Here is a 57671-nt window from a genome sequence, read left to right as displayed (position 1 = left end):
GACATGCAGGCGAAGATCGTCATCGGCGTCCTCATCGTCGCGATGTGTGCCACGACCTTCTTCACGCAGCGCCAGCTGACCATGAAGAACATGCCGAAGTCGGCGCTCGAGGGCCCCATGGCGTCGACGCAGAAGATGATGCTCTACGTCTTCCCCTTCATCTTCGCGGTCTCCGGCGTGAACTTCCCCGTGGGTGTCCTCGTCTACTGGACCACGACGAACCTCTGGTCCATGGGCCAGCAGTTCTACACGATCAAGCGCATGCCCGCTCCGGGATCCGAGGCCGAGCGCCTCATGAAGGAGCGCAAGGCTCGCAAGGCCGCAGCCAAGGGCATCGTCGAGGAGGCGGCTCCGGTCATCGAGCAGCCCCGCGGCCAGCGTCAGCAGCCCAAGCGCAAGGACCGCCAGAAGCCAGGCACGCCTCGCGTCATCAACGGAACGACGGCTCCGTCTGCCGAGGTCAACGATGCCCCGGTCAACGATGCCCCGGTCGATGGTGAGACCGACGGTCCGGCCAAGGGGACCGGCAAGGGTTCCCCGAAGCCGAAGCAGCCGAAGAAGTAGCCCCAGTCCTGTTCCGAGAGCGCCGAGGTTCCTTCGAGACCCCGGGGTTCTCATGACCCCAAGGAGTCAGCAATGTCGTCGACCGACGCACCCGCTGCCGAAGACCACGCACCCGACGAGATGACGCGTCTCGAGGAGGAAGGCGAAGTCGCAGCGGACTACCTCGAGGAGTTCCTCGACATCGCCGACCTCGACGGCGACATCGACATCGACATCGACCACGGGCGCGCAGCACTCGAGATCGTCGCCGACGAGCCGACCTCGTTGCGGCACCTGGTGGGCAAGGAGGGGGAGGTCCTGGACGCGCTCCAGGAGCTGACGCGGCTCGCGGTTCAGGCGCGGACCGGCGAGCGCAGTCGGCTCATGCTCGACATCGCTGGCTTCCGTGCGCAGCGCAAGATCGAGCTGACCGAGCTCGCGACCAAGGCGATCGCGAAGGTGCGCGAGTCGGGTACCGAGCTGTCGATGGAGCCGCTCAATGCCTTTGAGCGCAAGGTCGTCCACGACGTCGTCGCCGCAGCCGGTTTGAGCAGTGACTCGCGAGGCACGGACCCGGAGCGCTACGTCGTGATCCGTCCCGCTGAGGTTTCCTGACCTCCTTCGTCTCGTCCCCCGCAGCGGCCCGGTGTTTCACGTGAAACACCGGGCCGCTGTGTTTTGTGGGCCGTGTGTCGCCCGATGAGTTCATGTGAAGCCAAGATCGTTGTCAGGACGGGCGTCGCAAGATGACCGGCGCCTTGCGTCCCCCCGCAGGGGAGCGTGGCCGCAGCCTGAGGTGCCCCCGGCTGTCGATCTGGCGCGCCGTGGCCGATGCACTGACGGCTGTCTACAAGGTCGGGACGCGGGAAGAGGCACGGGCCCATGCCGTGACGGTGGGACTGCACAGCGCCCCGAGCAGGACAGCAGCACGGCCTGATGACGACCCACGAGCTGGTTGCCGGTAGGCGAGGCGGTCCCTGGGGTGTGACCGTCAGTGCCTGACGATCTCCCGTCGCCTGCCGGTCGCGGGACGACCAGGTTCGACGCTCGGTCGGCCCGCCTCGAGGTTCGCTCCGGAGGTCGCCACGGGTCGGGGCATGAGAAGCGCGTATCGCTCGTCGAGCATCGCGGAGGTCTCTGATCCCCGAGACGCAGCCGCAGTCGACGGCTTGTCGCCTGAGGCGCGTTGACGGTTCTGCCGGGAATCGCCGCGCTCGGCGGGCGGGGGGGGCGAGGGTGCCCGGGGATCGGGTCGCCAGCGGTACGTGGAGGTTCACGGCGTGGGGGCTGATTGCACCGCCCATCCACCCCAGCTCGCGCACAGGTTCCACCGTCCTGTGCGAGATCCGGTGGTCGTTGGCACAGCGAGTTCTCGGGGCCGCGCCCTGCCCATCGCTACGCCTCCGGCTGCATCGAGACCGCCTCGGCTCGACGTGTTGCCGGCCTCGCCGGGCATCGCACCACAGCCGTGCGAGACGTGACACCATGGACCCGGACCGTTCGGCATCGTCCGACGTCCCCTGGGAGCTTGAGCACCGAAAGAGGAGTAGATGACCCACGAGATGAGCGACGCCGTCGAGGGCAGTGTTTCACGTGAAACACTCGCCGACTCTCCAGAAGTCCAGGCGTACTTCGGTGCGGCGTACCCGCTTGTCGCCCGCTTCGCAGACCTGCTGCACGACCAGGGGGAGCTGCGTGGGCTGATCGGTCCGCGGGAGGTCTCGCGCATCTGGGAGCGGCACATCCTCAACTCCGCAGCGGTGGTCCAGTTTCTTCCTGTGACCGGCACGATCGCCGACATCGGTTCCGGTGCGGGCCTTCCCGGGATCGTCATTGCGGTGATGCGCCCCGACGCAGAGGTTCTCCTGATCGAGCCGATGGAACGACGCTGCGCGTGGCTGTCCGAGGTCGTCGAGGACCTCGGACTCTCCAACGTCGAGATCAAGCGAGGGCGCGCCGAGGAGTATCACGGCGCCTTCCAATGTGACGCAGTGACCTCGCGTGCTGTTGCCGCCCTTGAGAAGCTGGCGCGCATGTCCCTTCCCTTGGTGGAGCGTGGCGGGGAGATGGTCGTCCTCAAGGGGCGCAATGTGGCGCAGGAGATCGAGCCGGCGCGCAAGGTGCTCCGCAAGTACAAGACGGAAGAGCCGGAGATTCTCGAAGCGTCGAGTGTTGACGGCGTCGAGCCGACAACCGTGCTCCGAATCCGGCGCACGCCTGCTCAGGTTTGAACGGTGCCCCTAGGGCCCTTCGCGACGTGACCCCGAGTCCGCCACGTGGAAGTCACGGTGAGTGGAGACCAGGGGGAGGAGTGCACCGCATAGGGTGGCAGAGCCCCGGGTCCCGACGGTGAGACTCGGTGACGACACGCGTCCGGCGGTCCATGAATGAGGCTGTGGTGGGGCGCATGCTGGAGTAGGTCAAGTGAGGGAGATGGGCGTGACTGAGAGTTCCGACCAGCAGCAGGACATCCCGTTCGAGAGTCGGGACATGACGTATCTCGCGAGCGTTTCACGTGAAACATCCGAGGGCTACCCGTCGGACGCCGCGTTCGACGAGAGCCGGCGCGAGGAACTGATGGCGAGCCTCCCCGAGATGGATGACGACACCCCCCTCGCGGCGCAGCTCACGATTGATGCCCGTCGCCGGATCGATCTCCACGGACGACGCTTCCCGCGTCCGGCTTCGACACGGGTCATCACCATCGCCAACCAGAAGGGCGGCGTCGGTAAGACGACGACGACCGTCAACCTGGCAGCCGGGCTGGCGCAGGCTGGGCTCAACGTGCTGGTGATCGACAACGACCCGCAGGGCAATGCATCCACTGCTCTCGGGGTCGAGCATCGTGCGGGTACACCTTCGGTCTACGAAGTTCTGGTCGATGGCGCGCCACTTTCTTCAGCAGTCCAGCAGTGCCCAGACCTTCCGACGTTGTGGTGCGTGCCCGCGACGATCGATCTGTCGGGGGCGGAGATCGAGCTGGTCTCGCTGGTTTCACGTGAAACACGGCTGCGGAAGGCGGTCGACGACTTCCTGGAGGAGCGTGTCGCCCAAGGCCTGGAGCCGATCGACTACGTCCTCGTCGACTGCCCGCCGAGTCTCGGTCTGCTGACCGTGAATGCCTTCGTGGTCGGGCGCGAGGTGCTGATCCCCATCCAGTGCGAGTACTACGCCCTCGAGGGGCTCAGCCAGCTCCTGAAGACCATCGAGCTCATCAAGGCGCACCTGAACCCGCGGCTGCACGTCTCCACGATCCTGCTCACGATGTACGACGGTCGCACCAACCTCGCGCAGCAAGTCGCCGCAGAGGTGCGTGAACACTTCCCCGAGCAGACCCTCAAGACGTCTATCCCGCGCTCGGTGAGGATCTCCGAGGCCCCCAGCCACGGTCAGAGTGTCATCACCTACGACCCGAGCTCCACGGGCGCTCTCGCCTACCTTGAGGCTGCACGCGAGGTCGCGGATCGCGGCCGCCCTGAACCCTTGCCTGTCCCTACCGTCGACGGAGCGTCTCGCAACGTCTCACGGCAGAACTACCTCGCCGAGCGATGGGCAGTGCTGCCTAGCTACCAGGAGGATGCACGATGAGTGAGAAGCGCCGTGGGCTCGGTCGTGGTCTCGGAGCATTGATTCCGACCAGTCCTGAGCGTGAACGTCCGGTGGACGTCTTCTTCCCCTCCGCGCCGCGTGTGGCGGAGTCCAGCTCCCCCGCTAGTCCGGACTCCGGGGGAGGGGAGACTGAGGAATCCGGTGCTCCCGTGCTGACCATCGAGCGCACGGATGCCGACTCGCCGGCCTCGCTCGGGGGCGTCGACGAGGTGGATCTCGTCGCGCTCACCAGCACGAGCACCGAGCAGGGGGTGGCACGGGCCGAGACATCCTCGTCGGTCGAAGCGACCGGAGGCGACAGCGAGCCCACCAAGGCTGACGACACGCCGGCCGACGTTTCACGTGAAACACGTACGACGGAGACGACGGACGCTTCGACCGAGCCGGCACCGGCCGACCTCGTGCCGGTGCCGGGGGCGACGTTCGCAGAACTCCCCGTGGGGCTGATCCGGGCGAACTCTCGTCAGCCACGCACCGTCTTCGACGAGGGCGAGCTCGACGAGCTCGTCGGCTCCATCAGGGAGATCGGCGTCCTGCAGCCCGTCGTCGTCCGCCGCGACCCCGAGAACCCCGGGGGCTACGAGCTCATCATGGGCGAGCGGCGTTGGCGAGCGACCCAGGCAGCGGGCCTGGACGTCATTCCGGCGATCATTCGCGAGACGGACGACGCTGACCTCCTGCGCGACGCGCTTCTCGAGAACCTGCACCGTAGTGCGTTGAACCCGTTGGAGGAGGCTGCGGCATACCGCCAGCTGCTCGACGACTTCGGCTGCACGCACGAGGAGCTGGGTACACGCATCTCCCGGAGCAGGTCGCAGATCTCCAACACGCTGCGCCTGCTGCGTCTGCCGCCACTGGTCCAGCGTCGAGTGGCGGCCGGAGTTCTCTCCGCCGGGCACGCCCGTGCGCTGCTCGGTCTGACGGATGGTGCGGAGATCGAACGCCTCGCTCAGCGCATCGTCTCCGAAGGGCTCTCTGTGCGAGCCACGGAGGAGATCGTCGCTCTCGGGGGACTGGATGCGAAGCGTCCTGTGGAGCGCACGCCGAGACCGGGCCAGCGCAGTGCGGCGATCGACGAGCTGGCATCCCGACTCTCGGACCGCTTCGAGACGCGCGTCAAGGTCGACCTCGGGAAGAACAAGGGCCGGCTGACGGTCGAGTTCGCGTCGGTCGAGGACCTCAACAGGATCCTCGACCTCATGGCACCCCAGGATCCGGGCCTGCTGCGCCGGTAGGTGCCACTCGGGCAGACCCCCGACGTTCCACGTGAAACATCGGCCCCGGTGAGCAGCTGCTCATCGGGGCCGATGACGTTCGTCGAGGAAGAAGCGGTCAGCGCTGGGAACCCTGACGCACCGCGCTCTGCGTCACGATCGCGCGGTAGAGGTCCCCTAGATCGCGCCCCGCAGCATGAACTGCCTGCGGGAACAACGAGGTCTCCGTCATCCCGGGCGCGACGTTGACCTCGAGGAAGTGCGGAACGCCGTCGGCGTCGACGATGAGGTCCGATCGCGAGAGGTCACGCAGGCCCAGAGCGAGGTGGGCGCGGACCGCCGTCTCCTCGACGCGCGCAGCGACGTCGGGAGCCAGTCGGGCGGGGGCGTAGTAGCTGGTGCGGCCCGGGTTGTAGCGGGCGTCGTAGTCGTAGGTGCCCTCGGTCACGATCTCGACTGCTGGGAGCGCCTCGGGGCCGTCCGGACCGTCCACGACGCTCACGGCGATCTCGGTGCCTTCGACGGCACGCTCGATGAGGGCGATGTCGCCGTAGGAGAAGCAGTCGACCATCGCACGAGGCAGGTCCTCGGGACGGCGGACGAGCGTGACGCCCAGCGCGGAGCCCCCTCTGGTCGGCTTCACGACGAGGGGGAGCCCCAGGCGACCGACGATGGCGTCGAGCACAGGCTGAGCGCCGAGCTCGCGGAAGAGGCTCTGGGGGAGAGTCACGTAGTCCGGGGTCGAGAGGCCCGCGCCCAGCACGACGTTCTTGGCGATGGGCTTGTTCCAGGCGGCTCGCGATGCCCGGGGACCGGTCCCTACGTAGTCGAGGGAGAGCAGTTCGAGGACGTCGCGGATCGAGCCGTCCTCCCCGCTCGCGCCGTGCAGAAGCGGCCAGACGACGTCGGGCTTCTCCTCGGCGAGGAACGGGAGGAGGGACGCATCGACGTCGTGCACCGTCACCTCGAGGCCTGCACCACGCAGGGCGTCGGCGACACGGCGCCCCGAGCGGAGCGAGACGTCGCGCTCGTGCGACAGCCCCCCCGCGAGAACGGCAACTCGTTCGACAGGGCGCGGTTCGTTCTTCGAAGCGCCCCCGTCCCGCGAGGCGGGGTGATCGGCCGGCGCGAGCTCGGCGACGTCCTCGGTGACGGTCTGTGATTCCGCAGCGGTACCCACGGTCTTGGTCCTCTCGACGTTCAGCAGGTTTCTCACGCGGGCAGGGGTGGCGCTCACGCGAGGTTGGGGCCAGGGTTCTCGACGTCGGACAGGTCCGGGTCCTGGGCGCCGGAGGTGCCGAAGAGGTCCACGAGCTCGCGCTCGGCAGAGACGACCCCGGCGAACCGCCGGACTCCCTCCCTGATACGCTCCGGCGTCGGGAAGCAGTAGGAGAGACGGACGTGGTCCGCGCCCGTCCCGTCGGCATAGAACGCCGTCCCCGGGACATAGGCGACGCGGGCCGTCACCGCGCGGGGGAGCATGGACCGCGCGTCGAGCCCGTCCGGAAGCTTGACCCAGGTGTAGAACCCGCCGTTCGGGACGTTCCAGGAGGCAGACGGGAGGTGCTCCGAGAGGGCCCCGATCATGGCGTCGCGTCGTTCCCGGTAGAGCTCGCGGAACTGCTTGATCTGGCCCTGCCAGTCACAGGTGTCGAGGTAGGTCGCGATCGCGAGCTGCGAGGCGTTCGAGGGGCACAGGATCGCCGACTCGCTGGCGAGCACGAGCTTCTCTCGGACGGCGTGCGGGGCGACCACCCACCCGACCCGGTAGCCGGGAGCGAACGTCTTGGAGAAGGAGCCCAGGTAGAGGACCCCCTGGTCGTCGAGCGAGCGCATCGCGGGCAGCGGGTCGCCGTCGAAGCCGAGCAGACCGTAGGGGTTGTCCTCGATCACGAGCACCCCGAACCGCTGGGCGATCTCGAGGATGCGGGGCCGCCGCTCGACCGAGAGCGTCACGCCGGCAGGGTTGTGGAAGTTGGGAACGGTGTAGAGGAGCTTGACGCGCCGACCCTCGGCGGCCAGCCGGGTGAGGGTCTCCTCGAGGGCCTCGGGGATCAGACCGTGCTCGTCGAGCGGGACGTGGACGATGTCGGCCTGGTAGGACCGGAAGACGCCGAGGGCCCCCACGTAGCTGGGTGCCTCAGCGACGATGACGTCGCCCGGGTCGATGAAGATGCGCGTCACGAGGTCGAGAGCCTGCTGGGATCCCGTGGTGACCACGACGTCGTCCGGGTGGCAGTCGATGCCCTCGAGGCGCACGACGTCGACGATCTTCTCGCGCAGCGACTCGTCGCCCTGGCCCGAGCCGTACTGCAGCGCTGTGGTGCCGCGCGTCGCGACGAGCTTCTGCATCGCATCCGCGATCACGTCGAGGGGAAGTCCCTCGAGGTAGGGCATGCCGCCCGCGAGCGAGACGACCTCGGGGCGATTCGCGACCGCGAAGAGGGCGCGAATCTCCGACGCTCGCATGCCGTGGGCGCGCTCGGCGTAGGCGCCGAACCACGGGTCGAGGCGGGTGCCGCCCGAGGCGGCAGGCTGAGCGGGGTGCGTCGGTGTCGTGCTCACGCTCCCCAGTCTCCCACGGCGGATCGGTGGAAACCGTGAAGGGGCCGCTGACCGGACGACGGCAGGGAGCCTGTGGGGCCAGCCCTTCACCGGCCGGCCCGGGTGACGGACAGACCGTCCCGACCAGATGCCTCCGGCGGCGAGCCCAGACGCCGGAGGGGCGGTCGGTCCGGTGGACCGACCGCCCCTCCGGGGCGATGCCCGCAGATCGCGGCGGGCGAGAGCGTCAGGCGATGAGTGCGTCGATCTCCTCGGCGAGGATGCGCTTGGGCCGTCCTCCCACGATCGACTTCACGAGCTCACCACCGGAGTAGAAGTTGAGCGTGGGGATCGAGATCACGCCGTACGCCGCGGTGATCGCGGGGTTCTCGTCGGAGTCGAGCTTGGCGATCTTGACCTTGCCGGCGTACTCGCCGGCCAGCTCCTCGAGGATCGGGGCGATCTGCAGGCACGGCCCGCACCAGGTGGCCCAGAAGTCCACGATGACGGGGATGTTCGACTCCAGGACCTCGGACTTGAAGGTGTCGTCGGTGACCTTGACGGTGTTGCTCATCGGATCTCCTCCAGTGCGCGGGGCAGCTCGTCGGGGGCGGGGGACTCGGGCGTGCCGGCGATCTCGGGGAGCCCCTCGGCGTCCTCGATCGCGTCGACGAGCTCGGTGAGGTAGCGCTGGGCGTCGAGCGCCGCAGAGCAGCCCGAGCCGGCCGCGGTGATGGCCTGGCGGTACGTGTGGTCGACCGCGTCGCCGCACGCGAACACGCCCTCGAGGTTGGTCGCGGTGGTGCGTCCGACGACCTGGATGTAGCCGTCGTCGTCCAGGTCGATCTGCCCCTTGACGAGCTCGGAGCGGGGGTCGTGCCCGATCGCGACGAACAGGCCGGTCGCGTCGATCGAACGCTCCTCACCCGTGAGGGTGTCGCGCAGCGTGAGCGACTCGACCTTGTTCTCGCCGTGGATCCCGACGACCTCGCTGTTCCAGGCGAACTCGATCTTGGGGTCGGCCTTGGCCCGGTCGGCCATGATCTTCGAGGCGCGGAGCTCGCCACGACGGTGCACCATCGTGACCTTCGACGCGAAGCGGGTCAGGAAGGTGGCCTCCTCGACGGCGGAGTCTCCGCCGCCGACGACCACGATGTGCTGGTCGCGGAAGAAGAAGCCGTCGCACGTCGCGCACCAGGAGACGCCGCGGCCGGAGAGTCGCTTCTCGTCCTCCAGGCCCAGCTCGCGGTACGCCGAGCCGGTCGCGAGGATCACTGCACGAGCCGTGTAGGTCTCACCGTTCCCGGTGACGACCGTCTTGACCGGGCCGTCGAGCCGGAGCTCGATCGCGTCGTCCCACTCGACCTGCGCACCGAAGCGCTCGGCCTGCTTCTGCAGGTTGTCCATGAGCTCGGGGCCCATGATGCCGTCGGGGAACCCAGGGAAGTTCTCGACCTCGGTCGTGTTCATCAGAGCGCCACCCGCGGTGATCGAACCCGCCAGGACCAGGGGCTCGAGGCCCGCACGCGCGGCGTACACGGCGGCCGTGTACCCGGCGGGGCCCGAACCCACGATGATGACGTTCCGCGGGGCGGTCGTGGGGGTCTGTTCCGTCACGTGTACTCCTCAGTGGTGGGTGGTGCACCGGGTCCAACGCCGAGCGGCGTCGTTCTGTTCCGAGGGCACCGTCGGTCGGTGGGCCGATGGATGGTCGACACCGACGTCGTGGCTGAGCACCCCGAAGGGTGCGGCCACGACGTCAGTAGACCGTGATCTCGTTGAGCTCGACGCGGAACTTGCCGTCACCGTTCGTCGGGAGCTCCGTGATGTACAGGACGAACGTGCTGCCTTCGGTCGCGGGGTCGAGCGTGAGCTCGACGGTGTCCGAGAACGTCCCCGATGCGAGGACGTCGCCACCCGTGGGCGCGTCGTCGGTGACGGCTCGGACCTCGACGCGGCCACCCGTGTTGTTCGTGTCGAGCACGATGCGCTGGACGGTCGCTTCGTCGTCGAGCGTGAACGTGTAGCCCGTCTTGGTCTTGTTGCCGCCGAACGCCGCCGTGTTGTACGAGTAGGTGTACCAGAACGTCGTCGGGTCGCCGTCGACCGCGAGGGGCACGGACTCGGGCTTCTCGCCGACGTCGTCCGGGTTCGCGACGTCCGGGTCCAGCAGACCGCCTGCGGCGATCGGGAGGGGCTCGGTGTTCACCGGCACCTCGCCGTCGTCGGGGGCCGTCTCGGGGGCCTGGGAGCCGGTCGAGGACGATCCACCCTGAGCCGATCCCGGGGTGAGGACGGCGCCGAAACCGCCGAGACCGGACTTCACGCCCCAGACGACGGCGGCGATCACCAGGAGGAGCACGACGGGCATGATGATCCAGGTGCTCTTCACGCTGGTCTTCTTGGCGCTCGTCGTCGCGAAGGGACCGGTCCGCGGTCCGGTCGCGGGGTCGACGGCGGGACCCTGCCCGGTGGGCTGCGCCGTGACCGGGGCGACCGGCGGGGGCGGTGGGGCCGTCGGGTGAGACCCCGTCGGGGGCTGCTGCTGGTAGGCGACCTGGGTCGGGTAGGCGCCCGTCGTCGGGGCGGACGATGCCGCGTAGGCGACGGGGGCGTCGGCGTAGGTAGGCGCGGGGTAGCTGGCACCGTCAGGGAGCGCGGAGGCGCCCGCGAGGGGCACGCGGTGGATCCGCCCGGTCGTGGGCCGGTGGAAGGGGACCGCGGGGGGCGGAGTGCCTGGCGGTGTCGAGAGCGGGACGTCGAACGCGCTCCGGATGGACTGCCGGCTGACCCGGTTCGGCGCGGTCGGGGCGGGCGGCTGGACGAACGTCGGGAGAGCGGCGACGACGGACAGCGCCCCCCAGGGCTCGAGGGCGCTCACCAGGTCGGCCGGCGACGAGGGCGGTGCTGCGAGGCTGTCGAACTCCTGGGTGTCGTCGTTCGTCGACCCGCCACCGTCTGTGCCTGCCCGGGTGGGCGAGGCCTCTGCGTCGGCGAAGACCTTGGTGCACAGGTCCGACAGGTCCGTCGGTGCCCCAGGGACGAGCGTTGACAACGGGAGCACTCCTGCCGCGTCGCGCTGGGCGGGGAGCGGGTGGACCGAGTCAGGACTGATCCAGGGCACGTCGAGGCTGGGTCCCGCCCAGCGCGCTGTCATCGCGTAGTACAGCAGCGCGACGAGGCCGAGGGTGTCGGCTCGTGAGGTCTCGTCGGCGTCGTGCTGGTCCTGTCCGCTGATGCCCGCGTCGAGCCCGAGGCCCGTCACGACGACGCGGTCCCCGTCGACCCGCAGGGCTTCCGGTCGTAGTGCCAGGTGGTGGACGCCGCGCCGGCGGGCGACCTCGAGCGCGGCCGCAGCCTCGCCGACGATGGCGCGCGCCTGCTGGGCGTCGACGATCCCGCCCGCCACGACCTCGGACAGGGTGATCCCGGCGAACGGCTCGGTGATGACGTAGGCGACACCGTCGTCGGTCCCGACGTCGAGCACCCGGGTCAGTCGCGGGTCGGCGACGAGCGCGGCCCGGCGGGCCGAGTCGATGGCCTCTGCGACGTGCTCGCCGGCGAGCAGCGAGACCCGCACGGAACGGTTCAGGACCGAGTCGTGCGCGGACCAGGCGGTGACGTCGACCAGGTCGCTCGCCAGCCGTTCACCCAGCAGGTAGCGGCCCACCAGTGTCGTGCCGGGTCCTGCTGCGGTCACCTGCCCACCTCGAACTTTCTTGCCGTCGACATCTTCCCCCCACATGGTACGGGCGTCCTCTAACTCGTGGTCGGGCGTCGCCGCCCGAGCTTGCGGAGCAACGGGTCGGCGAGCTGATCGAGCTCGCGGACCCGCATGACCTTGAGGCCGCCGATGTACACGGCGGTCATGACGATCCCGACGACTGTAGTGACCACAGCAGCCCGCAGCCACGAGAGTCCGTAGAGGTCTCCGAAGAGCTGGAGGACCCCCCAGCCGATCCCGGCGCTGACCCCGGCCGCGAGGGCGGTCTTGACGTGCATCCGCACGATCCGGAAGGCGTCGAGACCATGGAGCTTGCGTCGAAGTCCCGCGGTCCGCAGCAGGACGGCGACGACGTTGGACAGCGACATCGCCGCCCCGACCCCGACGACCCACCACACGGGGTCGAGCGTGCGGGTCGCGAGCCAGGCGACCCCGACGAGCGCGATCGTCGCCGGCACCTGGATCCAGAAGACCGTCTTGCCGTCCTCGTAGGCGTAGTACACCCACTTCATGAGGACCATCCCACCCAGCGGCACGAGGCCGAAGGCCATGGCGACGAGGATCTGACTGACCGCCACGGCGCTCGACGGCGTGACGTTGATGAGCAGGAGCTTGGTGATCGGCAGGGCGAGGATCGCGAAGACGGCCGTGGCGAACACCGTGAACACACCCACGGTCCGCACCCCGCGCGAGAGGTCGTGCCGCACCCGTGCGAAGTCGCCCGCGCCCGCGGCGGCGCTCATCCCGGTGAACAGGGCCGTCGCGATCGAGACCGTCACGAGCGAGTGCGGCAACAGGTAGATCATGAGCGCCTGCGTGTAGGCGGCGTTGCCCGCGACGGCGAAGGCCTCGGGGGCGCCCGTGACCACGCCGGTCACGACGCCGTTCGTCAGGGGGTCGCCGTCGTAGGCACCGAAGGTCTCGCGCAGCGCGGCCGCAGGTGCGCTCGAGGCGAACTGGGTCGTGAACAGGACGCCGATCTGCTCGAGCATGACCGCGCCGAACGTCCAGATCGCGACCTGTCCGGCGGAGCGCAGCCCGATGCCGCGCATCCCGAGCCGGAAGTGCCAGCGGAACCCCGCGCGCCACAGGGGCACGAGGAGGATGAGGGCCTGCGACGCGACCCCGAGGGTCGCGGTCCCGGCGAGGACGGCGATCTTGGTGCCGTCCCAGGTGCCGAGGTCGTCGGCCGCGCCCGTGGCGTACGGCCCGTAGATCGCGATGAAGGCACCGAACCCGACGATCGAGACGATGTTGTTGACGACGGGGGCCCACATGAACGGGCCGAACTGGCCACGCGCGTTGAGGACCTGCCCGAGGAGCGTGTACAGACCGTAGAAGAAGAGCTGCGGGGTGCACCAGAACGCGAACGCGACGGCGAGCGAGAACTGCGCGGAGCCCCAGCCGTCGGTGTAGAGGGTCACGATCACCGCGGCACCCGCGGTGAGGATCAGGCTGAGCCCGAGGAGCAGCACCCCGGACAGGGTCAGGAGCTTGTCGAGACGCTCCTGGGGGTTCTTGGAACGGTAGGCACGGACGATCTGCGGGACGAGGACGGCGTTGAGCACGCCTCCCGCGAGGATCGCGAACAGGACGTTGGGGATCTTGTTGGCGACGTCGAACGCGTCGGCCGCGAGGCCGGTGGTGCCGATCGCGGTGACGAGGAGGACGTTGCGAACGAGTCCGAGGACGCGGGAGACCGCGGTGCCCGAGGCCATGAGCGCCGAGCTGCGGCCGAGGCTGCTCTTCGGGGTGGTGGCCACGGCGGGCTCGCCGGTCGGCGTCTCGGTCTCGTCAGCGGGTTCGACGGGGGCCATGGCGGCGTCGGGACGGGGGCGTCCTGCCCGCGTGGTCCCGGTAGGTCGGAGGTGCTTCACTCGTCGTGCCCTGTCGAGCGGCCCGACGGCGCCGCCGCCCCGTGGGCTCCCGGCACACCCGCCGCGGGCGTCATCTCGGCGACGCGGCGCGGCGACCGGCCGCGTCGGATGGTGCGCCAGATGCCGCCGATCATGAGGAGCGCGACGAGCCCGGCGAAGATCGCGGTCCCCGTGTTCTCCCACTCGGCGCGCACCTGGACGACGAACGCCGAGGAGGGCGAGACGACGGCGCCGGAAGGAACCGCGAGAAGCTCGACCTCGACCTCGACGTCACCGCTGCCGATGGCCTGGACGGGAACCTTGAAGGCGACCTCGGCGCCTGCCGGGACGGGCCCGACCGGGAAGGAGACGACCTTCAGGAGACCGCTGTCGGGACGGAGCGCCACCTGGATCGTGACCGGCTGGTCGAGCGTGTTGCGCACCCAGACGGGGATCTTGCCCGACGTGTTGATCAGGGTGACGTCCAGCTCGCGGGGGACGATCGACACGGCGGACCGGATCAGTGCCGCATCCTTCACCGCGGTGTCCACCGCGACGGTCCGGTCGTCGGGAAGCGACCGGTAGGCGACCGCGGTGGGTACGACGAGGGCGGGCTCCGCTTCCTGGGCGATGGCCGCGGGATCGGCGGTGATCGTGGCGAAGTCCGCCGTCTGGGTCCGGGCGCGCTGGAGCTCGTTCATCTGGGAGACCGGCAGCGTTCCCTCGCTCACCGAGGACTCGGGCAGCGGGGAGCGCGCGACGTCTGGGACCGCCGAGCCGAGGAGGTCGTCGACCGGGGCGACGTCGACCCAGGTCGCCTCTGCCAGGGCATCGAGGACGGACGTGAGGGCGTGAGGGTCCGGGTCCCACGAGCGCGGGAGGGCGACGAGCACGTGTCGAGCCTCGGTCGGTCGCTCGGAGGCTGCCACCGCCAGGTCGGCGAGGAGCCGTTGTGTCGCGTCGGCCGTGGACGGGTCGTCGGCGTCGCGCCCGGCACGGGTCGCGTCCTCGACGTCCTGGGTGAGGGCGGCGTCGGCGACCAGCGCGGTCGCGGGGCCTGCGTCGGTCGGGACGGTGGCCAGGCCGTTCGGGGTGTAGTTCACCGAGCTCTCGGGGGCGAGCCCGTCGCCCCGGACGACCACCAGGGGGGACCCGGACTGGACCGCCGTGCGGACCGTCTGTACGTCGGGGACGTCGTCGGCCGGGTAGACGAGGTCGGTCCGCCACGCGGTATCAGGAGTCGCGCCCCCCGGCAGCGGGGTCGTGGTGGCGGGCAGGAGCGCGCCGACCCGCGCATAGGCGGCGGGGTCCGGGTCGTAGGGTCGCAGGCCGAAGACCGTGCGGCTGGCGGCACCGTCGCGCACCGCCGCAGCCCATGCCTGCGAGTCGGTGTCCGGCGACGTCTCGGCGGCCGCCAGGAGCGAGGGGTCGAGCGCCCACGCGATCTCGGGGACCTGGGCCGTGGCGGACAGGAGCCTGCCCAGCCGTCGGTCGGCTCCCAGAGCCTCGTCCACGGCGCGGACGTCGACGCTCGACGTGGCGGTCCCGGTCGTGCTCGTCAGGGAGAGAGCGGGGCCGGTGACCGGGGCGATCATGCTGACCCGGACCGGGACGGGTGCCTGCGAGTCGCCCCAGAGGAAGAAGGTGCGCAGGACGTCGAGCCGCTCGCCGCCGTCCTCGACCATGACGGAGAGGGGCCGAGGCCCCCACGTCGAGCCCGGCTCCAGGTTGAGGTCGTCGGCGGCCACCTCGAACGTGACCGTGGCGTCCTCGCCCGGTGCGAGCGGGTCGACGTCCTCGGTGGTCATGCGTCCGGCCGGCTGCTGGGAGACGGGGGCGTCGGCCCAGGCCTCGAGGGCGGACCGGGTGCCGACGGGCCGCCAGCTGACGCCGAGCGTGGCACGGGGAGCCTTGAGCCCGTCCTCGGTGCCGTTGTGGATCCGCACGACGATCGTGAGGGTGTCGCCGGGCTGCACCGTGGTCGGCGACATCGACACGAGCGTCGTCGTGACCGTTCCCTCGTCTGCCTCGTCGACCGGGGCCGCCGTGGGGTCCGTGTCGGTGGCGAGGGTGCTCGCCTCGACCGACGTGGCCCGGGCCCCCGTCACGACCTCGGCAGGCGTTGCCGCGAGGGCGGCCGAGGGCAGCACGGCGAGCCCTAGGGCGAGCAACGGCGCGAGGAAGGCTCGCACGTGAGAGCGGGCCGACCGTCGGCTCGGGGCGGGTGGCGTCGTGCCGAGGGCGGTGCGGCCGTCGGTCCGGCGGGGGCCGTTCGCTGCCGGACCGTGCGTCGAGGCGCGGGGCGCGCCACCGGAGAAGTGAAAGCTCATGGGTGGTCGGTCGGGTTCCGTGGGTCGTCGGGTGCCGGCCGGCTGGTACGGACGACGGTGCGAGTCACGGTACCCCGGAAGTGGGCGCTCGTGCGTCGCCCTCGCAGGACGTCGTGCGCAACCGCGGCGAGGCGGCGCTCGTTGGGATAGGACAGGCGGTCGGGCAGGTCCTCGAACGGGACCCAGGCGACGTCCTCGGCCTCGCCGTCGGGGTCGCCCTCGACCGTGAGGTGCCCGCCGGTCGCCCGCAGCAGGAAGTGGTGGACGACCTTGTGCACCCGACGGTCCTCACCGGTGAACCAGTAGTCGATGATCCCGAGCGGGGTCTGGACGGCCCCCGTGATCCCCGTCTCCTCGGCGATCTCCCGGACGGCGGCCTCCTCGGGCGTCTCCGCGCCCTCGAGGTGGCCCTTCGGCAGGCACCACTCGAGCCGACCGCCGCGGTTGCGCCGCGCGATGACCGCGGCCCGGAACAGGCCCTCGAACGTGTCGACGACCAGCCCACCTGCGGAGATCTCCTCGACGACGGGCAGCGGAGCGGGTGGGCTGGCGGACGGGGCGGGACCCCGGTGGGTCTCCGGGTCTCTCCGCAGCGCGTGACCACCGGGCGGCGCTGGTACACCGCGATGGTCCGGAGAGTGCGCTGGGGTGGACATGACCCAACATTACCGAGTGTGGAGTCCGCGCTTGATCTGGCACGCTTGGATGTCGTGCCGACTCCTTCCCAGAACTCTCCCGCCCCCGAGCCTGCCGCGCCGCCCGTCGAGGGGTCTCGCGGGGTGCCGACGACGCCCGAACAGCTCGAGCTCCTGCGGCGTGCGCTGGCGGTGCTGACGGAGATGGCGCCCGCGGCGATCGAGCTGGGCGAGATGTTCCGCGCGGCCGGCCACGAGCTGGCGCTCGTCGGCGGCCCGGTCCGTGACGCCTTCCTGGGGCGCGCGAGCAACGACCTCGACTTCGCCACGTCGGCCGACCCGGACCAGACCCAGGCCCTGCTCGCGGCCTGGGGCGACGCGCACTGGGACATCGGCAAGGAGTTCGGCACGATCGGTGCCAAGCGCTTCGCGCCCAAGGGTGCCCCGCGCGGTGTGGACGAGCTGGTCGTCGAGGTCACCACGTACCGGACCGACGAGTACGACCCGGCGTCGCGCAAGCCGCTCGTCGCGTTTGGCGACACCCTGGTCGGCGACCTGTCGCGGCGCGACTTCACGGTCAACGCCATGGCGGTGCGCGTCCCGGAGATGCTGTTCGTCGACCCGCACGACGGGCTCGCCGACCTCGCGACGGGCGTCCTGCGCACCCCGATCGCACCGGAGCGCTCGTTCGACGACGACCCGCTGCGCATGATGCGGGCCGCGCGGTTCGCGGCCCAGCTGGGCTTCGAGGTCGAGCCTGCGACGCGTGCCGCGATCGTCGACATGGCGTCGCGCATCGAGATCGTCTCGGCCGAGCGGGTGCGGGACGAGCTGACCAAGCTGCTCCTGTCCGACGACCCGCGCAAGGGGCTCGAGGTCCTCGTCGAGACCGGCCTGGCGGACCACGTCCTGCCCGAGCTCCCTGCCCTGCGTCTCGAGATCGACGAGCACCACCGGCACAAGGACGTCTACCAGCACTCGCTGACCGTGCTCGAGCAGGCGATCGCCCAGGAGACCGGGCCCGACGGCGCGGTGCCGGGTCCGGACCTCGTCCTGCGTCTCGCGTCTCTCCTGCACGACATCGGCAAGCCGGACACGCGGCGGTTCGAGCCGGGCGGCGGTGTCAGCTTCCACCACCACGAGGTCGTGGGCGCCAAGCTCACGGCGAAGCGGCTCAAGGCGCTGCGCTTCGACAAGGAAACGGTCAAGCAGGTGTCGCGGCTCGTGGAGCTGCACCTGCGCTTCCACGGGTACGGGGAGGGGGAGTGGACCGACTCCGCCGTGCGCCGCTACGTGACCGACGCGGGACCGCTCCTGGAGCGACTGCACCGCCTGACGCGGGCGGACTCGACCACCCGCAACAAGCGCAAGGCCCAGCGCCTGTCCGACGCGTACACGGACCTCGAGCAGCGCATCGAGCGGCTGCGCGGGGAGGAGGAGCTGGCCTCGATCCGGCCGGACCTCGACGGGCAGCAGATCATGGCGACCCTGGGCATCGCGCCGGGGCCGGAGGTGGGACAGGCCTACAAGTTCCTGCTGGAGCTGCGTCTCGACCGCGGGCCGCTCGGTGAGGACGCCGCCCGCGAGGAGCTGCTGACCTGGTGGGCCGCACGCGAGGCGTGACGTGACGCCGAGACGCCGAAGGGCGGGCACCGACGGCGCCCGCCCTTCGTGCGTGGTCCCCTGCGGGACCGGTCGATCCGTCAGCGGCGCTCGGTCGCCTCGCCCGCCGTCTCGAGGACGGGAGCGTCCTGCGCGAGGGGCGCGACGTCGTCGGACAGGATCGCCGGGGCCTCCACGACCGCCGGCCTGCGCAGCAGGAACGACAGCGCGACCGCGACGAGCATGACCACGGCACCCCAGACGAACGCCGAGGACACTCCGTCGGCGAGGGCGACCTGCGGGCTCGCGCCCTCCGCGGTCCTGGCGACCTCGTGCGACGTCATGACGGCGATGAACAGGGCCGTCCCGGCCGCGCCCGCGAGCTGCTGCACCGTACCGATCATGGCGCTGCCGTGCGAGTACAGCGACGGCTTGAGCGCCGAGAGCGCACCCGTGAACAGCGGCGTGAACACGAAGGCCAGGCCCAGGCTCAGCACGACGTGCGCACCCAGGACGAACCACGGCGACGTCGTCGCGCCGACCGTGGTCAGCGCCGCGAGCGCGACCGCGACCGCGCTGAGCCCCGGCAGGACCAGGGGGCGCGGGCCGAGGCGGTCGTACAGGCGGCCGACGGTCGGGCCCAGCAGACCCATGATCAGGCCGCCCGGCAGCATCATCAGACCCGTGTAGACCGGGTCGAGACCCAGCGAGCTCTGCAGGTACAGCGGCAGCAGGATGATCGAGCCGAACAGCGCGATCATCGCGACCGACATGATGCCGAGCGAGACCGTGAATCCGCGCGAGGAGAACACGCGCAGGTCGAGCAGCGCCGCGTCGCGGCGCTGCAGCACGAGCTGGCGCGCGACGAACAGCACGAGGAACACGGGCCCGACGACGAGCGGGATCCACACGGGCACGGCCGGCGTGGCGCGCGCGGCCTCACCCAGGTTGGACAGCCCGAAGACCAGGCCGCCGAACGCCAGGACGGCGAGGAACAGCGACAGCGGGTCGAGGCGCGTGTGCGTACGGTCGGCCGAGTCCTTGACGTACTTCGCGCCGAACACGAGGGCGACGAGGGCGATCGGCAGCACGAGGCCGAAGATCCAGCGCCAGGACAGGGTCTCCAGGACCAGGCCGGACAGCGTGGGGCCGAGGGCCGGCGCCGCGGCCATGACGATCGCGACGTTGCCCATGATCCGGCCACGGGCCGACGGCGGGACGAGCGTCATGATCGTCGTCATGAGCAGCGGCATCATGATCGCCGTGCCCGACGCCTGCACGACGCGGGCCCCGAGGAGCCAGCCGAAGCCCGGCGCGAACGCGGCCAGGGCCGTGCCCGCGCTGAACAGCGACATCGCGAGCAGGAACGCCCCGCGCGTCCCGAGACGCTGGAGCAGGAAGCCCGTCGCCGGGATGACGACCGCCATCGTGAGCATGAAGGCCGTGGTCAGCCACTGGCCGGTCGACGCCGTGATGTCCATCTCCTCCATGAGGTGAGGCAGCGCGACGCCCATGGTCGTCTCGTTGAGGATGACGACCGACGCAGAGACGAGGAGGAGCGCGATCACGAGGAAGTTCTCCCGTGACAGCTTCTCCGAGACGGGTAAGGACGGGGCGGTGCTCTGCGGTACCTGCATGGCTCTCCTGTGGGGTCGGTGCGCACGCGCGACGGGGAAGTGCGCAGCGAGGTGGGGGAGCGTCCATCCGGATGTCGTACGCCCTACGAGAACTACGCTGAACCATCCTCGGATATTCCCCCGGTCCTGACGACTCCTTTTCCGGGCAGGACTCATCGGCGCCACGACGGCGGGTCGCCGCGGCACCGGGGCCGCGCGGAGGACGAGCGGGTGGGCTACCTCACCCCGCCGCGGGGCGTCCGTCCGGAGCCGCCTCGGGAAGGGGAGCGTCGCCGTCGGGCCCCGCCGCGTGACGCGCCCCGAAGCGGCCGAAGACCAGCGCAGCCCCCGCGTACGCGACCGCGAGGACCACGAAGACCGGGCGCGAGTACCCCGTGTCCGGCAGCGTGAACGCCGCGAGGGCCGCCGCGCCCACGAACGCCGCGTTGTACAGGACGTCGTAGAACGCGAAGGCCCTCCCGCGGAAGGCGTCGGCCGTGTCGCGCTGCACGATCGTGTCCACCGCGATCTTCGTCGCCTGCGCCGCAAGACCCAGCAGCAGGGCGCCCGCGAACACGACCGTGCGCGACGGCGTCGTGGCCAGCAGGAGCTGGCTCATCGCGGCCAGACCCAGCATGAGCGCGATCCACAGGTGCGGACCCGTGTACCGCGACAACGTCGGGGTCAGTACGACGGCGAGCGCGCCACCGACCCCCGTGAGGCCCACGACCGTCGCGAACGTCGCCAGGCCCGCGTTCGTGTTGCCCGGGTCGGAGAGCAGGTTGCGCGAGATGAGGATCGACGCGATGAACGTGACCCCGTACAGGAACCGGTGCGTCGCCATGACCACGAGGGCCTGGCCCGGCGTGCGGCGCGCGACGAGATAGCGGGCGCCGTCCGCGAGGCCGCGCGCGACCTTCGCGATCTCCGTCGTGATCGCCGCCTCCGCGGGCCGGTCCGGCCCCAGCAGCCCGCGCGACATGCGCAGCGCCAGCAACGACGCCGCCCCGAACACGAGGGCCGCGCACACGAGCGCGACCGAGTCCTTCTGGCGCCCCGGCTCGAACGTCAGGCTCAGCAGGAAGCCGATGCCACCGCCCACGAACGCCGCCGCGGCGCCCAGCGTGGGGGTCAGCGAGTTGGCCGTCAGCAGCAGCGGGCCGTCGACCACGCGCGGCAGCCCCGCGGACAGGCCCGCGAGCAGGAAGCGGTTGACCGAGAGCGTCGCGAGCGCCAGCACGTAGATCCACGGCGTCACCCCCGTGGTCAGCATGAGCACCGCGGTCGCGGCCGTCAGGACCACGCGCACCGCGTTGCCCCACACCAGGACCTGGCGGCGGCTCCAACGGTCCAGGAAGACCCCCGCGAACGGACCCACGATCGTGAACGGGGCCAGCATCACCGCGAACGCCGCGGCGATCGAGGCCGCCGTCCCCTGGGACTCCGGGGAGAAGAAGAGGAGCGACGCCAGCCCGACCTGGAACATCCCGTCGCCCGCCTGGCTGACCAGCCGGACCGCGAAGAGCTTCCTGAAGTCGCGCAGCCGAAGCAGGACACCGAGTTCCGAGATCACACCCACCGGTTCAGGGTATGCGGTGGTGAGAGCGATCCCCGCCCCAGGACGGCCCGACGGCGGCACGCGCCCCGGATCGGGGGGCGTGCCGGTGTGCCGGGGTGGGGTGGGCAGGAGGTGGCGGGGCCGGTCCTGTCGGCGAGACGGGTGGTTGGGTCCGAGACGGGTCTCTGGGCCACGGTCCGCGCGACCCGTCTCGTGCGGAAGCACCCATCTCGTCCCGGGCCCCCGCCCGCCGGGGCCGGCCGGTGTCCAGGGGGCGAGGCCGTCGGGCATGCGAAGAGGGCCCGGGACCTTCAGGTCCCGGGCCCTCCTCATGAGCCGTCAGGTCAGCGCACGCCACTACCGTCGCGCTGGTCCTGCGCTCGCGAGCTCGCTACGGATCAGCGCAGGTACTTACGGTCGCGCTGGTCCTGCGCTCGCGAGCTCGCTACGGATCAGCGCAGGTACTTACGGTCGCGCTGGTCCTGCACTCGCGAGCTCGCTTCGGATCAGCGCTCGTTCTCGCCGGAGATGAAGGCCTCCAGAGCCGCACGGCCCTTCGTGTCCTCCATCTGGACCGGCGGGGACTTCATGAAGTACGTCGAGGCCGAGAGGATCGGGCCACCGACGCCGCGGTCCTTGGCGATCTTCGCGGCGCGCACGGCGTCGATGATGATGCCGGCCGAGTTGGGGGAGTCCCAGACCTCGAGCTTGTACTCCAGGTTCAGGGGCACCTCGCCGAACGCGCGGCCCTCGAGGCGGACGTACGCCCACTTGCGGTCGTCGAGCCACGCGACGTAGTCCGACGGGCCGATGTGGACGTTGCGGTCCTCGGTCTTGCCACCGAGGGGACCTTCGAGGTTCGACGTCACGGCCTGCGTCTTCGAGATCTTCTTGGACTCGAGGCGCGTGCGCTCGAGCATGTTCTTGAAGTCCATGTTGCCGCCGACGTTCAGCTGGTACGTGCGGTCCAGCACGACGCCGCGGTCCTCGAAGAGCTTCGCGAGCACGCGGTGCGTGATGGTCGCGCCGACCTGCGACTTGATGTCGTCGCCGACGATCGGGACACCGGCGGCCTCGAACTTCGCGGCCCACTCGGGGTCGGAGGCGATGAAGACCGGCAGGGCGTTGACGAACGCGACACCCGCGTCGATCGCGCACTGCGCGTAGTACTTCGCGGCGATCTCCGAACCGACCGGCAGGTAGCAGACGAGCACGTCAGCGCCCGACTCCTTGAGCGCGGCGACGATGTCGACCGGCTCGGCGTCCGACTCCTCGATGGTCTCGCGGTAGTACTTGCCGAGGCCGTCGTTCGTCACACCACGCTGGACGGTGACGCCCAGCGGCGGCACGTCGGCGATCTTGATGGTGTTGTTCTCCGAGGCGTTGATGGCCTCCGAGAGGTCGAAGCCGACCTTCTTGGCGTCGACGTCGAAAGCGGCGACGAACTCCAGGTCGGACACGTGGTAGTCACCGAACTGCACGTGCATCAGTCCGGGCACGGTGCTGCTCGGGTCAGCGTCGCGGTAGTAGTGCACGCCCTGGACCAGGGAAGATGCGCAGTTTCCGACGCCAACGATGGCGACGCGGATGGAGGACATCCTCGCTCCTTGCTGTCAGTGCCGGGGGCGCTGCGCGCCGACGGCTTCGTAGTTAGTGGTTGTCTTGCCCGTGACGGTTCTCGGGGCCGCTCGACGGCCGGGTGCGACGACGGTCGCGCTCGGTCGTGATCAGTCCGTCGAGCCAGCGAACCTCACGTTCGACCTGTTCCAGGCCGTGACGCTGCAGCTCAAGGGTGTATTCGTCCAGGCGCTCGCGAGTGCGGGCGGCGGACTCCTTGACCGACTCCAACCTCTCGGTGAGCCGGCTGCGCCGACCCTCGAGGATGCGGAGACGGGTCTCGGCGTCGGTCTGCGCGAAGAACGCGAACCGGACGTCGAAGCTCTCGTCCTCCCAGGCTGCCGGACCCGAGGTCGCGAGGACCGTCTGGAGACGCTCCTTGCCCTCGGCCGTGAGCTGGTACACGATGCGTGCCCGCTTGCCGGACAGCGCGTGGGGAGGGGTGGTGGGTGACTCGGTGCCGACGATGTGGCCGTGCGCGACCATCGCCTTGAGCGCCGGGTAGAGGGAACCGTAGGAGAAGGCGCGGAACGAACCGAGCAGCAGGTTGAGCCGCTTGCGGAGCTCGTACCCGTGCAGCGGAGACTCGTTCAGGAGGCCGAGGATGGCGGTCTCCAGCACGTCGGAACGGCTGCGTGCCATGGCACCTCCTCCTCGGTCAGGCTGTCACCGCGGAGGGCGGATCGGGCTGCGTCATCTCCTCGATGTATCGAGTCGATACATCGACAGGCTAGGTGCAATCGGACCGCTGCGCAATGCGTCGGTGCATAGAGGTGTGTGTGACCGGTGCGTCCGGCCAGATGTGAAGGACTGGCGGAACTGCCGCGTGGCTGTGGCGAAACAATGCGATTCGTGCTGGCGAGGCCCTTGTCCTCACGGGGTGACGGCCTATTGTTCAGGGTGGTCCGATGCATGTCCCGCGTCCCCCGTCGTCCTCTCCTTGGGCGAAGCGCGGTCCGGTCCGGACCTGAAGTGACCCCCAGAGGAAGGTGAACCGTGGCGAGCTCCGCGAGGCAGACGAAGGGCACGGCGCGCACCGCCAGCACAGCGCGGACGGGCACCACGGCGCGCAAGCGTCGCTTCTTCAACTACCCCCGATCCCACGTCAAGAGCTTCCGTCGCTGGCTCCCGTCGTGGCGCGTGCTGCTCGGGACCTTCCTGACCGGCGTCGCGCTGGTCGCCGGCATCGTCATCGCCGCCTACGCCACCACGACGGTCCCCGAGGAAGCCGCCTACGCGAAGCAGCAGAAGACGACCGTCTACTACGCCGACGGCGTGACCGAGATCGGGACCTTCCAGGTCGAGAACCGCGTGATCGTCCCGTTCGACAGCCTGCCCGAGTACGTCGGGAACGCGGTCGTCGCGTCCGAGGACGCGACGTTCTGGGAGAACTCCGGGGTCGACATCAAGGGCATGGCCCGCGCCGCGCTGAACAACGTCACCGGGGGTCCGCGCCAGGGCGCGTCGACGATCACGCAGCAGTACGCGGAGCGCTACTACTCCGACGAGACCATCTCCAGCTACGCGGGCAAGTTCCGCGAGGCGATGCTCGCCCTGCGTCTGACGCAGAAGGAGGACAAGAAGGAGATCCTCGGGAACTACCTGAACACGATCTACTTCGGTCGTGGCGCGCACGGCATCGAGGCCGCGGCACAGGCGTACTTCGGCGTGCCGGCCGCCAACCTCACCCTCTCGCAGGCCGCGCTCATCTCGGCCGTCATCCCGAGCCCGAACAACTACGACCCCGCGGTCAACCCCGAGACCGCGGAGGCCAAGTGGAACCGCGTGATCCGGCGCATGGGTGAGCAGGGACTGATCACGCCGGAGGAGAAGGCCGCTGCCGCCTTCCCGGTCGACACGCTCCTGCCGAAGGCCACGGCCACCAACACGAAGGGCGGCCAGGCGGGCTACCTCCTGGACATGGTCCAGGACGAGTGGGCCAACTCGGGCCGCGACGCCGAGGACCTGTTCACCAAGGGCTACACGATCGTCACGACGATCGACAAGGCCATGCAGGACCTGGCGGTCGCGACCGCCGAGGGCACGATCCCGCGAGACGGCGAGCACCCGGCCAACGCGGGGCTGAGCCCGTCGATCGTCTCGATCGACTCGGCCGACGGTGCGGTCAAGGCCATCTACGGCGGGCCGGACTTCGTGACGAAGCCGTTCAACTCCGCGACGGACGGCATCGCGCAGGCCGGATCGACCTTCAAGCCGTTCACGCTCGTGGCGGCGCTCGAGCAGGGGATCGACCTGTCGGCGAGGTACGACGGCAACAACGACGTCGAGGTGCCCGGGTTCTACGAGAAGGGCAAGGGGGTCAAGAACTTCGACAACGGCACGTTCGGTGAGGTCGACCTCGTCAAGGCCACCGCGAACTCGATCAACTCGGTCTACGCGGCGCTCAACATGGAGGTCGGCCCCGAGGCCACGGTCGAAGCGGCCGTCAAGGCCGGGATCCCGGCCGACACCATGGACCTCAAGCCCGTCCCGTCGAACGTGCTCGGTACGGCCTCGGTCCACCCGATCGACCTCGCGCACGCCTACGCGACGTTCGCGGCGCAGGGCTTCGAGTCGACCCCGCACGTCGTGCAGTCCGTCAAGCTGCTCAGCAGCGGCGCCGAGATCTGGGAGCCCGCGGGCCGCAACGAGCGCGTCTTCGAGCCGGACACCATGGCAGCCGCGACCTACGCCATGACGCAGGTCGTCGAGGCCAAGGGCGCCTCGGGTGCGCCGGCCAAGGCGCTCAAGCGGCCCGTGGCGGGCAAGACCGGAACGTCGAACGACAACAAGTCGGCCTGGTTCACCGGGTACATCCCCCAGCTCGCGACCATCGTCGGCCTCTACCAGACCAACCCCGAGACGCAGGCGCAGGAGCAGATCGAGCCCTTCGGCGAGTACTACCGCAAGTCCATCACGGGTGGAACCTGGCCCGTGGACGCCTGGACGCAGTACATGGAGGGCGTCATCGCGCTCCCGCAGTACGCCGAGGTGCAGGAGTTCCCGCAGTACACGCCCAAGAAGCCGGTCCCGACCGAGACGCCGAGCGAGGTCCCCACGGAGATCCCGCCGGTCGACGAGCCCGAACAGCCCGAGCAGCCTGAGACCCAGACAGCCATCCCGACCGACCTGGTCGGCAGGTCGAAGGCCGATGCTCGGGCGGCACTCGAGGCGCTGGGCTTCCGCGTGGCATTCACCGAGGAGTACTCGGCGGACGTCGCGAAGGACGTCGTCATCCGCGTGGGCAGCGCGGGGCAGCCCGCCGCGCCGGGGACGACCGTGGCGGTCGTCGTCTCGAAGGGGCAGGACCCGAACAACCTGCCGACCAACGAGGTCGTCGTGCCCGAGGTGACCGGCCAGGCGCAAGGCGCTGCCGAGGCGGTGATCCGACGTGCCAACCTGGTCTCCACCGTGCGCGAGGAGGAGAGCCAGCTGCCCAAGGGGCAGGTGATCCGGGTGGAGCCGGGGGCCGGCCAGAAGGTCCCACCGGGCAGCACGGTCACCCTCGTCGTCTCCAAGGGCCCGCCCCAGGGGTAGCACCCAGATTTCCCGACCCCGGCCCTGACCGGGTACCTTGGGATCTTGCTGTGTCTCGATCCGTGCTGCCATCAGTGCGGGGACGGCACAGCGACGCACAACCCTCCTGTCACGGAGAGACCGTGACCGCTGAGTCCGCAGGAGGTGGGTTAACCGCATGCGTCAGTACGAATTGATGATCATCCTCGACCCCGAGATCGAGGAGCGCACCGTTGCTCCGTCGCTCGACAAGTACCTGACGGTCATCAAGACCGACGGTGGCACTGTCGACAAGGTGGACATCTGGGGCCGTCGCCGCCTGTCCTTCGAGATCAACAAGAAGTCCGAGGGCATCTACGCCGTCGTCGACTTCACCTCGACGTCGGACACGGCCAAGGAGCTGGACCGTCAGCTCGGCCTCAACGAGGTCGTCCTGCGCACGAAGGTCCTGCGCACCGACGCTCGCTGATCACCCGCACTTTCTGACTTCCCTCGCGCCGTCCCGGTGCTCTGCGCGTCCTCATGGGCGCCGTCAGTGGCACGTGGTGGGATGTCCGCGGACGGGGGTCATCCCCTTCGAAGTTTCTTCGATACGCAACGAACAATGAGGAGCTGGCATGGCTGGTGAAACCGTCATCACGGTGGTCGGAAACCTGACCGGGGACCCGGAGCTTCGCTTCACCCCCGCAGGGGCTGCCGTCGCCAACTTCACCGTGGCGTCCACGCCGCGCACCTTCGACCGCCAGAGCAACGAGTGGAAGGACGGCGACACGCTGTTCATGCGCTGCTCGATCTGGCGCGAGGCCGCGGAGAACGTCGCCGAGTCCTTGACCAAGGGCATGCGCGTGGTTGTTCAGGGCCGTCTGGTCCAGCGTTCGTACGAGACCCGCGAGGGGGAGAAGCGCACGGTCGTCGAGCTGCAGGTGGAGGAGATCGGTCCTTCCCTGAAGTACGCCTCCGCGAAGGTCACCCGGGCCCAGCGCTCGGGCGGCGGCAACTTCGGTGGCGGCGGCGGTTTCGGCGGCGGCGGTGCTTCGAGCGGCGGTGGTTTCAGCGCTTCCGGCGGTGGCCAGCAGAACAACGACGACCCGTGGGCCACGGCTGGCCCCGCGTCGTCGGGTGGGTCCTCGTTCTCGGACGAGCCCCCCTTCTAGTCACCGCTCACCCCAGACAAACCCTTCCCGGCGGGGCAGGTGCCCGACGACGGCACCCACCCCGGCCGGGGATAGCACCTTGTGAAGGAGCAACACCATGGCGAAGCCAGTGGTGCGCAAGCCCAAGAAGAAGTCCAACCCCCTGAAGTCGGCGAAGATCGAGTCGGTCGACTACAAGGACACGACCCTGCTGCGGAAGTTCATCTCCGACCGCGGGAAGATCCGTGCCCGTCGCGTGACCGGCGTCTCCGTCCAGGAGCAGCGTCAGATCGCACGTGCCGTCAAGAACGCTCGCGAGATGGCGCTCCTGCCGTACTCGTCGTCCGCACGCTGATCGAGAGGGGATAGAACATGGCAAAGCTCATTCTGACCCACGAGGTCACCGGCCTGGGCGAGCCCGGCGACGTGGTCGAGGTCAAGGACGGGTACGCCCGTAACTTCCTCGTGCCCCGTGGCCTGGCGACCGGATGGTCCAAGGGTGCCGAGTCGCAGATCTCTGCGATCCGCAAGGCTCGCAAGGCTCGCGAGATCGCGACGCTCGACGAGGCCAAGGCGACGCGCGACTCGCTGCAGTCGAAGCCTGTCGTCGTGCAGGCCAAGGCGGGCCAGGGCGGCCGTCTGTTCGGTGCCGTCACCACCGGTGACATCGCCGAGGCCGTGAAGGCTGCCGGCGGCCCGTCCGTCGACAAGCGCAAGATCGAGATCGGCCAGCCGATCAAGTCGACCGGTTCGTACACGGTCACCATCCGCCTGCACGCCGAGGTCTCGGCGAACATCGCGGTCAACGTGGTGGCTGCCTGATCGACTGATCGCCCCTGTCCCGTGAGGGATGGATGGATCGGAGATCTCACCCGACGGCCCGGTCCCCTCTGCGGAGGGGGCCGGGCCGTCGGCGTTCCCTGGACCGGTCTGTCAGAACGTTCACGCCCCGGTGACCATCCACCGGTCGCTGCGCGCACGCAGCCCCGTGGTCAGCGCGCGCGCCGCCATGAAGACCCCCGCGAAGGCCGCCCACAACCACGCGAGGCCCGCGGCGCCGTCGGGCGCGAGAGCGCGGACCGCCAGCGCGAACGGCACGTACACGACGAACGTGACCATGCCCGCCCACGCGAGGTAGCGGCCGTCCCCGGCACCGATGAGCACGCCGTCCAGGACGAACACCCACCCCGCCATGGGCAGCAGCAGGCCGCACACGGCCATGCCGAGCGCGACGGCGGTGCGGACGTCCGGGTCGGACGTGAAGAACAGCGAGAACCACCAGCCGCCCACGGCCATGACGAGGCCCAGCAGCGCGCCCGCCGCGACGCCCCACTGGAGCGTTCGGCGCAGCACCGAACGGACGTGCGACCGGTCACCCGCGCCCAGGCCGTGGCCCACGAGGGCCTGCGCGGCGATCGCGAGGGCGTCGAGCGCGAACGCCGCGAGCCCCCACACCGACGCGACCACCTGGTAGCCCGCGAGCGTGACCTCCCCGAGCCCGGTCGCGACGAAGACCGTCAGGAGGATCGCGAGGCGCAGCGAGAGCGTGCGCACGAACAGCGGCGCGCCCGCGCGCGCGTTGGACCAGATGCCGCCCGCGGCGGGGCGCAGGGACGCGCCTTCGCGCCGGGCACCGCGCACGACGACGACGCCGAGCACCGCGCCCATGGTGAGCTGCGCGACGGCCGTCCCGATGCCCGAGCCCGCGATGCCGAGGCCCACGCCGTACACGAGGACGACGTTGAGGACGGCGTTGAACGTCGCGCCGCCCGCGGCGACGTAGAGGGGAGTGCGGGTGTCCTGCAGGCCGCGCAGCACGCCCGTGGACGCCAGGACGACGAGCATGCCGGGCAGGCCCAGGCCCGACCAGCGCAGGTACACCAGCGCATGCCCGGCCACCTCGCCCGTGCCACCCATCGCGCCGATCGCCCAGCCGCCCCCGATCCACAGGGTCGCCGCGAGGACCAGGCCCAGGCCGAGCGCGAGCCACATGCCGTCGATCCCCGACTGGAGGGCTTCGCGCCGGTGGCCCGCGCCGATGCGCCGGGCCACGGCCGCCGTGGTCGCGTACGCCAGGAAGACGCACAGTCCCACGAGGGTCAGCAGGACCGTGGAGGCCAGGGAGAGCCCGGCCAGCTCGGCGGTCCCCAGGTGCCCGACGACGGCGCTGTCCACGAGCACGAAGATCGGCTCCGCGACGAGCGCCCCCAGGGCCGGCACCGCGAGGGCCAGGATCTGCTTGTCGATGAGGCGACGGCTGGGGGGCCCGTCCCCTGTGGACGACGGCGGCCGGTGCGGAGCGCCGTCGGTGACCGGGGAGCGGTCCTCGGGTGAACGGGGTGAACGACCGGCGTCGGAGGGCTGACCGGGAGCTGGCTGGCGTGCGTGCGGCGTGTCGCCGGAATTTCTTTCGTCCACACCCCTGAGCCTAGTGAACAGGCTGCTCATGGGCGTGTACAGGGGACAACTCGTCAGTTGTCCACATGGTTGTCCACATGGCTGTGAACAGGCTGGCGGGGTCTGTCCACAGGCTGTCCACACCTCTGTGAACAGGGTCGTTTGCGGGGGATGGAAGCGCGATCTACTGTCGCTGAGTCGTGCATGCTCGGGCCTACGGACGGTCGACGGTGCAGCACCACACGACACCCCTCGACGACGCGGGCTCAAGACGTGTCGGTGGGCCGGAGTAGAACAGATGTGCGACGCAGGACGATACCCGGCCATGCCGGGGGAGTGAGGGGCCCGCATGTCGATCGACGAGCTCGAGTCGAGCTTCGGACCACCCGCAGGCAGCGGCGGTCCCGGGTTCGACCGCACCCCGCCGCAGGACATCGCGGCCGAGCAGAGCGTCCTGGGCGGCATGCTCCTGTCCAAGGACGCCATCGCGGACGTGATCGAGCAGATCCGTGGCACCGACTTCTACAAGCCGGCGCACGAGTCGATCTACGACGTCATCATCGACCTCTACGGGCGCGGCGAGCCCGCCGACGCCATCACGGTCGTCGCCGAGCTGACGCGCCGCGGCGAGCTGGGCCGGATCGGTGGCGCGCCCTACATCCACGACCTCATGGCCATGGTCCCGACCGCGGCCAACGCGGGTTACTACGCACGCATCGTGCGCGAGCGGGCCGTGCTGCGCCGCCTCGTCGAGGCCGGGACGCGCATCGTGCAGCTCGGGTACGCGACCGACGGCGGCGACGTCGACGACGTCGTGAACAACGCGCAGGCCGAGGTCTACGCCGTGACCGAGCGACGTACCGCCGAGGACTACATCGTCCTGGGCGAGGTCATCGGCGGGACCGTCGACGAGATCGAGGCCGCGGGGCACCGCGGCGAGGGCATGGTCGGGGTGCCGACGGGTTTCGCCGACCTCGACCGGCTGACCAACGGGCTGCACCCCGGGCAGATGATCGTGATCGCGGCACGCCCGGCCATCGGCAAGTCGACGCTGGGAATCGATATTGTTAGGAGTGCTTCCATAAAGCACAACATGACGTCCGTCGTGTTCTCGCTCGAGATGAGCCGCAACGAGATCACGATGCGTCTGTTGGCTGCCGAGGCGCGCATCCACCTGCAGAAGATGCGCAACGGCTCCATGGGGGAGGACGACTGGCAGAAGCTCGCGGGCACCATGGGCAAGATCTCCGAGGCGCCGCTCTTCATCGACGACTCGCCCAACATGTCCCTCATGGAGATCCGCGCCAAGTGCCGTCGGCTCAAGCAGAAGCACGACCTCAAGCTCGTCGTGATCGACTACCTCCAGCTCATGACGTCGGGCAAGCGCGTCGAGTCCCGCCAGCAGGAGGTCTCCGAGTTCTCCCGTGCGCTCAAGCTCCTCGCGAAGGAGCTCGAGGTGCCGGTCATCGCGATCTCGCAGCTGAACCGTGGCGCTGAGCAGCGCACGGACAAGAAGCCCGCTATGTCAGATTTGCGTGAATCGGGCTCTATCGAGCAGGACGCCGACATGGTCATCCTTCTCCACCGCGAGGACGCCTATGAGAAGGAGTCTCCGCGAGCCGGCGAGGCAGACCTGATCGTGGCCAAGCACCGAAACGGCCCGACCGACACGATCACCGTCGCGTTCCAGGGGCACTACGCGCGGTTCGTGGACATGCAGGTCTGACGCACTTGTCGTGTTGTCGACGTGCAGCCTGGAGTGCACGATCCTCCGTCTGGGCGGCTTGGCCCTGGTTCTCCCCTGTTGTTCGACGAGGGTGGTCAACGAGCCGCGTCGCACGCTCCTCACGGCCGTCGCGGGCCGAGTCTTGCTGATCGAGCGTTGATGCCGCCGTCGGCCCGCTGCCATACTCCTCCGGTGCCCCGGAACCCGGTTGTGGGAGCGGGGTACACCGCCGTTCGGCGCCGGTCGGTGCGCAAGACAAGGGAGACGAGCGTTGACGGAGACCAGCAACTTCGACCTGTACTGCGTACGGGTGTCCGTCGACGAGAGGTCGGTCATCGTCAGCGCGACCAGCCTGCCCGGTCGTGGCGCGCTCGGTGCGCGCGAGGTCGTGATCTCGCTCGACCGGATCGAGCGGGTGCGGTTCAAGGCGGCGACACTCCTCGCCAACGGCTCGATCACCATCGAGCGGGATGGTCCGACGGTGCAGCTTCACTTCCGGAGGAAGCAGGCGGGAGCCGCTGAAGCACTCCTTCGCGCCATCGACGCCTCGCGCAGAGGTACTGGCTCAGCATTGAGCGCTGCCGAGCCCGTCATCGTCCAGGTGGAGTACCTCGGCACCACCTCGTCCCACCCGGAACCCGCAGCCGATCTCCCCGCGTGGGCCACCGATCTTGCGCCGCAGGACGACCGCCGCGGGTACGCGTTCGCGTGGCGACCGGCAACGCCACCGCGAGTGGGTGACGTCGGCATCGACGATGCCGGGCGTGAGGTCGTCGTCGTCGGCCTCGGGCGCCACGGCTATGACGGACCGTTGCGGGATGTCGTCGAACTCCTGCCTGTCAACGTCATCGACGTCTCACAGGCTTCGTGTGCGCCGACGGGTCACGACGCGACGGCGTCAGTGGTCCCGCCGAAGCGCATCGAGCTGACCGAGGAGTTCGAGACGGCGCTGGCGATCCTCACCTCTGGCGGTTCGATGTTCCTGACGGGGAAGGCGGGGACCGGGAAGTCGACGCTGATCCGGCACTTCATGGAGTCGACCCGGCGCCGCGTGGTCGTCGCGGCGCCCACGGGGATCGCCGCGCTGAACGTCGACGGCCTCACCCTCCACCGCCTGTTCTCGTTCGGGGCGAGCACCACCTTCGACGACGTCGCGACGGGCGACTACCGGCCGCGCCGGTTCGCGCGCGAGATCCGGGCCATGGACACCCTGATCATCGATGAGGCGTCGATGGTGCGGGCGGATCTCCTCGACCAGGTCGAGATCGCGCTGCGCCGCTTCGGCCCACACCCGGGCGAGCCGTTCGGCGGCGTGCAGATCGTGCTCGTGGGCGACCTGTTCCAGCTGCCGCCCGTCGTGCCCGAGCGGGAGAAGGAGTGGCTCGCGTCGCGGTACGAGACGGAGTACTTCTTCTCTGCGCGAGCCTTCTCGCGCGATCGGTTCCCGACGGTGGGGCTCACGAAGGTGTTCCGCCAGCTCGGCGACGACCGCCTGACCGGTCTGCTCAACGCCGTCCGTGAGGGACTTCTCGCCGACGAGATGCGGGCTGATCTCAACACCCGCACGGACGCCGCGTTCGAGCCGCCGTCCGACGAGTTCTGGTTGACCGTCGCCCCGACGAACTCCATCGTGACCTCCCGCAACCGGGCCGCGCTGGAGCGCCTGCCGGGAGAAGCCTTGAGCCGTAGGGCGACGACGTGGGGTGACACGTCCCAGTTCGACAGCCCCGTCGAGGAAGTGGTGGTCTTCAAGGTCGGGGCGCAGGTCATGCTCCTCAACAACGACACGGCCGACCGCTGGGTCAACGGCACGATCGGGCGTATCGAGAGGGTGGACGGCGAGACCGTCGTCGTGCAGCTCAATGACGGCGACGTCGTCGATGTCACCCCGCACACGTGGGAGGTGACCGAGCCCCAGTTCATCGATGGTGCGATGTCGCGCGAGGTCGTCGGTCGGTACACGCAGCTGCCGTTCAAGCTCGCCTGGGCCGTCACGATCCACAAGTGCCAGGGACTCACGCTGGACCGCCTGGTCGTCGACCTGTCCGGAGGCACGTTCACCTTCGGGCAGGCGTACGTCGCGCTCAGCCGCTGCACCTCGATGGAAGGGCTGGTGCTCCACCGCCCCGTCGAGGCACGCCACCTCCAGACCGACCGGCGCGTAGTCCGCTTCCTTGCTACGGCTTCGGGAACGGAGGCGCACCGCCACGTCGCGATCGCGACCCTGCTCGTCGGAGACGACGACGTCCGCTCGAAGCCGAGGCCCGTCGAGATCGCACTGGTCTTCGACGACGGAACCGAGATCTCGACGCTCGTCAACCCTGAGCGTGACCTGACCGGAGCGCGGGAGGCCTTCGACATCGGGGTCGACGACATCACCTTGGCGCCGAACCTCGCCCAGACGTGGTCGGTCCTGGCGCGGCTCCTCGACGGCGCTGTGCCGGTAGGGGTCGACATCGACCGCACGCTGGGCTACGTCGACTGGGAGCTCAAGAGGCTCGGGAACGTCCGTCCGTTCCCACCAGGTGTCGTCGTCGATCCTGGGCACGCCAAGGGTGACGAGACGGCGGAGCTCGCCGCGCCGTCTGCGCTCCGTCGCGCTCGAGCCTCCCTCGCCATCCACCTGCGCGACGGCGGAGACGGCGGGGCTGCTTTCGAGACCGCGAACGCCGAGGATCAGGCGTCGTACTTGCTGACGCGTGACACGGTGACCGTGCCCGATGCAGGACCTGCGCTGGCATCACTCCTCAGCGCCAGTCGCACCGTCAGCGATGCGATTCTTCGCGGCGTTCCCGCCCCGCCCGAGCCGGCGGTAGGCAACGAGATGATCCGACAAGTCGTCGCGGCTCGACTTGCATCTGTGGCGCAGAAGTCCGCCGGGTTGTCACCCGCCGTCGTCGAGCGACTGAGGTTGCTCACGGCGATGCTCGGGGCGGACCTCGGCGCCGAGATCGCATCCCGCGGCGGTGCAGGTGCTCCATCGGCGGTGTTCCGCGGTGCGCGCGTCTGTTTCACAGGTGACGCCATCGGCCTCGATGGTGCGCCTCTCTCGCGTGCGGAGTTGAACGAGCACGCGGAACGCATCGGTCTCGTTCCCGTGGACAACGTCACCAAGACGCGGTGCGACCTTCTGGTCGTTGCCGAGCTTGGTACTCAGTCTGGTAAGGCACGCAAGGCGGCCCAGTACGGCAAGCCGGTGATCTCGGTTTCCGACTTCCTCACTGTGGTCCCAGGGGAGGCGCCTGTGATGCCAGCACCCATGCGCCTGCGTCCCGCGCGGTCCGACACCGTCGACGGCGCTCCCGAGGCTGTGCCCCGAGCGGCGCCGAACGTCCGGGCGGCTTCGTCGCGAACCGGAGTTGGCCTGCCTCGTGCCGCCGAGGCGGCCGAGGCCCTCGCGCTTCAGCGTGAAGGGTGCACGCTCGATGACATAGCGGCGATTCTTGGCAAGTCGGCATATACCGTCAAGGACCTGCTCGCCGATGCGCGGTTCTACGAGATGCCCGAAGCGCAGCCCGAGCGCCTGGCTGTCGCGCGCCGGGCCGCGGAGCTCCAGACGACCACCAGGATGAGCAAGGCGGAGATCATCGCGCTGCTCGACCTGGGGAGGAAGGCAGCCGACCGCGTCTTTCGGGACGTCGATTTCGTTGCGAGCAGCGACGTCGCACCGAGTGACTGAGTCGATACACGAGAACCTCGGGTCCCAAATCCGCGGTCGTACCTACTTTGCGTGGTCTCGCGACATGCCCGAGACCACGTAAAGTACAGCGGCGTGTCCGCGCAATCTGCGCTGCACGTCGACATGTCGAGATGTGGCCCAGCTTGTGCCTCCTCCGTAGGTCTTCTTTTCATGCCACGCCGTACCGCCGAGACTCGCGCTGATGATCGTGCGGCTTCCGCGCCGCGCTGATCGGGCACCTGTTTCCCAAGGTGATGATCGACCTCGACGAGCTCATGCGCGGGGCAACGACCGGGCTAGGGCGGCCGCTGCGAGTGCGAGCGCTACGAGCACCGCTCCCACCTGGTGGAACGCGGCGAGTGCCGCACCGCTGTCTGCGCTCGTCGCGACCATCGAGCCGAGGATGCCTACTCCGACCGCACCGCCGAGCCGCTGGGTGATGTTGTACAGGGTGTTGCCGTCGGCAAGGTCGTTCTCGCTGAGTGGCGCGAGGAAGGCGGCGAGCAGCGGCGTCGTGACGAATCCCGCGGCGAGGGCGCGGCCGCACAGCATGATCGCGGTGACCCACAACGGTGTGTCGTGCGTGAGCAGCAGCATCACGCCGCTTGACACGGCGAGCGCGGCGAACCCGAGTGTCACCAGTGTTCGCAGTGGGATGTGTGTCGAGATGCGCTGACCTAGTGCGGTTCCCAGGCCCATGACGATGCCCTGGGGGATCAGGGCGAGCCCCGTGGCAAGAGCGGTGTGCCCTTGCACCTGCTGGGTGAACACCGGTATCAGGAACACGGTTCCGAAGGCGATGATCGAGGCGAGCACCTGGAGCACCAGCGCGAGGAGCGACTGACCGCTACGGACGACGTCGAGGCGTACCGGCGGGTCCTTTCGCCGGGACGCGGTTCTGACGTACGCGGCGAGCAGCCCGATCCCTGCGACGACCAGCGTCAGCGGTGCGGGACTGCCCCATCCACCGGCGGAGCCGCGCGTGGCCCCGAGGAGCGTGGTCACCAGGCCGGCCGACAGCACGAGGAACCCGATCGCGTCGAACCGGGCTTCTGCCCTGGCCCGCGTTCCGAGGTGGCGCAGGCGCGATGCGAGAAGCAGTCCGGCCGCGCCCACCGGTACGTTGACCAGGAAGACCCACCGCCACCCTCCGGCGCCGATCAGAAGGCCACCGAGCGACGGTCCGAGGGCGGGAGCAAGGAACAGCACCACGGCGGCCGAGACGGGGACCTTGCCACCGCTCAGGCCGTCCTTGCCCATCAGGATGCTCAATGCCAGCGGGACCAGGGGAGCGCCGACAAAGCCCTGCACGACCCGAGCGGTGACGAGCAGCTCGATGCTCGGGGCCACGGCGCACACGGCGGAGGTGGCGACGAACAGCGCCATGCTGACCAGGTAGACACGCATCGTGCCGAAGCGGCGTGAGGCGTACGCGGTCAGTGCCAGTCCTACGGCGAGGGACAGCAGATAGCCGGAGACGACCCAGTGGACCGTGTCGAGCCCGGCGCGGAGGTCTTGGGCGATGTCCGGGACCGCGACGTTGACGATGCTCGAGTCGAGCATGCTGAGGGAAGGGCCGATGAGCAGTCCGTAGCGTGCGGCTCGGCCGATCCTCGTGGCACCGGGGCGTGTGTCCGCGCCGTCGACGGTCACGACCGTTCCGCTTCGTTGCGCAGGTCGTCGAGCCAGCGCAGCTCCTGGGAGAGGCGATCGACCAGCTGTTCCTGCGCGCGGCGCCGCCATGGCAGGGCCGGGTCCCGCGGGGCCTCGGCCAGGAGGCCCTGTACCTGAGCGAGCGCGTGCTCGACGATCTGCCGTCGCACTCCCAGGACGCCGAGGCGCGACGGTACCGGGAGCTCGTCGAAGAAGCTGACGCGGAGCAAGAACTCCTCGTCGTCGCTCGCCAGCTCGCGCGGCAGTGTGGACACGAGGTCGTGAAGCATGCCGCGCCCGGTCTCGGTGATGGCGTAGACGTTGCGCGCCGGGCGCCCTTCCTGCTGCTCGACAGACTTGGTCACCGCGCCGTCGCGCTCCAGCTGCTTGAGGGCCGGGTAGAGCGAGTTGTTGTTGACCGGCGCGATCGACGGGCGCCGTATCCGGCTCTTGAGCTCGTAGCCGTGGGCCGGGCCGTTCCGCAGGACGCTCAGGGCGTAGATCTTGATCGTCACCCGTCCAGCCTAACCTAGGTTAGGCTGGACGGTGAACGCGAGCTGCTGGTGCATCCCAGGGCGGCGGCAGCGCTCGGATCGGCAGGTGGTCAGGCCGGCTCGACGCGCAGCGTGGTGGCGCGCGCGCCGGGTGCCGTGATGTGGTCGACGGCCGAGCCGTTGCCGTACTTGGCGCGGTAGGCGGCGTCGACGGCGTCGTCGTGGCTGCCGTCGCGGACGAAGGTCACGTCGGCGCGGACTCCGCCGGAGTCGATCTGACCGGTGCCCGTGCGTTGCACGCCGCGGTACCAGGCACCGTCGACGCCCCGCACGGAGCGGATGTACAGATGGTCGTCCACGACGACGTGCCACACGATGCGGGGGGTGCGCAGCGTCCCGTCGGGGCGGTGGGCGGCGACGCGCAGCTCGCCGTCGGCGTCGATGGCCGCCAGGTCGGCGGAACTCCAGTCGCTCATGGTGCTGCTCCTTCGTGGTGAGGGGGCCATGTCGGCGGTCCTGCACGTCCCCTCAGGATCGATGGTGCGGTGGCGCGTCGCCTGCTCAGGCGGGGGCGTGCTCGTCCAGCGCGCGCAACGCGTTGAGGGTGCGCGGGTAGCCCACGTAGGGCAGCAGCTGGGTGATGACCGCCAGGAGCGTGGCGCGGTCGTTCCCGACGTCGAGGTTGGCGCGGACGTGACCGGCGACCTGGGGCTCGGCTCCGCCGAGGGCGATCAGCATGGCGAGGGTGAGCAGCTCGCGCGTGGGCACGTCGACCCCGTCGCGGGTGTAGTGATCGCCGAAGCAGTTCGCGGACAGGTACCGCTGGATGTGCTGCTCGTCGGCCGGCGCGTTCGCGTACATCGCGTCGACGGCGTCCGCGCCGACGATCTGCTTCTGCACCGCGAGCCCGGCCTCCGAGCGGGTGTCCGGCGTCGTGGTCGACTGGCCGGGCAGCGGCAGGCTGACACCGCGCTCGGTCAGGAGCGCGTTCGTCGCGTGCAGGAAGTCGAGCACGCGACCCATGCCGACGTACGGCACCGCCTGGTACACGACCTCCTTGACCTCGACCGGCGTGACGCCGACGGTCAGCGCGGCGCCGGCCATCACGCGGAACTCGTGCAGGGCACCGCAGGCGATGAGCGCGGCGAGCTGGACCATGAGCCTGGTGCGCACGGGCAGGGGAGCGTCGCGCTGCACCTCGTCGAACGCGAAGTTGTCGAAGTACTCGACGAGCTCCGGGTCGGTCCTTGCGAGCGTCGAGACGTGGTCGGGGAACAGCTCGTCGTGGTGGGCGCGTGCGGACGGTGTGGGGGCCATGACCACTCCTCGGGGCGGGGTCGGGGACACGGAAGGGAAGGGGGTGGGCGCCGGGGCGCCCACCCCCGGTGGTCAGGGCCGCAGGGCGACCTTGAGGGACTCGCGGGAGTCCATGAGGCGGTAGGCCTCGGCGACGTCCTCGAGCGGCAGGGTCGCGTCGAACACCCTGCCGGGGTCGATCTCCCCTGCGAGGACCTGGGCGATCGCTGCCTCCTGGTAGGCCCGCACCGGGGCGGGGCCACCGGCGAGGCGTGCGTTCTTCCCGAACAGGGACCCGAACCCGACGGGGGCGTCCTCGTACTGGGGGACGCCGACGCGGGAGATGATCCCGCCGGGGCGGACGACGCCGTAGGCCTGCTCGTAGGCGGGCATGTGGCCCACGGCTTCGAGCACGGCGTGCGAGCCTTCGCCTCCGGTGAGGTCCATGACCTTGCCGATGCCCTCGGCGCCACGCTCAGCGACGACGTCGGTCGCGCCGAACTCACGCCCCAGGTCGGTGCGCGCGGCGTGCCGGCCCATGAGGATGATCCGCTCGGCGCCGAGCTGCTTGGCGGCGAGCACGGCGGACAGCCCGACGGCTCCGTCACCGATCACGGTGACGATCTGGCCGGGCTGCACCTGTGCCATGTGCGCTGCGTGGTAGCCGGTGAGGTACACGTCGGACAGGGTGAGCAGGGAGTTCAGCAGTCCCTCGTCGGCGGTCGCCGGGTCGACGTCGGGGACGACGACGAGGCTGCCGTCGGCCAGCGGGATGCGGGCGAGCTCGGCCTGGAGGCCACCGGTCTCGCGGGAGCCGTACCATCCGCCGTGCACGCAGGAGGTCTGGAAGCCCTCCCGGCAGAACACGCACGTGTTGTCGGAGAACGCGAACGGGGCGATGACGAAGTCGCCCTTCTTGACGTTCGTCACGGCGCTGCCGGTCTCCTCGACGACGCCGATGAGCTCGTGGCCCATCGGGTTGCCCTGGGTCGCCCCACGCATGGAGTGGTAGGGGTGCAGGTCCGAACCGCAGACGCAGGCCCGCACGACGCGCACGATGGCGTCGGTGGGCTGCTGGAGGACGGGGTCGGGGACGGTCTCGATGCGGACGTCTCCGGCGCCGTACATGAGTGTTGCTCGCATGAGGTGGTGCCTCTCGGTGGTGCGGGGATGGATCGGGTGTGGCGGTCGCCGTCGGCGGTGCTGGTGCTCAGGCTTCGGGGATCTCGCGGCCGAAGGTCTCGAGCGTGATGTCGGCGGGGTCGGGACCGCCGCGGACGCCCGTGTCCAGGCCGTCGATCGCGGCCAGCTCGTCGCCCGTGAGCTCGAAGTCGGTGACGGCGAAGTTCTCGGCGATGCGCGCGGGGGTGACGGACTTGGGGATCGCGGAGCGGCCCTGCTGCAGGTGCCAGCGCAGCATCACCTGCGCGGGCGTCCTGCCGTGCGCGGTGGCGATCCGGCCGATCGTCGGGTCCTCGAGCGTGCTGCGACGCTCCTCGCCGTAGCCGGGGTAGAACGTGATGCCGCCGATCGGCGACCACGCCTGCGTGAGGATGCGGTGCTCGGCGTGCAGCTCCTGGAGGCCCTTCTGCTGGAAGTAGGGGTGGACCTCGATCTGGTTGACGGCCGGGACCACCGTGGTGGCCTCGAGGAGCGAGGTCAGGTGCTCGGGCATGAAGTTGCTGACGCCGATCGCGCGGACCTTGCCGTCGGCGAGCAGCGTCTCCAGCGCTCGGTAGGCCTCGATCGTCAGGTCGAACCGGCTCGGCAGCGCCTGGTGCAGGATCAGCAGGTCGATGGTCTCGATGCCGAGCTTTCCAGCGGACTTGTCGAACGCGTGCAGCGTCGCGTCGTAGCCGTAGTCGCTGATCCAGACCTTCGTCTCGACGAAGATCTCGTCGCGCTCGAGACCGGATCCGGCGATCGCGCGTCCGACCTCGCGCTCGTTGCCGTAGGCGGCGGCGGTGTCGATGTGCCGGTAGCCGGTACGCAGCGCCTCGGTGACCACGTCGACGGTCTCCTGCGGGGGCGTCTGGAAGACGCCGTACCCGAGGGCGGGCATCTCGGTGCCGTCGTTCAGTGTCAGAGTGGGGATCGGGTTCGTCGTCATGCCTTTCACGCTAGGAGGTTTCCGCCGGATGAGGCAGGTCCTGCTGGTACCCCGCTCGGACGTCACGACGTCGCGGCGCCGGTCCGCGCCAGCAGGGAGCCCCAGGTACCAGCAGAACCTCCCAGGAGCGGGGCGTCGGCCGTACCGTCGAAGGCATGGACCTGAAGGCCGAGACCCGCGAGTTCCTCACCAGCCGCCGGGCGCGCATCACCCCCGAGCGCGCAGGCCTGCCCGCGTACGGTGGCAACCGGCGTGTGCCGGGCCTGCGCCGTGAGGAGGTCGCGATGCTCGCGGGTGTGAGCGTCGACTACTACACGCGGCTCGAGCGCGGGAACCTGGGCGGTGTGTCCGAGGAGGTCCTCGAGGCCGTGTCCCAGGCGCTGCAGCTCGACGAGGCCGAGCACCACCACCTGTTCGATCTCGCCCGCGCGGCGAACCAGTCCGGGGCTGCCCGGTCACGCGCCAGGCGCACCTCTGCGCCCGTCCTCCGTCCGGTGGTCCAGCGGATCCTGGACTCGATGGAGGGCGCGCCGGCGTTCGTGCGCAACGGTCGGCTCGACGTGCTCGGGGCGAACACGCTGGGGCGGGCCCTGTACTCGCCCATGTACGAGTCGCCCGAGCGGATCGCGAAGAGGCCGGTCAACAGTGCCCGGTTCCAGTTCCTCGACGCGGAGGCGGCACGGGCATTCTGGGGGGACCGGTACGACCGCATCGCGCACGACGCGGTCGCGATCCTGCGGGCCGAGGCGGGCAAGAACCCGTACGACACGGCCCTCACCGGACTGGTCGGGGAGCTCTCCACACGCAGCGAGGACTTCCGCCGGCTGTGGGCGTCGCACGACGTGCGGCTGCACCGCACGGGCACCAAGGTGTTCCACCACCCCGCAGTGGGCACGCTCGAGCTCGACTACGAGGCCCTCGAGCTGCCCGCCGACACCGGCCTGCAGCTCAACGTCTACACCGCGGTCCCCGGGTCCCCGTCCGACGACGGGCTCAAGCTCCTCGCGTCCTGGGCCGCGACCCGCGAGCAGGAGGAACGCCCCGCCCCGTCCCGGTCCCCGTCCCAGTCCACGCTTCGAGGAGAAGAACGCTGATGCGTACCCTGCCGCGGGCCCCCACGACGAAGAACCCGCCCGAGCAGTTCACCGGCGACGTCTGGCTCGACATGATCGTCAGCCCGCTGGACGGCGATCAACGCACCGTCGTCGGACGCGTTCGCTTCGCCCCCGGTGCACGCACCGCCTGGCACGTCCACGCCCGCGGTCAGTTCCTCCATGTCGTCTCCGGTGTCGCGCTGGTCGGTACCAGGGACGGCGCGGTCGTCCGGGCCCTGCCCGGCGAGACGGTGTACTGCCCTCCGGGTGAGCAGCACTGGCACGGCGCTGCACCTGACTCCTTCATGGAACACCTCGCGATCTCGGAGGGTGCCGACGACCCTGCCCGGAGCACGACCTGGCTCGAGCACGTCACCGACACCGAGTACGCCGCCCGATGAGCGAGGCGGTGACCGTCTCCGTGAGGGGTCCTCACGCTCGGCGGGGTGGCCGACCGGCTCTCGCCCGGGCGGCCCCTGGAGGGGTGATCAGATGTTGAGGGCATCGCCGACCGGGACCCGGCTGACCCTGATGAGCCAGAAGCCGAGGGCCCCGACAGGGACGGTGACCGCGAAGATCCCCCACGCCCCTCCTCGTTCCCCGTGCACGAGGTTCCAGATCGCGACCGCGGCGAACAGGGCGGTGAGGGCCACCCCGGCCACGAACAGGAGCGCACCGATCAGCGCGACGAAGGGTCGTTCCCTGGGCTGCTTGGCCATCCGTGCGGTCCCTCTCGGTCGTCGCGCCCGGTCACCTGCCCGCAGGACGGGCCTCGGGGCAGAGCGGGCACCTCACAGTAGTGGGTCTCCCGGTGGCCCGTGCCGCTCGTGCCGCACCGTGCCCGACGGCGCCGCTCACCTGTGAGGCGAGCGGCGCCGTCGGGCAGTGGCTCACCCGGGCCGCAGCCCGGGCGGGACGCAGGTCAGCCCTGCGGCGCCCACGGTCCCCAGCGGTCGCCGGGGGCCTGGTTCCTCGTCCACCACTTGGCGGTGTACGTGGTGCCGTCGTGCGTCACGGTGTCCCCCGAGGAGTAGACGCGGGTCGGCTTCCACGCCCCGACGCCCTTCGAGTCGACGCCTGCGATCTCCTCCCACGGGCCCCACGGGTCCCCGGGGGTCTGGCCCGAGGTCCACCACTGGGCCCGCCAGACGGCGCCGCCGTACGTGACGATCGCTCCGCCCGCGTAGGCGGTCTTCTTCGACCACGCGGCCGGTTCGACGTACGTCGGCTGGGCCTGGGGGTTGAGCTCGTCCGTCAGGACCGACTTCGCGGCGTTGGTGACCGGGTCGTCGAGCAGCAGGACGTCGAGGCCCTTCTGGATGTCGTTCGAGATGATCGCGCCGTTGTACCAGTAGGCCGACCACGACCCGCCGAGGATCAGCCGGTCGGGCGACAGCGCGCCCCGGTCGAACCACGCGATCTCGACCGGGTTGGCCGAGTCCGTGAAGTCCCACACCGAGATCCCGCCCTGGTACCAGGCCTGGACCATGATGTCGCGGCCCGGGACGGGGATGAGCGAGCCGTTGTGCGCGACGCAGTTCTCGGTCGCGGCCTGCTCGCGCGGGATCTTGTAGTAGCTCTTGAACACGAGCTGTCCGTCGACGATGTCGTAGATCGCGTCCGCGCCCTTCTCGGGCCCGACCGTCGCGTTGCACGTGGGCGCGCCGCCGCCGCCGAGCTCGTCGGTGAAGACGACCTTGGTGCCCGCGTTGTTGAACGTCGCCGAGTGCCAGAACGCGAAGTTCGTCGTGTCCCGCACGACCTCGGTGACCACGGGGTGCGCACGGTCGGAGATGTCCATGAGGATGCCGTCGCCCATGCACGCGCCCGCCGCGATGTCCTTCGACGGGTAGGTCGTGATGTCGTGGCACCCGGACGTCGTGCTCGAGCCGTTGCCGCCCGGGTTGCCGCCGTCGGGGAAGAGGACGGGCGTCGAGACGAGCTCGGCCGACTCCGGGTCGTCGACCGGGATCTGCACGACGCTGATGAGGTCGTGCGGCGGCTTGCAGTCGGGGAACGCGGCGTTGGGAGAGTAGGACGAGACGTAGACGAACAGGTCCTTGCCGTCCTTCGACGGGGCGAGCGAGTTCGTGTGCGAGCCGCACTGGGTCTCGACGGCCGACACGTACCGGGGCGACGTCGGGTCGGAGATGTCGAAGACCTTCAGGCCCTCCCAGGACTCCTTGATCGTCGCGCTCTGGGCGACGTTGTCGCACGAGGCGTTGCTGCGCGAGGAGTCGGTGCTCAGGACGAGCAGGTCGCCGTAGACCGAGATGTCGTTCTGGGAGCCGGCGCAGACGACCTGCGCGACCTGCTGGGGGTTCGTCGGGTCGGCGACGTCGTAGACCGTGAACCCGCCGTAGTTGCCGGCGAACGCGTAGCGGCCCTGGAAGGCGAGGTCGCTGTTGTACTGGCCCTCGGGCGCGAAGGCCCCGTTCTTGGGGATGTTGGCGACGAGGGTGAGGTTAGGGCTGCCGGCGATCTCCCCGGGGGCCAGGACGTCGGTGGCCTGGGCGAGGGGAGCGAGGCGTTGCGCGGGAAGGGAGGACGGAGCCTGCTCGAGGAGCTCGGCCACCGCCTCCGGAGATCCGTCGGACGGTTCGGCGTACGCGCCCGACGCGACCGCGAGCGAGGAGACGGCGAGGGTTGCGGCCACGGACGAGGCGAGCAGTACCCGGTTCTTGCGCCTGTGCGTTCTTCGATGCACGAGGGAAACACCTCCTTGGTAGGGTTCTGCGCATTCTGACCGTCAAATGTGACATGCACCACTTAAACGGGATGGTTCCGGCGAGGTTTTACACGGAGGGAACAGAGCCGATGCGGAGTTTTCCCGCTGGAAACGCAGGGTGGGCGAGCGCCCCACGTCCGGGCGCCCGAACGCTGACCTGGGGGTTCGTCGTCGTCGGGCTGGCGCTCGGGGTCTCGGGGTGCACGGGCGAGGCGGCACCGACCTCGACGCCGTCGAGCGTCGTCGTCCAGCCAGGGCTGCCGGGGGAGGGGAACGCGACCGTCGCACCCGAGGACTTCGACGGTGCCCCGGCGGAGGGTTCCTGGAACCAGGCGGACGTCGGGTTCGTCGCGGGGATGATCGAGCACCACCTGCAGGCCCTGGAGATCGCCGCGCTCGCACCGGACCGCGCGGAGTCCGACGCCGTCCGCGCCTTCGCCGAGCGCGTCACCGCCGGGCAGGGACCGGAGATCCATGCGCTCGCGTCGTGGCTGCAGGCGCGCGACGTCGAGGTGCCCGAGGGAGCCGAGACCGCGGGCGGCACGGGCCCGCGCGTCCCCGACGGTGCGGACGGTGGGCACGGGACCCACGGCGAGGCCGCCGTCGGGATGCTCACCGACGAGCAGATGGCGGCGCTCGCGGCAGCGAGCGGGGCGGCGTTCGACCGGCTCTTCCTCGAGGGCATGATCGCGCACCACGAGGGCGCGCTCGACATGGTCGACGTCGTGCTCGTCGACGGTCAGGACCTGTTCGCGCACGAGATCGCCGCCGAGACGGCGTCGGGCCAGGGCGGCGAGATCGACCGGATGCGCGATCTCCTCGACGGGCTCTGAGCCCGGGGTAGCGGCAGTCCGTCAGGTGTTGCGCCCTCCGGGCCCCCGTACGACCATCGAGGGACGCGACGGACGAGCCTCTCGACCGGGGGCCGGCCGCATCCTCCGCACGCGAGTCCCGAGATCTCCCGACGGGCGCTGCCAGGTCCGGTGCGCCAGTGAGGAAGCTGCGATGAGCGACGCCACGTCCCGTGCCACGACGACGAGCGAGCCGGAGATCGTGCTCTCCAAGGGCACCGTCTACGTGATCTTCAGCTCCCTGCTGGCCGCGATGTTCCTGTCCGCGCTGGACCAGTCGGTCGTGGGCACGGCGCTGCCGACCATCGTGGGGGACCTCGGCGCCGCGCAGGACGAGGGCTGGATCATCACGGCCTACCTGCTGGCGATCGCGATCGTGATGCCGATCTACGGCAAGATCGGCGACGTGCGCGGGCGACGCCTGCCCTTCCTGGTCGCGATCGCGATCTTCGTGGTGGGGTCGACCGGGTCCGCGCTGTCGGGCTCGTTCGTCGAGCTCGTGGTGTGGCGCTCGGTCCAGGGGCTGGGGGCCGGGGGCCTCGTGATCCTGAGCCAGGCGATCATCGCCGACATCGTCTCGGCCAGGGACCGCGGCAAGTACATGGGGCCCATGGGTGCGGTCTTCGGCATCGCGACGGTCGCCGGCCCGCTGCTGGGCGGCTGGTTCACCGAGGGCCCCGGGTGGCGCTGGTGCTTCTGGCTCAACGTGCCGATCGGGCTGACCGCGCTGGCGATCGCCTGGTTCAAGCTCCGGCTCCCGTCCCGCACGCCGAGCCGCCGGTTCGACGTCGGCGGTGCGGTCCTGATGGCCGTCACGACCGCGGGCATCGTGCTCCTCACGAGCTGGAGCACGATCTCGAGCGACAAGAAGTACGACTGGAGCAGCCCCGCCCTGCTGACGGTGCTGGTCGTGGCGGTGCTCGCGCTCGTCGGGTTCCTCGTGGTCGAGACCAGGGCGGCCGACCCTCTCATCCCGCTGCACCTGTTCAAGAGCCCGACGTTCTCCGTGTCGGTCTCGATCGCCCTGGTGCTGGGCATGACGATGTTCGCGGCGCTGTCGTTCCTGCCGACCTTCCTGCAGATGGCGCAGGGCTACGGCGCCACGGAGTCCGGGCTGCTCATGCTGCCCATGACGGTCGGGCTGATGATCACGGCGATCGGCTCGGGCCTGCTGATCGCGCGCACGGGACGGTACAAGATCTACCCGATCCTGGGGATGGGCATCGCGACGATCGGCCTGGTCCTGCTGACGCAGCTCACGGCAGACATCTCGATGGTGACCTTCGGCGCGATGATCTTCGTGCTCGGGTTCGGGCTGGGGCTCGTGCTGCAGACCATCGTCATCGCGGTGCAGAACTCGGTCGCCCCCGAGATGGTCGGGGTGGCGACGTCGACGAACAACTTCCTGCGGGAGATCGGTGCCGCGGTCGGCACGAGCGTGTTCTCGACCGTGTTCACCACGAGGCTCGCGACGAACCTGACCGACGCGGCCAAGGGCCTGCCCCCGAGCGACGTCCCGGCGAACTTCGGCCCGGACACCCTCACCCCGGAGGCGGTCAAGGGGTTGCCGGCCCAGCTGCACGACGTCGTCGTCACGGCCTACACCGACGCACTGGCCCCCGCGTTCTGGTACCTGGTCCCGCTCGGCGTGGTGGGGTTCGTCATCGCCTTCTTCATGAAGGAGATCAAGCTGTCGGACAAGGCGGGCCTGGTGGCCAGGGGAGCGGCCGTCGAGCGGTGAGCGGCGCCGTCGGGGCAGGGGGCCCGGGCGGGCGCGACGATCGACACCTCCCGCACCGGCCTCCAGTCTCCGAGTGCGCCCTCGCGAACGTGGTGGGAGCATCACGGAGGGTTCCAGAGACGGGCGGTGCGCGATGGACGTCGACGACGTCGAACAGGTGGCTGCGACCGGGGCGCTGCCCCGGTGGGACCGCGTCGAGCACCTGGTCGTCGAGGCGCACGCCCGGTACCGCGACCTCACGGCCGGAGCCGTCGCCGACTACATCCCGGTCCTGGCCACGGCAGACCCCGCGCTGTTCGGTGTGAGCGTCGCCGTGGTCGACGGCGAGATGCACGAGGCGGGGGACACGGGCGTGGAGTTCTCGGTGCAGTCGATCTCCAAGGCGTTCGTCTACGCACTCGTGTGCGAGGCCTACGGGCACGACGCCGTGCGGGACCGCGTCGGTGTCAACAACACCGGGCTCCCGTTCAACTCGGTCATGGCGCTCGAGCTCAACGACGGGCACCCCATGAACCCCATGGTCAACGCCGGCGCTCTCGCGGCGACCGCGATGATGCCTGGCGGGACGCCCGCCGAGCAGTGGGAGAACGTCCGGACGGGACTCTCGCGCTTCGCGGGCCGGTCGCTCGAGCTCGACGGCGTCGTCTACCGGTCCGAGTCCGAGACCAACATCCGCAACAGGGCCATCGCGCGCCTGCTCGAGAGCTACGGACGGATCCAGACCGACCCGCTCGAGGTCGTCGACGTGTACACGCGCCAGTGTGCGCTGCGCGTGACGGCCCGCGACCTGGCAGTCATGGGCGCGACTCTTGCCGACGGCGGGGTCAACCCCGTCACCGGGGAGCGGGTCGTCTCGGCGCAGGTCTGCCGGGACACCCTCGCGGTGCTGGCCTCGACGGGCCTGTACGAGCGGTCGGGGGAGTGGCTCTTCGAGATCGGGCTCCCCGCGAAGTCGGGGGTCGCCGGGGGCGTCGTCGCGGTGGCGCCGGGAAAAGGGGCGATCGGGACGTTCTCTCCACCGCTGGACTCCGCGGGCAACAGCGTCCGGGGTCAGCGCGCGACGGCCTACCTGTCCCGCGCCCTCGGGCTCAACCTCTTCGCGTCGTCCGTGCACGTCCCGGAGAAGACGGAGTCCCGCTCGTGAACGCTCATCCTGGGTGCCTCTCGCGCGTCCCCGCGGCGGCCGGGCTCGGCGACGTCGTCGAGCGGCGCCAGGGCTCGGCGGGCGAGCGCCCCGCGGCGACCCCGGCCATCATGGGGGCATGACCTCCCTGTTGCAGGTCGTCCGCTCCCTGGTCGCCCCGCTCACGCGCACGCGGGCCTTCCGCAGGGCCGGGCCGGTCGTGCTGCCGCCGGTCGAGCGGTTCCTCGCGCGCGTGTCGGGCGGGCGGTGGCAGATCAGCGCGATCCTGGTCCCGTCGCTCGTCCTGCACACGACGGGTGCGCGATCGGGCGAGCCGCGCAGCACCTACCTCATGTACACGCCCGACGGTCACGGCCGGGCGATCGTCGCGGGCACGTCGTTCGCGCGCGACCGGCACCCCGCCTGGACGTACAACTTGCTGGCGCACCCTGACGCGTCGATCACGGTCCGTGGCCGGGACATGCGGGTGCGGGCGACGCTCGTCGAGCACGACGACGAGCGCGAGGCCGCGTGGGACCTGATCCAGGCGCAGTGGCCGGGGTACAGGGCCTACGAGCGGGACTCGGGGCGCGTGGTCCGCCTGTTCCGGCTCCAGCCGGTCGCGTGACCGGGGTGCCGAGGGGGCGGGTCGTCACCCCAGCGGCCCGACGACGGAGCGTTCCCCGGGCAGTCCCGTCGCCCGGTCGAGGGGCTCGCCTCGTCCGCGGGGCCACTCGCGGAAGTCGCGGAACGCGACCGGCACGCCGTGCGCCACGGAGAAGTCGGCGCTGTCCGTGACCTGCAGGTGCACGTGCGGCTGGGTCGAGTTCCCGGAGTTTCCGCACTCGGCGAGCGGCTGCCCGACGCGCACCTCGTCGCCCACCCGGACCCGCAGGGACCCGCGTCGCAGGTGGACGAGGGACACGAACGCGCCGGGGCCTCGCAGCGCGACGGTCACGTGGTTCCCGGCGACGGCGTGCACTCCCTCGCGGAGCCGAGCCGCGGCCCCCAGCGCGTAGGGCACGAGCGCCGCCTGGGAGCGACGGGCCGCGTGGTCCTCCTCGCCGTCGTGCACCTGGACCACGACGCCGTCCGCCGGCGCGAGGATCGAGCGACCGAACGCGACGAAGCGCTCGGGAGGCTCGGTCGCCAGGATGGTGCGCCAGTCGCGGACGGTCGCCGTGCGGCCCCGGTCGTCGACGCCCACGAAGTCGATCGCGAACCGCTGGCCCAGGACGTCGACGCCGTGGCTGGGCACGCGCCGGGCCGGGCTGTTCTGCACGAGCCACCGCCCGCGGAACGGCAGCGCGAGGGTCACGGTCATGCGGTCAGGGGAGGTCGGTCCGCGCACGTCGCAGGGCGCTGAACGCCCCCGTCGACCACAGCGCCCACGCGACGAGCACGGGCTGGAAGAACAACCGCCCGAACCGCTTGGCGTCGGTGTCGAGCCCGAACCCGTCCTTGTGCTCGAGCCACTGCCCGATGTTCCCGGGAAAGATCACGACGAAGAACGCCGCCGCGACCAGCCCCACCGCGACGCGTCGCCTCGAGAGCACCACGAGGGACGAGCCGAGCGCGATCTCGACCGCCCCCGACGCGAGGACCGTGACGTCCTCGTCCACCGGGAACCAGTCCGGCACCTGGGCCTGGAACTCCTCGCGCGAGAAGGTCAGGTGGCTGATCCCGGCGAACACGAGGGCCAGTCCGAGCGCGACGCGCCCGATCCGGCGAGGCAGGGTGTCAGGCGGTGGGTCGGCGGTCAGCAGTTTCGTCATGCGGCCATGGTCCTCGCGGTCGGGGCGGCTGGCATCCGGGAACCTGCGGCTCGCCGTCCGCGGTCGGGACCCGCACCCGGCGGGTCCGGAGTTCCGCTAGTGTGCGGCCGTCGGCAGGGCGCTTCCCGCCGCACAGGGGGATGCAGGGGGTTGTGTGGTGGCAAGGGATCTGAGCGTGTCGTTCGAGGCGTTGGCGAGCGGTGGCGCCCGGTTGGTGTCGCTGGCGGGGCAGGTACCGGAGCGGGTACAGGCGTGGTGCGAGGACGTGGGGAGCGCGGCCGTGGCTGCGGCCGTGGAGGAATGGGCGTTGTGGTTCTCGACCGACCTTCTGCTCGCACGCGGCGAGGTGGACGGGTTGGCCGCTCACGCGACGGGGGTCGCGGAGGCGATGCAGGAGGCCGACGGGGCGCTGGCTCGGGTCATGTCGTGATCCGGTGGGACGAGGAGGACCCGGGGGCGGGCGTGATGATGGGCCCGCTGGGGTTCGCGGCGACCTTGCGCCGGTGCCAGGACGCGCTGACGCAGGTCGCGGCGGGGGTCGAAGGGGTGCGCGGGACGCTCGGTCCGCAGACGTGGGACGGTGAGGCCGCCACGGCGTGGCAGGTGGAGGCGGGGTCGGTGCGGGCACGCCAGGCGGGGCTGGCCGAGGTGGTCGGTCCCGTGCACGCCGCGCTGGAGAGGTACGCGGACGCTGTCGTGGCCCTGCAGTCGCAGGTGGTGTTCCATCGGCAGGTACGTGAGGACGCCGAGCGCATGCGTTACGCGATGGGCGGGTTCGATGCGGGGGCGAGCCCGGCGGTCGTGGCGCGCAAGGCGATGCTCGCCGACCAGGCCGCGCAGGAGGAGCACGCGGCGAACGCTGCGTTGCGCGACCTCGCGACCCAGCGTCAGGCGCTGGACGAGACGCTGGTGGCCGCGCTGGCGGTCCCCGCGTCCTCGGGGTGGGCCCAGCGCAAGGAGGTGTTGTCCCGAGCGGGGATCACCGGGGTCGAGGCGCTGAGCACGGCCAAGCTCGTCGATGCGTACACCCGGTTCGCCGACCAGGCCCTGGACGGCGACCTGAAGAGCGGGGACGTGACCTACCTGCGGGGCTTCTTCGACGCCTGGGGCCAGGACCCCGTCGTCATGGACGCCTACTTCCAGGCTCTCGGCGGGGAACGGACGCGTGACCTCGTCAGCGCCCTCGGGACGGCCATGGGGGGCGTGGGCGACGAGACCGTCGACCCAGGTCTGCTCGCCTCGACCGCCCTTGCGCTCCGCGCGGGTCTCTCGACCGGTTCGCAAGGTTGGAGCGGGAAGCAGGCGGCATCGTTCGTCGACGGCTTGCTGCACCGCGCGAGCCCTGTCGTGGGCGGATCGTTCTCGACGCTCGGATGGATCTTCGGCGACGCATCGGGAGCGCCGATGGGGCCCTCGCTGGCCGTCGCGGCCGCGGACCGGCTGGACGCGTGGGAGCGCCCGACCGAGCGGGTGGGGTTCGCGCCGGTGATCGACCAGAGCGCGGTCTCCGGCGGTCGGTACCTGAGCTGGAACGACCACCCCGACGTCGCGGGTCGAGCACCGTCGGACGATGCGACGGGTCGCGTGTTCGAGACGCTGGGTCTGTACCCGACAGAGGCCATGGCGTGGCTGACGCCCCAGAACGGCGACACTGAGATCGACTGGGGGCGGGTCGACTACTGGTTCGGCGTCCGTGACTGGGCCACAGGGACGACCGGGGACGGCTTCGCAGGGCCGGCTGCACTGTGGGCCGGGGCACTGCAGGTCGAGGGCGGACGGACAGCCGAGGTTCCCGATCCTGGGATGGAGAAGCGGTCGGCTGCTCTGACCGGGCAGGTCATGGACGCCCTGGGGAACAACACGTCCCTCACCCCGGTCGGGGTGGACGACCTCGGCGCACGGAACCTCTACCGTGTCCTCGAAGTTCACGTACGGGACTTCGCGATGTACCCGATCACGCACGAGTCCGAGGCGCAGAAGGGAACGGTCGTCGTCGGTGAGAGGGTTCTCCTCTCGGACGGCTCGTATCACTCCGTCCCCAACGTCTCCGATGCCGCGCTCGGCAAGGTCATGGGGATCGTCGGCGAGAACGGGTCCACGCAGAGCGCGCTAGGGAGGCTTCTCCTCGGCGAGATCGACCAGTACGGCACCGACGCGGCCAACGGGCGCGGGCCGACCCTCGTCGACGTCGCGACGCACGTCACGAGTCTGGAGGGTTTCGCCGAGGGGTCCGGCAACGGCGCTGCGTATCTCCGGGCGGCCTACCACGACGAGCAGAACCAGGCGTTCGTCGACGTGGCCTCGTCGGCCGTCGGTCTGGTGCCGGTGTCGGCTCCCGGTCTCCAGCTCGGCGTGGACTTCGTGGCCGGGGAGGCGGTGACAGCGGTCGGCAAGCAGGTGACGGGTTCCTCCTGGCTCAACTCCCGGGCTGCGGCCGGTGTGACCGGCGACTCGAGCATCGAGTCGATGCTGGTCGACCGGCGTGCCGCTGTCGGGCAGCTGCTGGCCGAGCTCGTCGCGACGGGACACCACGACCAGGAGTGGGACGCCGCCGTAGGACGCCATGTCGCGGCCGGGCTGCCCTCCGCCGAGGCCGAACGGCTTGCGATGACCGATCTGGTCGACGCCGCGGTGAACGCAGGCCGGGCCGGAGCGAGCAGCGGCACGCCGGACTACAGGGACTGACGAGGAGACGAGATGACAGTGACCGTGCGGGATGGCGCGCTGGGCGTCGTGGGCGTGCTGCTCGGGGTGGTGGTGCTGGTGGGGTGCTCTCCCGTGCCCGCCGGGCGTGAGGGGCCGTCGGACCTGGCGACGCCGGGGATGCGGTGGGAGGGGGGTGAGCCGTCTGGACCGTTGGAGTCCGATCCATGGGTACAGGCGGTGCGGGCCTCGGAGCTGAACCGGGCGTTGGCGGTCAATGAGCACGACTTCAGTGACCCGGATCTGTGGAGCACGACGACGCCGGCTCTCATCGAAGGCACCGAGACACTCGTGACGGGCCGAGCGAAGGAGGAGCCCGACGATCACCTGGTCGTCCTGGCTCCGTTGGCATTTGATCCGATACGGGTCGACGCCGATCCCTCGGGCGCGCGCGCGACGGTAGTGGTGTGCGAGTTCGCGGGGACCTGGGTGTCCGCGCAGGACATGTCGGTGGACGGAGCGGCGGAGTGGAAGCTCTACGCGTACGAGGTCGTGAAGGGTGAGGACGGTCGTCTGCGGAGTGGGCTGGGGGAGATTCCGCAGGACCTCGTGGACGAGGGGGAACGGACTCGTTCGTTCGCATGCGTGCCGTCGCAACGGAGCATCGGGTGGTTCGATCCTGTGCCCGTGGTCGAGCCTTTCCAGCCCGAGGACGTCGTCAAGGGCAGCCCGTCGGGTGCTTCGAGTCAGTCACCGGCCGGGTGAGGTGGGTGGTTCGAGGCTCTGTTCAACCCCGAGGCGCAGATCACGCCAGGGGCTCGAGCAGCGCCTCGTACGGTGCCGTCTCGACCACCCCCCGGACGGCGCGGGCGAGCTCCACGTCGGCCGTCACGAGGGCATCGCCCTGGAGCTGTGTGAGGGCCACGTACTCGGCGTCGTAGGTCGAGGCCCAGCCGAGCCGATCAGCCACCGTCCACGCGGTGCGGCGCAGCACGCCGTCGCCGAGGAGCCGGATCTTCAGACGGCCGACGCGGGCCAGCCGCTCCCGTCCGACCTCGACGGACAGGTCACCGCGATGCACGGCCTCGTGCAGAGCGGACAACGTCTGCGACCGCAGGAGGGTCGGCGCGAGCAGCTCGTGCGTGTCCGAGACCTGGGCGTCGTCGGCGACGAGCCGCAGGACCGTGCCGGGGTCGATGACGAACCGGGTCATGGAGCACCTCGCTGGTCAGGGGCTGGTCAGGGGAGGAGGGGACGTGCCTCCGCCATCGTCCCGCTCTACGGTGACCGGCGCACCCGGGTGCGTGACGTCGTCGGGCAGCGTGGGGCGAGCGTCAGGCCGTGACGCGCACGCGGAGCGGTGCGAGGGCTCGTGCCGCGAGCGGGGCCGCGCACCGCGGAGGACGGCCTCGGAGTCGTCCCCGTGGAGGACGGGGTCAGCACTCTCCCGGCGTCGTCGAAACAGCGTCCGCAGACCCGCGGCGGTACCGGTCAGGTGGGCGATCTCGCTGACGGTCGTGGCCAGGTCGTCGTCGGGGAGCATCGAGGACTCCTCCAGGACTCCGCCCGCGAACGCCGGGCGAAGAGGGGACGTCGCCAGGCTCGTCGGCTCGCTCAATGGGAATGCGAGGGAACGAACGGAGGATGGGGCGATGCGACTTCCGGGGCCAGATCCCTTCGATCCGGTGAGTGTGGAGGTGGCTCCGGACGGGAAGAGGTGCGTGCCTGGTCATGGTCCCGTGCCGGCGTGACGCGCGCACCCGGGCACGTGACGCCGTCGGGCTGTCCCAGGCCCCGGCTAACCTGCACGTATGGTGCTGACCCCCGACCTCCTGGCACGGCTGGACGCCGCAGTGGCCCTCTACGGCGCGGGCGAGCCCTCGACGCGCGACGAGATCGAGGAGGCCGTGAGCGGCCTCGACGTGGTCCTTGACCCTGGGTACGTGGAGGTGGTCGGGCGGCACGGCGGGTGCTTCGTGGGCGTCCCCGTCCACGGCCTGTGCAACGCGTCCCCGCTCGAGGACACCGACGTCGCGGCCCTCACGCGCGCCTTCCGCGCGGACGGCTGGGCCGTCGCGGACGAAGGGCTCGTGATCGGGTTCGACGGCTCGGGCAATCCCCTCGTGATCACGAACGACGGCCCCGTCGTGACCTTCGACCACGACACGGGCGAGCGGCACACCCTCGCCGAGACCTTCGCAGACCTGCTCGACCAGAACCTGCCCGACCTCCCGCCCGAGGCCTGCCGATGATCGTCACGCAGCGCAACGTCCTGGGCGGCCCCGAGCGGGACCTCACCGCCGCGACCGTCCTGCGCCGCGCGCTCCAGGCCGAGTGCGCCCCGCTCGACGTCCCTGGCCTGGACGAGCTCGACCTGATGCTCGCGCTCGGCGGCTCGGTCACGCCCTCGGCCGGCCCGGCCGGTGTCCGCAACGTCCGGTTCTCCCGGTCGCGGCGACGGATCACCGCCACGGTCGTCGTGCCCGCGCACGAGCTCGACGCGACGACCCCAGAGCTCGACGCCCTGCTGCCCCACCTCGCCGAGCTCGCGGCGACGGTGGCCGCGCGCTGCGCCCCCGACGCCCCGGACGCGGTCCGTGCGGCGCTCGCGGGCGCTTTCGAGCGGGCGGTCGCGACGGCGACCCGCGCCTGAGCGGAGCGGGGAGTCGAGGCGCGGGCGCAGTCCCGGACGCCGGTATCGGCCGTGGGACGATGTCGCGCATGACCGAGCTGACCCTGCACGACGACGCGAAGCGGCGCATGGTGCGCACCAACCTGATGCTCATCGGGATCCTGGCGCCGCTCCTCGGGCTGAACGCGGTCACGCTCGCGATCACCACGCGGAGCATCGCGCTCCCGCTCGTCTTCCTGGGCCTCGTGCTCGCCATGATCCCGCTGACGTACGCCCTCGCCCGCCAGGTGGCTGACAAGTCGCGCGTCACGTTCGGTGACGGGACCCTCACGGTCCAGGGGTGGGGGCGGTCGAAGACGTTCACGGTCGAGGACATGGAACGCGTCGTCACGATCGACAGCATGGGGTTCGCCGGCGCCGCGCCCACCCATCACCTCGTCGTCGTCGGACCGCGCAAGCGTCTCCTCCTGCTCGTGGGACAGATGTGGGACCGCGAGCAGCTCTCCGCCCTCGCGCTCGACCTCGCCGGTCGCGGCGTCCCGCTCACGCCGATTCGTCAGCCCGTCACGCCGACCCAGCTCCGTGCCCTCGACCCGCGCCTCGTGCCGTGGCGCCAGGCCCACCCCGTCGCCGTCAGCCTGCTCGTCGGCCTCGGTGTGCTCCTCGTCCTCGTCACGCTGTTCGTCGTCGTGGTCGCGATCCTGGTCTGAGCTGCGCGCTCGGCGCAGGGGCGGCGGGCGGCGCGTCCCCGGGGGATGCTGGGCGGATGGACATCGAGGCCGTCGGCGAGGTGTGGCACTGGCGGGGGCCCGCACCCTTCCACTTCGTGACCGTGCCCGACGCCGAGAGCGCCCGCATCCACGAGGTCGCGGCCCTCGTGACCTACGGCTGGGGCATGATCCCGGTCTCGGCGCGCATCGGGGGCACGACCTGGACGACGTCGCTGTTCGCCAAGGACGGCCTGTACGTCGTGCCGCTCAAGGACGCGATCCGTGCGGCAGAGGGCGTCGAGCTGGGCGACACCGTCACCGTGCAGCTGACGCTCGACGTCACGCGCTGAGGGGATCCCGGGGGGCCGTGGCCCCGGCGGCGCTCGCGGCCGGGGACCCGGTCCCGGCCTGTGCCCGCGCGACGTGCGAGCGCGCGTGCTCGATCGCGGGCGACAGGTCGGCGAACAGGTGATTCTCGTGGCGCAGCTCGTCGAGCACGCCGACGCGTGTCAGGACAGGTAGGTGGGCGGGCTGGATGCCCTTGACCAGGACCGTGACGCCCGAGCGCTCGAGGTCCGCGACCAGCTCGCCCAGCGCGTGGGCGCCCGTCGCGTCGACGAGGCGCAGGTGCGAGAGCCGCAGGACGACGACGAGGGCGTCCTGGTCGTCGCGGATCTGCGCGTGGATGCGGTCGGACGCACCGAAGAACATGGCGCCGTCGAGCCGGTAGAGCGCGATGTGCTCGTCACCCGGCAGGGCCGGTCCGGGCAGCGGCTCGCGGTGCACGGCCGCGGCCTTCGCGACCGAGCGCAGCGCGAAGAACGCCGCGACGAGGAGCCCGATCTGCACGGCCTCGATGAGGTCGACCGCGATCGTCACGACCGCGGTCACGACGAGCACGACGGCGTCGGCCCGGGTCGAGGTCAGCACGGCACGGAGGGTCGCGACCGAGACCATGCGTACCGCGGTGACCATGAGGACACCGGCCAGGGCCGCGAGCGGGATCGCCGAGACGGGTCCGGTCGCCAGGTAGATGACGCCCAGGATCACGACCGAGTGCACGACGGCCGCGAGCCGCGTTCGGGCACCCGCGCGCACGTTGACCGCGGTCCGCGCGATCGCACCCGTCGCCGGCATGCCGCCGAACACGCCGCTCGCGATCGACGCCAGGCCCTGGCCCACGAGCTCGCGGTCGGGGTCGTAGCGGTGGGAGCCGTCGTCGGGCACGGTCGTGGCGCCCGACGGCCCGCGTGACGGCCTGACGGACCCGGAACGTGCGGGCCCGCCCGGCGCGGGCGACGGCATCGCCGCTGCGACGCGGGCCGAGAGGAGGGACTCGATCGCGGCGAGCGCCGCGACCGCGACCGCAGGGCCGATCAGCGACCGGAGCATGCCCGCGTCGAGGTGCGGCACGGTCGGGAGCGGCAGGGAGTCGGGCAGGATGCCGATGCGTGCGACGGGGGCGCCCGTGAGCTGGACGACGACGGTCGCGAGCACGACCGCGACGAGCGACGCGGGCAGC

52 protein-coding genes (2 of these 52 only partly in view) are annotated in these 57671 nt (G+C 70.5%); 27 read left to right on the top strand and 25 right to left on the bottom strand.

What is annotated here, in order from left to right:
* The 5 genes from yidC to JOD48_RS00755 form a co-directional block, all read left to right on the top strand.
* Nucleotides 1-564: the 3' portion of a membrane protein insertase YidC gene (yidC, locus tag JOD48_RS00775; RefSeq protein WP_204806749.1), read on the top strand. The gene continues 516 nt to the left of window position 1, outside the view; only the last 564 of its 1080 coding nucleotides appear in the window; the start codon falls outside the window, past its left edge; it ends in the stop codon at nt 562-564.
* 72 nt (nt 565-636) lie between these two features.
* Entirely contained in the window at nt 637-1158 is a 522-nt protein-coding gene (locus JOD48_RS00770; protein WP_204806747.1) for a Jag family protein, read from the top strand.
* A 935-nt stretch (nt 1159-2093) separates the two neighbouring features.
* Nucleotides 2094-2774 carry a 16S rRNA (guanine(527)-N(7))-methyltransferase RsmG gene (gene rsmG, locus JOD48_RS00765; protein ID WP_225227185.1) on the top strand — a complete coding sequence of 227 codons (681 nt, stop codon included), beginning with the start codon at nt 2094-2096 and terminating at the stop codon, nt 2772-2774.
* Between the two features lie 346 nt (nt 2775-3120).
* Nucleotides 3121-4131, top strand: coding sequence for a ParA family protein (locus JOD48_RS00760; RefSeq protein ID WP_191791261.1), 1011 nt, complete (start codon nt 3121-3123; stop codon nt 4129-4131).
* Nucleotides 4128-5387 (top strand): ParB/RepB/Spo0J family partition protein, encoded by a 1260-nt coding sequence (locus JOD48_RS00755; RefSeq protein WP_204806744.1) that lies wholly within the window; start codon nt 4128-4130, stop codon nt 5385-5387. The genes JOD48_RS00760 and JOD48_RS00755 overlap by 4 nt, the downstream gene beginning before the upstream one ends.
* Before the next feature lie 97 nt (nt 5388-5484).
* On the opposite strand, the gene JOD48_RS00750 is transcribed toward JOD48_RS00755, so the two are convergent.
* From JOD48_RS00750 to JOD48_RS00715, 8 genes are all read right to left on the bottom strand, one after another.
* The gene (locus JOD48_RS00750; protein ID WP_307823897.1) at nt 5485-6582 is read right to left on the bottom strand and encodes a D-alanine--D-alanine ligase family protein; all 1098 of its coding nucleotides are present in this window, start codon (nt 6580-6582) and stop codon (nt 5485-5487) included.
* A gap of 17 nt (nt 6583-6599) precedes the next feature.
* A complete protein-coding gene (locus JOD48_RS00745; protein WP_204806742.1) occupies nt 6600-7931 on the bottom strand; it encodes an aminotransferase-like domain-containing protein in 1332 nt (443 codons plus the stop codon).
* A gap of 226 nt (nt 7932-8157) precedes the next feature.
* Nucleotides 8158-8484, bottom strand: a complete 327-nt coding sequence (trxA, locus tag JOD48_RS00740) for a thioredoxin (RefSeq protein WP_204806740.1) — start codon at nt 8482-8484, stop codon at nt 8158-8160.
* A complete protein-coding gene (gene trxB / locus JOD48_RS00735) occupies nt 8481-9527 on the bottom strand; it encodes a thioredoxin-disulfide reductase (protein ID WP_191791228.1) in 1047 nt (348 codons plus the stop codon). Before trxB ends, trxA begins: the two co-directional genes overlap by 4 nt.
* Nucleotides 9528-9669: 142 nt before the next feature.
* On the bottom strand, nt 9670-11610 hold the full coding sequence (locus JOD48_RS00730; protein WP_204806737.1) for a protein kinase family protein: 1941 nt from the start codon (nt 11608-11610) through the stop codon (nt 9670-9672).
* A 59-nt stretch (nt 11611-11669) separates the two neighbouring features.
* Complete coding sequence (gene murJ / locus JOD48_RS00725; RefSeq protein ID WP_204806735.1) at nt 11670-13451, bottom strand: murein biosynthesis integral membrane protein MurJ; 1782 nt, start codon at nt 13449-13451, stop codon at nt 11670-11672.
* 56 nt (nt 13452-13507) lie between these two features.
* Nucleotides 13508-15820 carry a DUF6049 family protein gene (locus tag JOD48_RS00720; protein ID WP_204806732.1) on the bottom strand — a complete coding sequence of 771 codons (2313 nt, stop codon included), beginning with the start codon at nt 15818-15820 and terminating at the stop codon, nt 13508-13510.
* The gene (locus JOD48_RS00715) at nt 15817-16476 is read right to left on the bottom strand and encodes an NUDIX hydrolase (protein WP_191791224.1); all 660 of its coding nucleotides are present in this window, start codon (nt 16474-16476) and stop codon (nt 15817-15819) included. The genes JOD48_RS00720 and JOD48_RS00715 overlap by 4 nt, the downstream gene beginning before the upstream one ends.
* Before the next feature lie 123 nt (nt 16477-16599).
* On the opposite strand from JOD48_RS00715, the gene JOD48_RS00710 reads away from it, so the two are divergent.
* Nucleotides 16600-18078, top strand: a complete 1479-nt coding sequence (locus tag JOD48_RS00710) for a CCA tRNA nucleotidyltransferase (RefSeq protein WP_425564154.1) — start codon at nt 16600-16602, stop codon at nt 18076-18078.
* 80 nt (nt 18079-18158) lie between these two features.
* On the opposite strand, the gene JOD48_RS00705 is transcribed toward JOD48_RS00710, so the two are convergent.
* The 4 genes from JOD48_RS00705 to JOD48_RS00690 form a co-directional block, all read right to left on the bottom strand.
* On the bottom strand, nt 18159-19694 hold the full coding sequence (locus tag JOD48_RS00705) for an MDR family MFS transporter (RefSeq protein WP_191791222.1): 1536 nt from the start codon (nt 19692-19694) through the stop codon (nt 18159-18161).
* Between the two features lie 220 nt (nt 19695-19914).
* Nucleotides 19915-21252 carry an MFS transporter gene (locus JOD48_RS00700; RefSeq protein ID WP_307823895.1) on the bottom strand — a complete coding sequence of 446 codons (1338 nt, stop codon included), beginning with the start codon at nt 21250-21252 and terminating at the stop codon, nt 19915-19917.
* Between the two features lie 485 nt (nt 21253-21737).
* Nucleotides 21738-22829 (bottom strand): inositol-3-phosphate synthase, encoded by a 1092-nt coding sequence (locus JOD48_RS00695; RefSeq protein ID WP_191791221.1) that lies wholly within the window; start codon nt 22827-22829, stop codon nt 21738-21740.
* Between the two features lie 52 nt (nt 22830-22881).
* Nucleotides 22882-23490, bottom strand: coding sequence for a PadR family transcriptional regulator (locus JOD48_RS00690; protein WP_191791220.1), 609 nt, complete (start codon nt 23488-23490; stop codon nt 22882-22884).
* Between the two features lie 354 nt (nt 23491-23844).
* On the opposite strand from JOD48_RS00690, the gene JOD48_RS00685 reads away from it, so the two are divergent.
* The 5 genes from JOD48_RS00685 (at nt 23845) to rplI (ending at nt 28319) form a co-directional block, all read left to right on the top strand.
* Complete coding sequence (locus tag JOD48_RS00685; RefSeq protein ID WP_204806729.1) at nt 23845-26385, top strand: transglycosylase domain-containing protein; 2541 nt, start codon at nt 23845-23847, stop codon at nt 26383-26385.
* A gap of 157 nt (nt 26386-26542) precedes the next feature.
* Entirely contained in the window at nt 26543-26833 is a 291-nt protein-coding gene (gene rpsF / locus JOD48_RS00680; RefSeq protein WP_030152648.1) for a 30S ribosomal protein S6, read from the top strand.
* A 148-nt stretch (nt 26834-26981) separates the two neighbouring features.
* Entirely contained in the window at nt 26982-27518 is a 537-nt protein-coding gene (locus tag JOD48_RS00675; RefSeq protein WP_191791218.1) for a single-stranded DNA-binding protein, read from the top strand.
* Nucleotides 27519-27615: 97 nt separating this feature from the next.
* A complete protein-coding gene (gene rpsR / locus JOD48_RS00670; protein WP_030152654.1) occupies nt 27616-27852 on the top strand; it encodes a 30S ribosomal protein S18 in 237 nt (78 codons plus the stop codon).
* Nucleotides 27853-27869: 17 nt separating this feature from the next.
* A complete protein-coding gene (rplI, locus tag JOD48_RS00665; protein WP_138827012.1) occupies nt 27870-28319 on the top strand; it encodes a 50S ribosomal protein L9 in 450 nt (149 codons plus the stop codon).
* Between the two features lie 120 nt (nt 28320-28439).
* Here the strand turns inward: rplI and JOD48_RS00660 are convergent, their stop codons facing one another.
* Nucleotides 28440-29744, bottom strand: a complete 1305-nt coding sequence (locus JOD48_RS00660) for an MATE family efflux transporter (protein ID WP_204810202.1) — start codon at nt 29742-29744, stop codon at nt 28440-28442.
* A 499-nt stretch (nt 29745-30243) separates the two neighbouring features.
* Between JOD48_RS00660 and dnaB the strand changes: the two genes are divergently transcribed.
* Complete coding sequence (gene dnaB, locus JOD48_RS00655; RefSeq protein WP_056654050.1) at nt 30244-31620, top strand: replicative DNA helicase; 1377 nt, start codon at nt 30244-30246, stop codon at nt 31618-31620.
* 271 nt (nt 31621-31891) lie between these two features.
* A complete protein-coding gene (locus JOD48_RS00650) occupies nt 31892-35299 on the top strand; it encodes an AAA family ATPase (protein WP_239527306.1) in 3408 nt (1135 codons plus the stop codon).
* Between the two features lie 273 nt (nt 35300-35572).
* Here the strand turns inward: JOD48_RS00650 and JOD48_RS00645 are convergent, their stop codons facing one another.
* From JOD48_RS00645 to JOD48_RS00620, 6 genes are all read right to left on the bottom strand, one after another.
* Nucleotides 35573-37042: a DHA2 family efflux MFS transporter permease subunit gene (locus tag JOD48_RS00645; RefSeq protein ID WP_275581427.1), complete on the bottom strand. Its 1470-nt coding sequence runs from the start codon at nt 37040-37042 to the stop codon at nt 35573-35575.
* Nucleotides 36949-37467 (bottom strand): PadR family transcriptional regulator, encoded by a 519-nt coding sequence (locus tag JOD48_RS00640; RefSeq protein ID WP_191791208.1) that lies wholly within the window; start codon nt 37465-37467, stop codon nt 36949-36951. Before JOD48_RS00640 ends, JOD48_RS00645 begins: the two co-directional genes overlap by 94 nt.
* An 89-nt stretch (nt 37468-37556) precedes the next feature.
* Nucleotides 37557-37922 (bottom strand): DUF2255 family protein, encoded by a 366-nt coding sequence (locus JOD48_RS00635; protein WP_204806725.1) that lies wholly within the window; start codon nt 37920-37922, stop codon nt 37557-37559.
* An 85-nt stretch (nt 37923-38007) separates the two neighbouring features.
* Nucleotides 38008-38763 carry a carboxymuconolactone decarboxylase family protein gene (locus tag JOD48_RS00630; RefSeq protein WP_204806723.1) on the bottom strand — a complete coding sequence of 252 codons (756 nt, stop codon included), beginning with the start codon at nt 38761-38763 and terminating at the stop codon, nt 38008-38010.
* Between the two features lie 72 nt (nt 38764-38835).
* Complete coding sequence (locus JOD48_RS00625; RefSeq protein WP_204806720.1) at nt 38836-39885, bottom strand: zinc-dependent alcohol dehydrogenase family protein; 1050 nt, start codon at nt 39883-39885, stop codon at nt 38836-38838.
* Between the two features lie 67 nt (nt 39886-39952).
* Nucleotides 39953-40852 carry an aldo/keto reductase gene (locus tag JOD48_RS00620; protein ID WP_239527305.1) on the bottom strand — a complete coding sequence of 300 codons (900 nt, stop codon included), beginning with the start codon at nt 40850-40852 and terminating at the stop codon, nt 39953-39955.
* A 155-nt stretch (nt 40853-41007) separates the two neighbouring features.
* On the opposite strand from JOD48_RS00620, the gene JOD48_RS00615 reads away from it, so the two are divergent.
* Nucleotides 41008-41946 (top strand): helix-turn-helix transcriptional regulator, encoded by a 939-nt coding sequence (locus JOD48_RS00615; protein ID WP_204806718.1) that lies wholly within the window; start codon nt 41008-41010, stop codon nt 41944-41946.
* Entirely contained in the window at nt 41946-42347 is a 402-nt protein-coding gene (locus JOD48_RS00610; protein ID WP_204806716.1) for a (R)-mandelonitrile lyase, read from the top strand. The genes JOD48_RS00615 and JOD48_RS00610 overlap by 1 nt, the downstream gene beginning before the upstream one ends.
* 87 nt (nt 42348-42434) lie before the next feature.
* Here the strand turns inward: JOD48_RS00610 and JOD48_RS00605 are convergent, their stop codons facing one another.
* Together JOD48_RS00605 and JOD48_RS00600 are read right to left on the bottom strand one after the other, a co-directional pair.
* Entirely contained in the window at nt 42435-42665 is a 231-nt protein-coding gene (locus JOD48_RS00605; protein WP_204806713.1) for a hypothetical protein, read from the bottom strand.
* Nucleotides 42666-42868: 203 nt separating this feature from the next.
* The gene (locus JOD48_RS00600) at nt 42869-44602 is read right to left on the bottom strand and encodes a carbohydrate-binding protein (RefSeq protein ID WP_204806711.1); all 1734 of its coding nucleotides are present in this window, start codon (nt 44600-44602) and stop codon (nt 42869-42871) included.
* 161 nt (nt 44603-44763) lie between these two features.
* On the opposite strand from JOD48_RS00600, the gene JOD48_RS00595 reads away from it, so the two are divergent.
* From JOD48_RS00595 to JOD48_RS00580, 5 genes are all read left to right on the top strand, one after another.
* Entirely contained in the window at nt 44764-45507 is a 744-nt protein-coding gene (locus JOD48_RS00595) for a DUF305 domain-containing protein (RefSeq protein WP_204806709.1), read from the top strand.
* A gap of 172 nt (nt 45508-45679) precedes the next feature.
* Complete coding sequence (locus JOD48_RS00590) at nt 45680-47266, top strand: MDR family MFS transporter (RefSeq protein WP_204806706.1); 1587 nt, start codon at nt 45680-45682, stop codon at nt 47264-47266.
* Nucleotides 47267-47399: 133 nt separating this feature from the next.
* Nucleotides 47400-48410, top strand: a complete 1011-nt coding sequence (gene glsA / locus JOD48_RS00585) for a glutaminase A (protein WP_191791199.1) — start codon at nt 47400-47402, stop codon at nt 48408-48410.
* Nucleotides 48407-48532, top strand: coding sequence for a hypothetical protein (locus tag JOD48_RS19815; protein WP_275581426.1), 126 nt, complete (start codon nt 48407-48409; stop codon nt 48530-48532). The genes glsA and JOD48_RS19815 overlap by 4 nt, the downstream gene beginning before the upstream one ends.
* Nucleotides 48529-49017, top strand: a complete 489-nt coding sequence (locus JOD48_RS00580; protein ID WP_191791198.1) for a nitroreductase/quinone reductase family protein — start codon at nt 48529-48531, stop codon at nt 49015-49017. The genes JOD48_RS19815 and JOD48_RS00580 overlap by 4 nt, the downstream gene beginning before the upstream one ends.
* A gap of 24 nt (nt 49018-49041) precedes the next feature.
* On the opposite strand, the gene JOD48_RS00575 is transcribed toward JOD48_RS00580, so the two are convergent.
* Together JOD48_RS00575 and JOD48_RS00570 are read right to left on the bottom strand one after the other, a co-directional pair.
* Nucleotides 49042-49713 (bottom strand): M23 family metallopeptidase, encoded by a 672-nt coding sequence (locus JOD48_RS00575; protein ID WP_204806704.1) that lies wholly within the window; start codon nt 49711-49713, stop codon nt 49042-49044.
* Between the two features lie 4 nt (nt 49714-49717).
* The gene (locus tag JOD48_RS00570; RefSeq protein ID WP_204806702.1) at nt 49718-50164 is read right to left on the bottom strand and encodes a DoxX family protein; all 447 of its coding nucleotides are present in this window, start codon (nt 50162-50164) and stop codon (nt 49718-49720) included.
* A gap of 175 nt (nt 50165-50339) precedes the next feature.
* Here JOD48_RS00570 and JOD48_RS00565 point away from each other — a divergent pair, with 175 nt between their 5' ends.
* From JOD48_RS00565 to JOD48_RS00555, 3 genes are read left to right on the top strand one after another with little or no spacing between them, the layout of a single operon-like run.
* Entirely contained in the window at nt 50340-50594 is a 255-nt protein-coding gene (locus JOD48_RS00565) for a hypothetical protein (RefSeq protein WP_191791194.1), read from the top strand.
* The gene (locus JOD48_RS00560) at nt 50591-52849 is read left to right on the top strand and encodes a hypothetical protein (RefSeq protein WP_204806700.1); all 2259 of its coding nucleotides are present in this window, start codon (nt 50591-50593) and stop codon (nt 52847-52849) included. Before JOD48_RS00565 ends, JOD48_RS00560 begins: the two co-directional genes overlap by 4 nt.
* Before the next feature lie 12 nt (nt 52850-52861).
* The gene (locus JOD48_RS00555) at nt 52862-53572 is read left to right on the top strand and encodes a hypothetical protein (protein ID WP_204806698.1); all 711 of its coding nucleotides are present in this window, start codon (nt 52862-52864) and stop codon (nt 53570-53572) included.
* A 40-nt stretch (nt 53573-53612) separates the two neighbouring features.
* On the opposite strand, the gene JOD48_RS00550 is transcribed toward JOD48_RS00555, so the two are convergent.
* On the bottom strand, nt 53613-54020 hold the full coding sequence (locus JOD48_RS00550) for a type II toxin-antitoxin system VapC family toxin (protein WP_191791191.1): 408 nt from the start codon (nt 54018-54020) through the stop codon (nt 53613-53615).
* A gap of 598 nt (nt 54021-54618) precedes the next feature.
* Here JOD48_RS00550 and JOD48_RS00545 point away from each other — a divergent pair.
* The 4 genes from JOD48_RS00545 to JOD48_RS00530 all read left to right on the top strand — a co-directional run bounded on the left by JOD48_RS00545 (nt 54619) and on the right by JOD48_RS00530 (nt 56499).
* Nucleotides 54619-55059: an SMI1/KNR4 family protein gene (locus JOD48_RS00545; protein ID WP_204806696.1), complete on the top strand. Its 441-nt coding sequence runs from the start codon at nt 54619-54621 to the stop codon at nt 55057-55059.
* Nucleotides 55056-55460 (top strand): hypothetical protein, encoded by a 405-nt coding sequence (locus tag JOD48_RS00540; RefSeq protein WP_204806694.1) that lies wholly within the window; start codon nt 55056-55058, stop codon nt 55458-55460. The genes JOD48_RS00545 and JOD48_RS00540 overlap by 4 nt, the downstream gene beginning before the upstream one ends.
* A 68-nt stretch (nt 55461-55528) precedes the next feature.
* A complete protein-coding gene (locus JOD48_RS00535) occupies nt 55529-56149 on the top strand; it encodes a hypothetical protein (protein ID WP_204806691.1) in 621 nt (206 codons plus the stop codon).
* Between the two features lie 56 nt (nt 56150-56205).
* Nucleotides 56206-56499 (top strand): DUF1905 domain-containing protein, encoded by a 294-nt coding sequence (locus tag JOD48_RS00530; protein ID WP_204806689.1) that lies wholly within the window; start codon nt 56206-56208, stop codon nt 56497-56499.
* Here the strand turns inward: JOD48_RS00530 and JOD48_RS00525 are convergent.
* Nucleotides 56489-57671 carry the 3' portion of a SulP family inorganic anion transporter gene (locus JOD48_RS00525; RefSeq protein WP_204810196.1) on the bottom strand. The gene runs 578 nt beyond the window's last position, so the window shows 1183 of its 1761 coding nt (coding positions 579-1761); the start codon falls outside the window, past its right edge; the stop codon is at nt 56489-56491. The two genes, JOD48_RS00530 and JOD48_RS00525, sit on opposite strands and share 11 nt — an antisense overlap.

The sequence above is a fragment of the Oerskovia paurometabola genome (genome assembly GCF_016907365.1).
GTDB lineage: Bacteria > Actinomycetota > Actinomycetes > Actinomycetales > Cellulomonadaceae > Oerskovia > Oerskovia paurometabola.
Note: the sequence above shows the minus strand (reverse complement) of the source record. Positions and strands in the feature narration are given on the sequence as shown.

Coding starts and splice junctions, on each gene's coding strand:
- JOD48_RS00675 (WP_191791218.1), top strand. CDS start 26,982: ATGGCTGGTGAAACCGTCATCACGGTGGTCGGAAACCTGACCGGGGAC.
- JOD48_RS00555 (WP_204806698.1), top strand. CDS start 52,862: ATGACAGTGACCGTGCGGGATGGCGCGCTGGGCGTCGTGGGCGTGCTG.
- JOD48_RS00550 (WP_191791191.1), bottom strand. CDS start 54,020: ATGACCCGGTTCGTCATCGACCCCGGCACGGTCCTGCGGCTCGTCGCC.
- JOD48_RS00690 (WP_191791220.1), bottom strand. CDS start 23,490: ATGGCACGCAGCCGTTCCGACGTGCTGGAGACCGCCATCCTCGGCCTC.
- JOD48_RS00530 (WP_204806689.1), top strand. CDS start 56,206: ATGGACATCGAGGCCGTCGGCGAGGTGTGGCACTGGCGGGGGCCCGCA.
- rplI (WP_138827012.1), top strand. CDS start 27,870: ATGGCAAAGCTCATTCTGACCCACGAGGTCACCGGCCTGGGCGAGCCC.
- JOD48_RS00625 (WP_204806720.1), bottom strand. CDS start 39,885: ATGCGAGCAACACTCATGTACGGCGCCGGAGACGTCCGCATCGAGACC.
- glsA (WP_191791199.1), top strand. CDS start 47,400: ATGGACGTCGACGACGTCGAACAGGTGGCTGCGACCGGGGCGCTGCCC.
- JOD48_RS00605 (WP_204806713.1), bottom strand. CDS start 42,665: ATGGCCAAGCAGCCCAGGGAACGACCCTTCGTCGCGCTGATCGGTGCG.
- JOD48_RS00720 (WP_204806732.1), bottom strand. CDS start 15,820: ATGAGCTTTCACTTCTCCGGTGGCGCGCCCCGCGCCTCGACGCACGGT.
- JOD48_RS00535 (WP_204806691.1), top strand. CDS start 55,529: ATGACCGAGCTGACCCTGCACGACGACGCGAAGCGGCGCATGGTGCGC.
- JOD48_RS00590 (WP_204806706.1), top strand. CDS start 45,680: ATGAGCGACGCCACGTCCCGTGCCACGACGACGAGCGAGCCGGAGATC.
- JOD48_RS00715 (WP_191791224.1), bottom strand. CDS start 16,476: ATGTCCACCCCAGCGCACTCTCCGGACCATCGCGGTGTACCAGCGCCG.
- JOD48_RS00770 (WP_204806747.1), top strand. CDS start 637: ATGTCGTCGACCGACGCACCCGCTGCCGAAGACCACGCACCCGACGAG.
- JOD48_RS00705 (WP_191791222.1), bottom strand. CDS start 19,694: ATGCAGGTACCGCAGAGCACCGCCCCGTCCTTACCCGTCTCGGAGAAG.
- JOD48_RS00570 (WP_204806702.1), bottom strand. CDS start 50,164: ATGACGAAACTGCTGACCGCCGACCCACCGCCTGACACCCTGCCTCGC.
- rpsF (WP_030152648.1), top strand. CDS start 26,543: ATGCGTCAGTACGAATTGATGATCATCCTCGACCCCGAGATCGAGGAG.
- rsmG (WP_225227185.1), top strand. CDS start 2,094: ATGACCCACGAGATGAGCGACGCCGTCGAGGGCAGTGTTTCACGTGAA.
- JOD48_RS00540 (WP_204806694.1), top strand. CDS start 55,056: ATGATCGTCACGCAGCGCAACGTCCTGGGCGGCCCCGAGCGGGACCTC.
- JOD48_RS00615 (WP_204806718.1), top strand. CDS start 41,008: ATGGACCTGAAGGCCGAGACCCGCGAGTTCCTCACCAGCCGCCGGGCG.
- dnaB (WP_056654050.1), top strand. CDS start 30,244: ATGTCGATCGACGAGCTCGAGTCGAGCTTCGGACCACCCGCAGGCAGC.
- JOD48_RS00620 (WP_239527305.1), bottom strand. CDS start 40,852: ATGACGACGAACCCGATCCCCACTCTGACACTGAACGACGGCACCGAG.
- JOD48_RS00755 (WP_204806744.1), top strand. CDS start 4,128: ATGAGTGAGAAGCGCCGTGGGCTCGGTCGTGGTCTCGGAGCATTGATT.
- JOD48_RS00580 (WP_191791198.1), top strand. CDS start 48,529: ATGACCTCCCTGTTGCAGGTCGTCCGCTCCCTGGTCGCCCCGCTCACG.
- JOD48_RS00695 (WP_191791221.1), bottom strand. CDS start 22,829: ATGTCCTCCATCCGCGTCGCCATCGTTGGCGTCGGAAACTGCGCATCT.
- murJ (WP_204806735.1), bottom strand. CDS start 13,451: ATGGCCCCCGTCGAACCCGCTGACGAGACCGAGACGCCGACCGGCGAG.
- JOD48_RS00760 (WP_191791261.1), top strand. CDS start 3,121: ATGGCGAGCCTCCCCGAGATGGATGACGACACCCCCCTCGCGGCGCAG.
- JOD48_RS00635 (WP_204806725.1), bottom strand. CDS start 37,922: ATGAGCGACTGGAGTTCCGCCGACCTGGCGGCCATCGACGCCGACGGC.
- JOD48_RS00545 (WP_204806696.1), top strand. CDS start 54,619: ATGGTGCTGACCCCCGACCTCCTGGCACGGCTGGACGCCGCAGTGGCC.
- JOD48_RS00610 (WP_204806716.1), top strand. CDS start 41,946: ATGCGTACCCTGCCGCGGGCCCCCACGACGAAGAACCCGCCCGAGCAG.
- JOD48_RS00595 (WP_204806709.1), top strand. CDS start 44,764: ATGCGGAGTTTTCCCGCTGGAAACGCAGGGTGGGCGAGCGCCCCACGT.
- JOD48_RS00575 (WP_204806704.1), bottom strand. CDS start 49,713: ATGACCGTGACCCTCGCGCTGCCGTTCCGCGGGCGGTGGCTCGTGCAG.
- trxA (WP_204806740.1), bottom strand. CDS start 8,484: ATGAGCAACACCGTCAAGGTCACCGACGACACCTTCAAGTCCGAGGTC.
- JOD48_RS00645 (WP_275581427.1), bottom strand. CDS start 37,042: ATGGCGGCGCCGCGCGCAGGAACAGCTGGTCGATCGCCTCTCCCAGGA.
- rpsR (WP_030152654.1), top strand. CDS start 27,616: ATGGCGAAGCCAGTGGTGCGCAAGCCCAAGAAGAAGTCCAACCCCCTG.
- JOD48_RS00630 (WP_204806723.1), bottom strand. CDS start 38,763: ATGGCCCCCACACCGTCCGCACGCGCCCACCACGACGAGCTGTTCCCC.